53 protein-coding genes and 3 pseudogenes (1 of these 56 running past the window's edge) are annotated in these 55,424 nt (G+C 66.7%); 27 read left to right on the forward strand and 29 right to left on the reverse strand.

The window, feature by feature from the left end:
- The first annotated feature begins 349 nt into the window (after nt 1-349).
- Both LDO29_RS16655 and trhA read left to right on the forward strand, forming a co-directional pair.
- On the forward strand, nt 350-757 hold the full coding sequence (locus LDO29_RS16655) for a cupin domain-containing protein (RefSeq protein WP_224080904.1): 408 nt from the start codon (nt 350-352) through the stop codon (nt 755-757).
- Nucleotides 758-1,165: 408 nt separating this feature from the next.
- The gene (trhA, locus tag LDO29_RS16660) at nt 1,166-1,783 is read left to right on the forward strand and encodes a PAQR family membrane homeostasis protein TrhA (protein WP_224080905.1); all 618 of its coding nucleotides are present in this window, start codon (nt 1,166-1,168) and stop codon (nt 1,781-1,783) included.
- Between the two features lie 9 nt (nt 1,784-1,792).
- Here the strand turns inward: trhA and LDO29_RS16665 are convergent, their stop codons facing one another.
- From LDO29_RS16665 to LDO29_RS16690, 6 genes are all read right to left on the reverse strand, one after another.
- Nucleotides 1,793-3,382: a sulfite reductase subunit alpha gene (locus tag LDO29_RS16665; RefSeq protein WP_224080906.1), complete on the reverse strand. Its 1,590-nt coding sequence runs from the start codon at nt 3,380-3,382 to the stop codon at nt 1,793-1,795.
- Nucleotides 3,379-4,386 (reverse strand): FAD:protein FMN transferase, encoded by a 1,008-nt coding sequence (locus LDO29_RS16670; protein ID WP_224080907.1) that lies wholly within the window; start codon nt 4,384-4,386, stop codon nt 3,379-3,381. The genes LDO29_RS16665 and LDO29_RS16670 overlap by 4 nt, the downstream gene beginning before the upstream one ends.
- Nucleotides 4,387-4,408: 22 nt before the next feature.
- Nucleotides 4,409-5,233 carry a DUF4198 domain-containing protein gene (locus LDO29_RS16675; RefSeq protein ID WP_224080908.1) on the reverse strand — a complete coding sequence of 275 codons (825 nt, stop codon included), beginning with the start codon at nt 5,231-5,233 and terminating at the stop codon, nt 4,409-4,411.
- An 81-nt stretch (nt 5,234-5,314) separates the two neighbouring features.
- Complete coding sequence (locus LDO29_RS16680; RefSeq protein ID WP_224080909.1) at nt 5,315-5,833, reverse strand: DUF2271 domain-containing protein; 519 nt, start codon at nt 5,831-5,833, stop codon at nt 5,315-5,317.
- Nucleotides 5,834-5,891: 58 nt separating this feature from the next.
- The gene (locus LDO29_RS16685) at nt 5,892-6,548 is read right to left on the reverse strand and encodes a PepSY-associated TM helix domain-containing protein (protein WP_224080910.1); all 657 of its coding nucleotides are present in this window, start codon (nt 6,546-6,548) and stop codon (nt 5,892-5,894) included.
- A gap of 184 nt (nt 6,549-6,732) precedes the next feature.
- Nucleotides 6,733-7,404 (reverse strand): alpha/beta hydrolase, encoded by a 672-nt coding sequence (locus LDO29_RS16690; RefSeq protein WP_224080911.1) that lies wholly within the window; start codon nt 7,402-7,404, stop codon nt 6,733-6,735.
- A 241-nt stretch (nt 7,405-7,645) separates the two neighbouring features.
- Between LDO29_RS16690 and LDO29_RS16695 the strand changes: the two genes are divergently transcribed.
- Entirely contained in the window at nt 7,646-8,536 is an 891-nt protein-coding gene (locus LDO29_RS16695) for a LysR family transcriptional regulator (protein ID WP_224080912.1), read from the forward strand.
- Nucleotides 8,537-8,555: 19 nt separating this feature from the next.
- Here LDO29_RS16695 and dmpG read toward each other — a convergent pair whose 3' ends face one another.
- From dmpG to LDO29_RS16745, 10 genes are all read right to left on the reverse strand, one after another.
- Complete coding sequence (dmpG, locus tag LDO29_RS16700) at nt 8,556-9,593, reverse strand: 4-hydroxy-2-oxovalerate aldolase (protein ID WP_224080913.1); 1,038 nt, start codon at nt 9,591-9,593, stop codon at nt 8,556-8,558.
- 11 nt (nt 9,594-9,604) lie between these two features.
- Nucleotides 9,605-10,552: an acetaldehyde dehydrogenase (acetylating) gene (locus tag LDO29_RS16705; protein ID WP_224080914.1), complete on the reverse strand. Its 948-nt coding sequence runs from the start codon at nt 10,550-10,552 to the stop codon at nt 9,605-9,607.
- A gap of 13 nt (nt 10,553-10,565) precedes the next feature.
- Nucleotides 10,566-11,360: a 2-keto-4-pentenoate hydratase gene (mhpD, locus tag LDO29_RS16710; protein WP_224080915.1), complete on the reverse strand. Its 795-nt coding sequence runs from the start codon at nt 11,358-11,360 to the stop codon at nt 10,566-10,568.
- Between the two features lie 7 nt (nt 11,361-11,367).
- Complete coding sequence (locus LDO29_RS16715) at nt 11,368-11,661, reverse strand: YciI family protein (RefSeq protein WP_224080916.1); 294 nt, start codon at nt 11,659-11,661, stop codon at nt 11,368-11,370.
- 7 nt (nt 11,662-11,668) lie between these two features.
- Complete coding sequence (locus tag LDO29_RS16720) at nt 11,669-13,537, reverse strand: TRAP transporter large permease subunit (RefSeq protein ID WP_396022682.1); 1,869 nt, start codon at nt 13,535-13,537, stop codon at nt 11,669-11,671.
- 48 nt (nt 13,538-13,585) lie between these two features.
- Nucleotides 13,586-14,107, reverse strand: coding sequence for a PPC domain-containing DNA-binding protein (locus tag LDO29_RS16725; protein ID WP_224080918.1), 522 nt, complete (start codon nt 14,105-14,107; stop codon nt 13,586-13,588).
- 90 nt (nt 14,108-14,197) lie between these two features.
- Entirely contained in the window at nt 14,198-15,235 is a 1,038-nt protein-coding gene (locus tag LDO29_RS16730; protein ID WP_224080919.1) for a TRAP transporter substrate-binding protein, read from the reverse strand.
- Nucleotides 15,236-15,328: 93 nt separating this feature from the next.
- Nucleotides 15,329-15,661, reverse strand: coding sequence for a hypothetical protein (locus LDO29_RS16735; protein ID WP_224080920.1), 333 nt, complete (start codon nt 15,659-15,661; stop codon nt 15,329-15,331).
- 26 nt (nt 15,662-15,687) lie between these two features.
- Entirely contained in the window at nt 15,688-16,005 is a 318-nt protein-coding gene (locus LDO29_RS16740; RefSeq protein WP_224080921.1) for a hypothetical protein, read from the reverse strand.
- Nucleotides 16,006-16,243: 238 nt separating this feature from the next.
- On the reverse strand, nt 16,244-16,429 hold the full coding sequence (locus tag LDO29_RS16745) for a hypothetical protein (RefSeq protein WP_224080922.1): 186 nt from the start codon (nt 16,427-16,429) through the stop codon (nt 16,244-16,246).
- Between the two features lie 284 nt (nt 16,430-16,713).
- On the opposite strand from LDO29_RS16745, the gene LDO29_RS16750 reads away from it, so the two are divergent.
- Nucleotides 16,714-17,937: an MFS transporter gene (locus LDO29_RS16750; protein ID WP_224080923.1), complete on the forward strand. Its 1,224-nt coding sequence runs from the start codon at nt 16,714-16,716 to the stop codon at nt 17,935-17,937.
- A gap of 6 nt (nt 17,938-17,943) precedes the next feature.
- On the opposite strand, the gene chrA is transcribed toward LDO29_RS16750, so the two are convergent.
- Nucleotides 17,944-19,197: a chromate efflux transporter gene (gene chrA, locus LDO29_RS16755; protein ID WP_224080924.1), complete on the reverse strand. Its 1,254-nt coding sequence runs from the start codon at nt 19,195-19,197 to the stop codon at nt 17,944-17,946.
- 230 nt (nt 19,198-19,427) lie between these two features.
- Here chrA and LDO29_RS16760 point away from each other — a divergent pair, with 230 nt between their 5' ends.
- Together LDO29_RS16760 and LDO29_RS16765 are read left to right on the forward strand one after the other, a co-directional pair.
- Nucleotides 19,428-20,984, forward strand: a complete 1,557-nt coding sequence (locus LDO29_RS16760; protein ID WP_224080925.1) for a methyl-accepting chemotaxis protein — start codon at nt 19,428-19,430, stop codon at nt 20,982-20,984.
- 109 nt (nt 20,985-21,093) lie between these two features.
- Nucleotides 21,094-21,345: a GlsB/YeaQ/YmgE family stress response membrane protein gene (locus tag LDO29_RS16765; protein WP_224080926.1), complete on the forward strand. Its 252-nt coding sequence runs from the start codon at nt 21,094-21,096 to the stop codon at nt 21,343-21,345.
- Here LDO29_RS16765 and LDO29_RS16770 read toward each other — a convergent pair.
- On the reverse strand, nt 21,318-24,473 hold the full coding sequence (locus LDO29_RS16770; protein ID WP_224080927.1) for a transglycosylase domain-containing protein: 3,156 nt from the start codon (nt 24,471-24,473) through the stop codon (nt 21,318-21,320). The genes LDO29_RS16765 and LDO29_RS16770 overlap by 28 nt on opposite strands.
- Before the next feature lie 207 nt (nt 24,474-24,680).
- Nucleotides 24,681-25,730 carry an aldo/keto reductase gene (locus LDO29_RS16775; RefSeq protein ID WP_224080928.1) on the reverse strand — a complete coding sequence of 350 codons (1,050 nt, stop codon included), beginning with the start codon at nt 25,728-25,730 and terminating at the stop codon, nt 24,681-24,683.
- A gap of 583 nt (nt 25,731-26,313) precedes the next feature.
- On the opposite strand from LDO29_RS16775, the gene LDO29_RS16780 reads away from it, so the two are divergent.
- The 4 genes from LDO29_RS16780 (at nt 26,314) to LDO29_RS16795 (ending at nt 32,646) form a co-directional block, all read left to right on the forward strand.
- A complete protein-coding gene (locus LDO29_RS16780; protein WP_396022683.1) occupies nt 26,314-27,657 on the forward strand; it encodes an HlyD family secretion protein in 1,344 nt (447 codons plus the stop codon).
- An 82-nt stretch (nt 27,658-27,739) separates the two neighbouring features.
- Nucleotides 27,740-29,086 carry a hypothetical protein gene (locus LDO29_RS16785; RefSeq protein ID WP_224081133.1) on the forward strand — a complete coding sequence of 449 codons (1,347 nt, stop codon included), beginning with the start codon at nt 27,740-27,742 and terminating at the stop codon, nt 29,084-29,086.
- 2 nt (nt 29,087-29,088) lie between these two features.
- Nucleotides 29,089-31,068, forward strand: coding sequence for a glycosyltransferase family 2 protein (locus LDO29_RS16790; protein WP_224080929.1), 1,980 nt, complete (start codon nt 29,089-29,091; stop codon nt 31,066-31,068).
- Between the two features lie 6 nt (nt 31,069-31,074).
- Nucleotides 31,075-32,646 (forward strand): efflux transporter outer membrane subunit, encoded by a 1,572-nt coding sequence (locus LDO29_RS16795; RefSeq protein WP_290369584.1) that lies wholly within the window; start codon nt 31,075-31,077, stop codon nt 32,644-32,646.
- A 95-nt stretch (nt 32,647-32,741) separates the two neighbouring features.
- Here LDO29_RS16795 and LDO29_RS16800 read toward each other — a convergent pair whose 3' ends face one another.
- Nucleotides 32,742-32,987: a hypothetical protein gene (locus tag LDO29_RS16800; protein ID WP_224080930.1), complete on the reverse strand. Its 246-nt coding sequence runs from the start codon at nt 32,985-32,987 to the stop codon at nt 32,742-32,744.
- 371 nt (nt 32,988-33,358) lie between these two features.
- Here LDO29_RS16800 and LDO29_RS16805 point away from each other — a divergent pair, with 371 nt between their 5' ends.
- Nucleotides 33,359-33,772 (forward strand): YybH family protein, encoded by a 414-nt coding sequence (locus tag LDO29_RS16805; protein WP_224080931.1) that lies wholly within the window; start codon nt 33,359-33,361, stop codon nt 33,770-33,772.
- Between the two features lie 75 nt (nt 33,773-33,847).
- Here LDO29_RS16805 and LDO29_RS16810 read toward each other — a convergent pair whose 3' ends face one another.
- Nucleotides 33,848-34,558 (reverse strand): intradiol ring-cleavage dioxygenase, encoded by a 711-nt coding sequence (locus tag LDO29_RS16810; RefSeq protein ID WP_224080932.1) that lies wholly within the window; start codon nt 34,556-34,558, stop codon nt 33,848-33,850.
- 181 nt (nt 34,559-34,739) lie between these two features.
- On the opposite strand from LDO29_RS16810, the gene LDO29_RS16815 reads away from it, so the two are divergent.
- The 3 genes from LDO29_RS16815 to LDO29_RS16825 all read left to right on the forward strand — a co-directional run bounded on the left by LDO29_RS16815 (nt 34,740) and on the right by LDO29_RS16825 (nt 35,799).
- Nucleotides 34,740-35,063: a BrnT family toxin gene (locus LDO29_RS16815; protein ID WP_224080933.1), complete on the forward strand. Its 324-nt coding sequence runs from the start codon at nt 34,740-34,742 to the stop codon at nt 35,061-35,063.
- Complete coding sequence (locus tag LDO29_RS16820) at nt 34,993-35,259, forward strand: BrnA antitoxin family protein (protein WP_224080934.1); 267 nt, start codon at nt 34,993-34,995, stop codon at nt 35,257-35,259. Before LDO29_RS16815 ends, LDO29_RS16820 begins: the two co-directional genes overlap by 71 nt.
- A 225-nt stretch (nt 35,260-35,484) precedes the next feature.
- Complete coding sequence (locus LDO29_RS16825; RefSeq protein ID WP_224080935.1) at nt 35,485-35,799, forward strand: high-potential iron-sulfur protein; 315 nt, start codon at nt 35,485-35,487, stop codon at nt 35,797-35,799.
- Nucleotides 35,800-35,903: 104 nt separating this feature from the next.
- Here the strand turns inward: LDO29_RS16825 and argG are convergent, their stop codons facing one another.
- Nucleotides 35,904-37,229 carry an argininosuccinate synthase gene (argG, locus tag LDO29_RS16830; RefSeq protein WP_224080936.1) on the reverse strand — a complete coding sequence of 442 codons (1,326 nt, stop codon included), beginning with the start codon at nt 37,227-37,229 and terminating at the stop codon, nt 35,904-35,906.
- A gap of 281 nt (nt 37,230-37,510) precedes the next feature.
- Here argG and LDO29_RS16835 point away from each other — a divergent pair, with 281 nt between their 5' ends.
- From LDO29_RS16835 to LDO29_RS16845, 3 genes are read left to right on the forward strand one after another with little or no spacing between them, the layout of a single operon-like run.
- Nucleotides 37,511-38,668: a CaiB/BaiF CoA transferase family protein gene (locus tag LDO29_RS16835; protein ID WP_224080937.1), complete on the forward strand. Its 1,158-nt coding sequence runs from the start codon at nt 37,511-37,513 to the stop codon at nt 38,666-38,668.
- 49 nt (nt 38,669-38,717) lie between these two features.
- Nucleotides 38,718-39,686: a Bug family tripartite tricarboxylate transporter substrate binding protein gene (locus LDO29_RS16840; RefSeq protein ID WP_224080938.1), complete on the forward strand. Its 969-nt coding sequence runs from the start codon at nt 38,718-38,720 to the stop codon at nt 39,684-39,686.
- A 25-nt stretch (nt 39,687-39,711) separates the two neighbouring features.
- Nucleotides 39,712-40,488, forward strand: a complete 777-nt coding sequence (locus LDO29_RS16845; protein WP_224080939.1) for an enoyl-CoA hydratase — start codon at nt 39,712-39,714, stop codon at nt 40,486-40,488.
- A 15-nt stretch (nt 40,489-40,503) separates the two neighbouring features.
- On the opposite strand, the gene LDO29_RS16850 is transcribed toward LDO29_RS16845, so the two are convergent.
- Nucleotides 40,504-41,439, reverse strand: a complete 936-nt coding sequence (locus tag LDO29_RS16850; RefSeq protein WP_224080940.1) for a LysR family transcriptional regulator — start codon at nt 41,437-41,439, stop codon at nt 40,504-40,506.
- 265 nt (nt 41,440-41,704) lie between these two features.
- Between LDO29_RS16850 and LDO29_RS16855 the strand changes: the two genes are divergently transcribed.
- The 3 genes from LDO29_RS16855 (at nt 41,705) to LDO29_RS16865 (ending at nt 43,109) form a co-directional block, all read left to right on the forward strand.
- Nucleotides 41,705-42,142: a VOC family protein gene (locus LDO29_RS16855; RefSeq protein WP_224080941.1), complete on the forward strand. Its 438-nt coding sequence runs from the start codon at nt 41,705-41,707 to the stop codon at nt 42,140-42,142.
- 91 nt (nt 42,143-42,233) lie between these two features.
- The gene (locus tag LDO29_RS16860; protein ID WP_211948178.1) at nt 42,234-42,437 is read left to right on the forward strand and encodes a SlyX family protein; all 204 of its coding nucleotides are present in this window, start codon (nt 42,234-42,236) and stop codon (nt 42,435-42,437) included.
- 117 nt (nt 42,438-42,554) lie between these two features.
- On the forward strand, nt 42,555-43,109 hold the full coding sequence (locus tag LDO29_RS16865) for a DUF1439 domain-containing protein (protein ID WP_224080942.1): 555 nt from the start codon (nt 42,555-42,557) through the stop codon (nt 43,107-43,109).
- Between the two features lie 3 nt (nt 43,110-43,112).
- Here LDO29_RS16865 and LDO29_RS16870 read toward each other — a convergent pair whose 3' ends face one another.
- Nucleotides 43,113-44,048 (reverse strand): LysR family transcriptional regulator, encoded by a 936-nt coding sequence (locus LDO29_RS16870; RefSeq protein ID WP_224080943.1) that lies wholly within the window; start codon nt 44,046-44,048, stop codon nt 43,113-43,115.
- 147 nt (nt 44,049-44,195) lie between these two features.
- Between LDO29_RS16870 and LDO29_RS16875 the strand changes: the two genes are divergently transcribed.
- Nucleotides 44,196-45,212, forward strand: coding sequence for a Bug family tripartite tricarboxylate transporter substrate binding protein (locus LDO29_RS16875; protein ID WP_224080944.1), 1,017 nt, complete (start codon nt 44,196-44,198; stop codon nt 45,210-45,212).
- Between the two features lie 47 nt (nt 45,213-45,259).
- Entirely contained in the window at nt 45,260-46,969 is a 1,710-nt protein-coding gene (locus tag LDO29_RS16880; protein WP_224080945.1) for an N-acyl-D-amino-acid deacylase family protein, read from the forward strand.
- Nucleotides 46,970-46,977: 8 nt separating this feature from the next.
- Here the strand turns inward: LDO29_RS16880 and LDO29_RS16885 are convergent, their stop codons facing one another.
- From LDO29_RS16885 to LDO29_RS16895, 3 genes are all read right to left on the reverse strand, one after another.
- A complete protein-coding gene (locus LDO29_RS16885) occupies nt 46,978-47,877 on the reverse strand; it encodes a DMT family transporter (RefSeq protein WP_224080946.1) in 900 nt (299 codons plus the stop codon).
- A gap of 344 nt (nt 47,878-48,221) precedes the next feature.
- Nucleotides 48,222-49,043 carry an NAD-dependent protein deacetylase gene (locus LDO29_RS16890; protein WP_224080947.1) on the reverse strand — a complete coding sequence of 274 codons (822 nt, stop codon included), beginning with the start codon at nt 49,041-49,043 and terminating at the stop codon, nt 48,222-48,224.
- Entirely contained in the window at nt 49,040-49,204 is a 165-nt protein-coding gene (locus tag LDO29_RS16895; RefSeq protein ID WP_396022679.1) for an oxidoreductase-like domain-containing protein, read from the reverse strand. Before LDO29_RS16895 ends, LDO29_RS16890 begins: the two co-directional genes overlap by 4 nt.
- 298 nt (nt 49,205-49,502) lie before the next feature.
- On the opposite strand from LDO29_RS16895, the gene LDO29_RS16900 reads away from it, so the two are divergent.
- On the forward strand, nt 49,503-50,717 hold the full coding sequence (locus LDO29_RS16900; protein WP_224080948.1) for a Fic family protein: 1,215 nt from the start codon (nt 49,503-49,505) through the stop codon (nt 50,715-50,717).
- A gap of 189 nt (nt 50,718-50,906) precedes the next feature.
- Here LDO29_RS16900 and LDO29_RS16905 read toward each other — a convergent pair whose 3' ends face one another.
- Both LDO29_RS16905 and LDO29_RS16910 read right to left on the reverse strand, forming a co-directional pair.
- Nucleotides 50,907-51,233, reverse strand: coding sequence for a hypothetical protein (locus LDO29_RS16905; RefSeq protein ID WP_224080949.1), 327 nt, complete (start codon nt 51,231-51,233; stop codon nt 50,907-50,909).
- Nucleotides 51,234-51,275: 42 nt separating this feature from the next.
- Nucleotides 51,276-51,512 carry a hypothetical protein gene (locus tag LDO29_RS16910; protein WP_224080950.1) on the reverse strand — a complete coding sequence of 79 codons (237 nt, stop codon included), beginning with the start codon at nt 51,510-51,512 and terminating at the stop codon, nt 51,276-51,278.
- Nucleotides 51,513-51,743: 231 nt separating this feature from the next.
- Between LDO29_RS16910 and LDO29_RS16915 the strand changes: the two genes are divergently transcribed.
- The 4 genes and pseudogenes from LDO29_RS16915 to LDO29_RS16925 form a co-directional block, all read left to right on the forward strand.
- Nucleotides 51,744-54,041, forward strand: a complete 2,298-nt coding sequence (locus LDO29_RS16915) for a patatin-like phospholipase family protein (protein ID WP_224080951.1) — start codon at nt 51,744-51,746, stop codon at nt 54,039-54,041.
- Nucleotides 54,042-54,254: 213 nt separating this feature from the next.
- A pseudogene (locus LDO29_RS16920) lies at nt 54,255-54,368 on the forward strand (tripartite tricarboxylate transporter substrate binding protein); the annotation flags it as partial.
- 67 nt (nt 54,369-54,435) lie between these two features.
- Nucleotides 54,436-54,522, forward strand: a pseudogene (locus LDO29_RS28425) (hypothetical protein); the annotation flags it as partial.
- Between the two features lie 72 nt (nt 54,523-54,594).
- Nucleotides 54,595-55,424, forward strand: a pseudogene (locus tag LDO29_RS16925) (aldehyde dehydrogenase family protein); its annotated part runs 176 nt beyond the window's last position; the annotation flags it as partial.

A 55,424-nucleotide genomic window follows, 5' to 3' on the forward strand; every position in this document is an offset into this window, starting at 1 on the left:
GCTCGGCGAGTGCCAGGCAGCTTCGCTTGGGGTTGATAGATTGGTGTCGCGGGGCATTTAGCGTCCGCTAAACGGCCTATCACACTCGATTCGCGTTTGTGCAGAGCATCCTTAGGGCAACCAAACGCGCTTTTTGGTTACTTTTTGTCGCTTCGGACAAAAAGTGACTCGCCGGCTACGCCGGCGAAACAGCAGCACTCGCCAAGAACGACGACACAGTCATTGCCAAGACAAAACCCCGCCGGCTACGCCAGCGAAACAGCGGCGCCCGCCAAGCACCACAGCCTCCCCGGCAACCTAGACTGATTAGCAAAACAACAGGCCCAATACCCCACGCCGGAGGCACCCCATGCCGAATCCCGCACACCACACCACACACCATTCCACGCTGGCATTCGGCCGCCTGTATGCCGATGAATCCGGCGAATCCCATTTTGGTGCCCTGTCGATGGAAATGTCCGAACGCAATTTCGCGCCGCCTGCCCCATCGTTCTGGGTATCCCCGATGAATCCCGCGGTCCGCCATGGCTTCCTGGTGGTGCCGACCGGCTGGGTGGGTGACCTGCATCCGTCTCCGTTTCGGATGTGGATCTACATGCTGGACGGCGAAATGGAGTTCGAAGCTTCCGACGGCGAGCGCCGTTCGCTGGTTGCCGGCGGCGCGTTGCTGCTGGAAGACACGACAGGCAAAGGCCATCGCAGCCGCGTGGTGGGCGGCCTGGTCGCGACACTGGCTGCGGTGGAACTGCCCCAGTGACGTTGAAAGACGCTGGATTCCCGCTCACTTGCCCTTTGGATATTCGCGGGAATGACGGTGGGGATGGAGACCTTGACTGAACAGCATCAGGCCTGCTACCCCGCTCTTCTCGCGTTCCGCGAGGTAGCGTCGCCAGCAAGGCACCGAGCTTGGCACCGTCCTGCGCGAAGGCCTGGATAGCACCGCTACGCAGCGCGGCCAGTGCGAGCGGCAGGTTGGCGTCGAACACGCCCGCGCGCAGCAGCGGGAAACGGGTACGCATGGACGTCGCGTGGCGGCAACGAAGCCATGACTCGCGGCAGGGCCTTGCGGCGGAAACCCGCCGCGACCGTGCCAGAATGTGGATTCGTGCAATGGCAGCGCACGCTGCGGATTGCGCACCGACTGAGTTTTCCCGGAGGACGGCGCATGTATCGCGGCGAACGATTCAACGGTTACAGCCATCTGGCCGGAGCCATCCTGGCGGCTGCCGGCATGGCTGTGCTGGTGACATCCTCGGCCCTCTACCACGACGCGTGGAAGGTCGTCAGTTCAGTGGTCTACGGCACCACGCTGGTTCTGCTCTACACCATCTCCACGCTGTACCACAGCCTGCGCGGCCCGGCCAAGGACGTGTTCCAGCGGTTGGACTATTGCGCCATCTACCTGCTGATCGCGGGCAGCTATACGCCATTCGCGCTGGTCACGCTGCGTGGCCCGTGGGGCTGGACGCTGTTCGGGATCAACTGGGGACTCACCGTCATCGGCATTGCGCAGGAACTCTGGATCGGCCGGCGCACGCGTGTCTTTTCGCTGCTGATCTATGTGGTGATGGGATGGCTTGTGCTGATCGCGTTCCAGCCGCTGGCCGCAGCACTGCCCGTGCCGGGCCTGTGGTGGCTGGTTGCGGGCGGCGCACTCTATACAGCCGGCATCGGCTTCTTCCTGTTCGACGAAAAGGTCCAACACTTCCACGGCATCTGGCACCTGTTCGTGCTGGCGGGCAGCGCGTGCCAGTTTGTCAGCATCCTCTGGTATGTGGGTTGACGTGGCCGGTTAGTAGACGTCGCGACGATAGCGTCCCTGCTCGCCCAGCCGACGCAAACCCGCCTCGCCGAGCACCTCGGAAAGCGCGTCGTTGACGCCAGCGGCCATGCCCCGCAGGCTGCCGCAGACGTAGATCGCCGCACCGGCCTCGACCCATTCGCGTAATGCCGCTGCGTGCTCGCACAACGCATCCTGCACGTAGCGCAAGGCATTGCCGTCGCGGGAATAGACAAGGTCCAGCCGCTCCAGCACTCCATCGGCCTGCCAGGCCGCCAGTTCATCGGCAAAGAAGTTGTCATGCCGCGCCGAACGCTCGCCGAAGAACAGCCAGTTGCGATGCCGCCCGGCCAGCGCGCGCGCCTTCAGGTGGCTGCGGAGCCCGGCCAGGCCGGTCCCGTTGCCGATCAACACCAGCGGGCGATCCTCAGCCGGAGGATGGAAGCTGCGATTGGTGCGGATGCGCAGCGCGATACGCGCCACCACAGGCGCATGGCTGGTCAGCCACCCGGATGCCAACCCGAGTCGCCCATCGGCATGGCGGGTCTGCCGCACCAGCAGTTCGAGCTGCCCATCCTGCGGCAACGAGGCAATCGAATACTCGCGATGCGGCAGCGGCGAGAGCGCGTCGACGAGCTGCTGCGGCGGCAAGGCCCGCATCGTGGCCAGGTGTGCTTCGGGCAGCAGCAGGCGCGTGGCCAGCGCTTCGGCCAGCGTCATCGCCTGGCCGTCGCAGCGTACCGGCGTGGCGCCGTCCATGGACAGCGTGTCGAGCAGGCGGTCGATGTCGGCCGGGTCATGGCAGGGGCCGATCTCGGCGATGTCGCCGGGCTGCCAGTCCGGCAGGGCGGCCTCGGGCCGGAGCACGAGGTGGAAGGCCGGCGCGCCCTGGCTGCCGGGGTTCATGTGATGACGCGCCGCTAACTGCCAGCGGCCATAGCGCGGACGCACCCAGTCGGCGATCTCCGCGCCGCCGCTGAGCGCGGACAGGTGGTTCTGCCAGTGCCGCAGCGCGCCGGTATCGCCGTTGTCGACTTCGATCAGGTCGAACAGCGGCCGCGCATGGTGGCGCTGCAGCCAGTCCGACAAGGCATGGCCGAATGCACAGAAGCGCGCGTAGCTGCTGTCGCCGAGCGCCAGCACGCCATAGCGCAGCTGGCGCAGCGCATCCTGGCCGCCACCGGCAAGCAGGCGGCGGGCAAACCCTGAAGCACTGTCGGGCGCGTCGCCTTCGCCAGTGGTGCTGACCACGAACAGCGCCTGCCGGAAACTGGCGAGGCGGCCTGCGTCGAGATCGGCGAATGAGAGCAGGTGCACCGGCATGCCGGCACCCTGCAGCGCTGTGGCGGTCTGCATGGCCAGTTGCTCGGCAAAGCCGGTCTGGCTGGCGTAGGCCACCAGCGTGGCACCGTCCTGGTCCGCACCACCGCCGGCCAGTGCCGTGACGCGCGCGCGCCGGCTTCGGTGGTGTGCGAACACGGCGCCGCAGAACCCCGCATAGGCCAGCAGCACGCCCGCTGCCATGCCGGCGCGCGACGGGCTCAGCATGGCCAGGCAGGCGCCGGCCACGGCGGCCAGCCAGCATGTGACAGAGCGGCTCATGCCAGCATCTCGGCAAAGGCCGGGGAAAGATGTTCGTCGAAACCGCCCGGCATACGCACCAGGAAACGCGCGGCAAGGCCATGCCGGCGCGCGTGCTCCATGCCGGCCTGCGGGCCGAGCACGGTCAGGGCGGTGGAAAGCGCATCGGCCATCATGCATTCGGCGTGCAGCACCGTCACCGACGCCAGCGCATGGCTGGCGGGATAACCGGTGCGCGGGTCGATGGTGTGCGCATAGCGCCGGCCTTCGCTGTCGAAGAAGCGCCGGTAGTCACCGGAGGTCGCCACGGACAGGCCGTGCAGCGCAGCCAGCGTTTGTTCCTGCGTGGCAAGCCCGTCGTCAGGCGGCGTTTCCAGCGCCACCCACCACGGCATGCCGTCCGGCTTGACGCCGTGGCCCCGCAGTTCCCCGCCGATCTCGGTCAGGTGGTGCGCCACACCCTGGGCTTCCAGATATTGCGCGACAGCATCCACCGCGAAGCCCTTGGCAATGGCGCTGAAGTCGAGCGACACGCCGCCGGGCTGCAGAGCCCGGCCGCCTTCGGCATCGACCAGGACACGGTCCCAGCCGCACCGGAGCCTGACCTGCGCGACCTGATCGGGAGACGGTGGCGCACTGCGCCGCGGCGCCGGACCAAAGCCCCACAGGTCCACCAGCGGACCGGCGCTGGGGTCGTAGGCGCCGCCGCTGTCGCGCGCCACCTGCAGCGCGCACGCCAGCACGCGCAGGCAGTCTGCCGGCAGCGCCACCCACGTGCCGGCGGCGGCGCGGTTGAACCGGCTGACGTCCGAATCCGGCTCCCAGTTGCTCATCTGCGCGATCACGCCGTCCAGCACGGCGCGAATGCCCTGCTCCAGCGCGCCGGCATCGGCCTGCGGCGGCAGCATGGCCACCACCGACCACGTGGTGCCCATGGTCTCGCCACCCCAACGCTGCGCGCGCGCCTGCGCGCCGGGTGGCACCGGCGGCGCGGACAGGGCAAGCGGGATCAGGACGCGGTTCAAGCGGACAGGCCCTCCAGGCGGCTTACTGCGGCAGCACTTCAACCGTCACCGCGTAGGTGGCACGGCGCGTCTTGGCGGCCTTGACCGAGGTCTTGTCGTCGCGGACCTCGGCTTCCATCCAGTACATGCCCGGGGCCGGCCACTTGACGCTGAACTTGCCGTCGCCGTCGGTGGTGGCGCTGAATTCCTGCAGTTGGTCACGGTAGCGGATGCCGCCCGGCACCACGGCAACCTTCAGGTTGGACGCGGGCTTGCCGTCTAGCAGCAGGCGGAAGCTGGCCGTGTCGCCGGCAACCAGGTCGTTCGGGTGCGTGATCGGCGCCAATTCCAGGCCGCGGCCGCTGGTGGCCAGGCCCTGGCTGCTGGGCTTGCCGTTCGTGACGAAGGACTCGACGCGGCCTTCGGCCTGTGTCACTTGCAGGTCCTGGGCGTTAGCGGGCACTTCCTTCGCGAACGTATCGGCGGTGCCGCGCCAGCGTTTGGTCTGACCGTTCTCCTTGTAGCTCGCGAACAGGCCCTGGTTGACCACCGCCACGCGGTAGGTGCCGGGCTGGGTCAGGTGCAAGTCGAAGGTGCTGCGGTAACGGCCGGTGGAAGCGTTCTCTGCCTTCACGGCGCTGCCGTCCGGCCCGGTCACGACCAGGTTGTCCAGGCGCAGCGGCACGTGTTCGAAGTAGAACAGGTCGTTGGAGACAGCGGCATCCACCGTCACCCAGGTATCGTTGCCGGACAGCACCGTGGCTGACGGCAGCAACCACTGGCGGTGGGCATGGGCCGCCAGCGGGGCCATGGCCGCCAGGGCCAGCACGGCGAGGCGGGTGGAAAGGCGCGATCGGATCGTCTTCATCGTCGGTCTCCGGTTGGAATCAGTGCATCAGGGGCATCAGGGGCATCAGGGGCATCAGGGGCATCAGGGGCATCAGGGGCATCAGGGCTTCAGGTCGACAGTCACGCCGCCCAGTTCATGCTCGCCCTTGGCGCGCGCAGTCTGTGCCGATTGCGGCGGCCAGGTGAAGGGCACGCGCAGCAGTTCGCGGCCACCCACTTCGCGCGCGGCCTCGACCACGAGCTGGTAGCTGCCGGCGGGCAGCTTGCCCAGCGGAGCCTTGCCGTCCGTGAAAGTGAGCATGTGCTCGCCAGGCGCGCGCGTGGCGCCGGTAATGCCGTCGGCCGGCATCTGCAGGTCGCGGCCAGCCTTGCGCCACCACTGGCGCATGTCCTTGAGCCACTTGGTGCCTTCCTTGTTCTTGAGGTCGTACCAGACCGCCAGCGTCGACACCGGGCTCTGGTCGGCGCGTTCCACCCAGACCGCGACGTAGGGGCGGTGGTATTCCGCCACGTTCAGGCGCGGGATTTCCACCTTCACGTTCATGTCTGCCGCGAAGGCCGGACCGGCCAGCGGAACGGCGGCCATGCCGGAGAGGGTGACGGTGAGCAGTCGGCGCATATCGGAAAACCTCGTCAGGAAGATGCAGGAAAGATCGGAGCGGATCGGGTCAATCGGGTCAGTGGATGAACAGGATGGCCAGCAACAGCGGCACCACCAGCCCCAGCCCCACTAGCGGCCACGTGGCCACGCGGCCGGCGGCATGCAGCTTGAGCAGGAACAGGCCGGTCACGCTGAACACCAGGCAGGCCAGCGCGAACACATCCAGGAACAGGCTCCACGCATGGCCGGTGTTGCGGCCCTTGTGCAGGTCGTTCAGGTACGAGATGACGCCACGCGTGGTTGTCTCGTACTGGGTCTCGCCGGTGTCCAGCGCCAGGCTGACCCAGGCATCGCCGCCCGGACGGGGCAGCGACACGTAGACTTCGTCGGCGGACCATTCCGCCTCGCGCCCGCTGGCGTCGATGTCCAGTTCACGCGACAGCCAGTCAGCCAGCGCCGGCGGCACCGCACTCTTGGCATCACGCCCACTGCCCGAGGCAGCCGGCATGGCAGATTTCAGCGCCGAAAGCAGGCTGGCCGGCGCCATGGCCTGGCGCGTCACCACGCTCGGCGAGGCCTCGATCTGGCCGGCATGATTGAGCGTGAAGCCGGTCACGGCGAACAGCAGCATCCCGATCAGGCAGATCGCGGAACTGATCCAGTGCCATTGATGGAGATGCTTGAGCCAGAAGGCGCGACGCTGCTGGCCAGATGCCGGCTCGGTTTCGGTCATTGCTGTGGATGGGCGGCGGGGGCCGCAGAGGTACTGTGACAGTTAAGCCACAGTTGGGATCGCAGGAAAAAGGATAATCGTTCTCATTTAAAATCACAACGACGTGGCGTCTTGCGGCTGTTTACAGTGCGTTACACAACGTGACTGATGATCAACTTTCGCCACGATCGCCCGATGCGCCAGGTCAGGGGCCCGCTTCCGGCGCCGGAAGATGGTCGAGATAGCCGCCGACCACGCGCTCCAGCGCAGCGAGCTTTCCGGTGAAGAAGTGATTGGCGCCCGGCACCACCACGACGGGCAGGTCCTGCGGCCTGGCCCAGTCGAGCACGGCGCCGAGCGGCACGCGCTCGTCCTTTTCGCCATGCACGACCAGCGTCGTCGGCGGGACGGGAGGCGTCTCATAGCTCCGGTGCCCGGGGATGGTCCCCCACGGCATACCGGTGAGAATCAGATGCGGGCATGGCAGCCCCTGGCCGCGCAGCACTTCCACCGTGCGCGCCATGACATACGCGCCGAACGAGAACCCTGCTAGGACCAGCGGCAGGCCAGGGTACTCCCGTCTGAGGTAGTGGATGACGGCAACAGTGTCCGTCGTCTCCGCGTCCCCGGCATCGTGCTCGCCTTCCGTTTCGCCGACGCCGCGGAAATTCGGGCGCACTGCCACATAACCCCTTGCGGCCAGCGCTTTCGCGAGCACGTGCGGGACCTTGTGCGTGGCCGTGCCGCCCTGCAGCGGATGCGGGTGCGCGATGACGGCGATGCCACGAACCGCCGTGCGCGGCGCATCAACAATCAGCTCGATCCTGCCCGCCTCGCCTGATACAAAAGTCCTTCCGATCCCTGCCTGCAATGCCATTCCCTTCCCCACGAATTGCCACGTCTGTCTGTTGCTACTGCCGGGCCTGGCGGCCCAGGCGCGATGGTACAGGCTGGCGCCCGTCCCTGCTTTCGCGCATGCATCGAAAAACGCCTTGACGGAACGCTGTTGCGCAGCCCATTCGCTACAATCGTCGCGACCGCGTGGCCACGGTTCGTGGCATCGGCAGCGGCCTTCCAGTCGACGCCACGGGACACGACTCCACAGACGCAGACAGGCGATGGACATCAAGCACCTACAACTGTTATCCGACATCGTCGAAGCCGGCAGCCTCAGCAAGGTCTGCGCGTCGCGCGGCATCGCGCAGTCCGCGCTCAGCAAGCACATTTCCGCGCTGGAAAGCGAGTTCGGCGCGAAGCTGTTCTACCGCACCGGACGCGGCGTAGTGCTGACGGAGTTCGGGCAATCCATCATGCCGCGCGTAAAGACGTTGCTCGGCGAATTCGAGCAGCTCAAGAACGATATCCGGGACCAGGCCGAAGTCCCGAGCGGGCCCGTCAGGCTGGCCCTGCAGGCATCGATCACGCAGCAGATCGTCGGCCCGCTGTTCCAGCGCGTGCGCGCAGACTTCCCGAAGATCGAGCTGCGGCTGATGGAGGGCTTCGCGGGCAATATCGAAGAGGCGCTGGCCAGTGGCCGTACGGACGTGGGCGTGTTCTCGCGGTATGGCGAGCGCATCCACAAGACGGACGAAAAGCTTGCCACCGACGAGCTCTATCTGATCGCGCGTGCGGGCGACCCGAATGTCGCCAAGCCAAGCTGCAGGTTCGCCGATGCCGCAGCGCTGCCGCTGGTGCTGCCCGGCGCGCCGGACGGCTTCCACATGATGCTGCTGGATGAGGCGAAGAAGGCGGGCGTCCACCTGAACACCCAGATCGAGGTCGATTCGCTGACCGCCATGCGCGAAATCGTCGCGAACGGTGCCGCGTACACGATCCTCACGCGGCAGGCGGTGGAAGTCGAGATGCAGCTCGGGCGCATTGCCGTGAGCCGCATCACCGACCCCGTACTGACACGCACGCTGGTGCTGGCCACCAGCACGCAGCGGCCACTGACCTACGCCAGCCGGACCGTCATCGACCTGATCCGGAAGCTGACGCGGAAGGCCTGAGCCGCGGCGCGGCGACGTCTCACTGCACGTTTGCCGTCCCGGCCGCCTCGCGCTGGCGCAGCAGGTCGAGCGCCACGTCGACGATCATGTCTTCCTGGCCACCGACCATGCGCCGCTTGCCAAGTTCGACGAGGATATCGACAGCCTTGATGCCGTACTTCGCGGCGGCTGCCTCGGAATGCCTGAGGAAGCTCGAGTAGACACCGGCGTAGCCCAGCGCCAGCGTTTCACGGTCGACGCGGACCGGGCGGTCCTGCAGCGGCCGCACGAGGTCTTCTGCCGCATCCATCAGGCCGAACAGGTCGCAACCATGGTTCCAGCCAAGCCTATCGGCGGCGGCGATGAACACCTCGAGCGGCGCGTTCCCCGCGCCGGCGCCCATGCCGGCCAGGCTCGCATCGACGCGGTCGCAGCCCTCTTCCACCGCCACGATCGAATTCGCCACCCCCAGCGAGAGATTGTGGTGCGCGTGGATGCCGACTTCGGTCTCCGCGTTGAGCGTGTCCTTGAATGCGCGGATGCGGTGGCGCACATCCTCCATGCCGAGCGCGCCGCCAGAATCGACCACGTAGCAGCAGGTAGCGCCATAGCTTTCCATGAGCTTGGCCCGCGCGGCCAGCTTTGCGGGCGTCGTCATATGGCTCATCATCAGGAAACCCACGGTGTCCATGCCGAGCTCGCGCGCGGTCTCGATATGCTGGCGGGCGACATCGGCCTCCGTGCAGTGCGTGGCCACGCGCACCACGCGCGCGCCGGCGGCGTAGGCTTCCTTGAGGTCATGCACCGTGCCGATGCCAGGCAGCAGCAAGGTCGCGATCCTGGCGTGCTTGACGACGTCCGCGACCGCCTCGATCCATTCCAGGTCCGTGTGCGCGCCGAACCCATAATTGAAGCTCGACCCCTGCAAGCCGTCGCCATGCGCGACCTCAATGGAGTCGACACCGGCCTCGTCGAGCGCGCGTGCTATGGTCCGCACCTGCTCGACGCTGTACTGATGACGGATGGCATGGCTGCCATCGCGCAGCGTGACGTCGGAAACGTAGATCTTCTTGCTCACTTTCGGCTCCTTCAGATAGCAGCGGCCGTGCATTCGGCCATGCGCTGCGCGATGCGCTCGGCAGTCGACAAGGCGGCGCTGGTCATGATGTCCAGGTTGCCCGCATACGCCGGCAGGTAGTGCGCCGCGCCTTCGACTTCCAGCAGCACGGTGGTCTTCAGTCCGCTGATGCGGCCAATTCCCGGCACGTTCAGATCCTGCACAGGGTCGAACTGGACGGCCTGCTTGAGCCGGTAGCCCGGCACGTAGCGCTGCACGGCCGCCACCATTTCCTCGACTGAAGCGGCAATCTGCGCCTCGCTGGCCGGCTCGCTCAGGACGTAGACCGTGTCGCGCATCATCAGCGGCGGCTCGGCCGGGTTCAGGACGATAATGGCCTTGCCACGCTCAGCCCCGCCCACGGTCTGGATCGCGCGCGAAGTGGTCTCGGTGAACTCGTCGATATTCGCGCGCGTGCCCGGCCCTGCGGAGCGGCTCGAAATGCTGGCCACGATCTCCGCATAACGTGCCTTGGCTACCCGAGACACCGCGGCCACGATAGGAATGGTGGCCTGTCCGCCGCAGGTGACCATGTTGACGTTCTTCGCGTCGAGGGAGCTATCGCCATTGACCACTGGCACACAGTAGGGTCCGATAGCCGCAGGCGTAAGGTCCACCATGCGCACGTCCGGCTTGATCTCCCGCAGGAAGCGGTCGTTGGCGACATGCGCGGCGGCACTGGTGGCATCGAACACGAGTTCGATGTCGGCGAACGCGGGCAGGCGCGTCAGGCCTTCCACGCCTTCATGCGTCGTCGCCACGCCGAGGCGCGCCGCGCGCGCCAGGCCTTCGGACTGCGGGTCGATGCCGACCATGACGGCAAGCTCCACATGGCGGCCATGCCGCAGGATCTTGATCATCAGGTCGGTACCGATGTTGCCGCTGCCGATGATGGCGGCCTTGATCTTTCTCGTTGGCATTCCTTGCTCCTGTTCAGTTCGATGCAAATGCCGTGCGGACGGCGCCGAGGCCTGCGATGGTGGTATCGATGACGTCGCCCGGCGAGACAGTGACCATGGGCCCGAGCGCTCCGGTCATGATGACGTCGCCTGCCTGCAGCGGCCGGCCGACTTCAGCCATCTTGCGGGCCAGCCACAGCGCGGCGTTGAGCGGATGCCCGAGGCAGGCGGCGCCCACGCCGAGCGAGACAACGTCGCCCTTGCGCTCCATGAGCATGCCGCACGTGCGCAGGTCCACTTCCGACAGCTTCCGTGGCTGCGTTCCCAGCGCGTACAGGCCGGACGAGGCGTTGTCGGCAATCGTGTCGAGCAAGCGGATGTCCCAGTCCCGGATACGGCTGCCGACAATCTCGACGGCCGGCAGCACATAGCCAATGGCCGACATGAGCTGCGACAGCGTCACGTGTTCGTGCGTCAGGTCGCGCTCGAGCACCACGGCGACTTCGGCCTCGACCTTGGGCTGCAGCACGCGCCCAGGCGCCACCTCTTCGTCGGGGGCAAGCTCCATGTCGGCGAACAGCATGCCGAAATCGGGCGCATCGACGCCCAGTTGCTGCTGCACCGACTTCGAGGTCAGGCCGATCTTGCGACCCGTCAGGCGCCGCCCGGTCTCGAGGTAGTAAGCGGTGTTGATGTCCTGGACCGCATAGGCGCCGTCGACGCCCATGCCGGCCAATGCTTCGCGCACCGGCGGGATCGGCTGGCGCTCCTGCGCCGCGTGGCGAAGCGAGGTGGCCAGTCCTTGCAGGATGGAGGTATCCATGGTCATGTGCGCCTCACAGTGCAAGGGTCAGGTTGTCGGTGCTCGCGAACACGAGCTTCCAGGGCTTCATGAGGACGCCCTTGAACAGCGACGCTTTCGCGAAGGGGTCGTTGGCTGCGAGCTTGGTGGCCTCGCTTTCATTGGCGGCCTCGTACACGAACAGGGCGCCACTACCGTCGGCGAACGGACCGGCAATGACCAGCCGTCCCCGTTGCAACAGGTCCTGCAGATAGGCGCGGTGAGCGGCCCTGAACTGCGCGATGCGCTCGGGCTCGTTGGCGTACTCGACGAAGGCTGCGAATTTCATGGGACGATCAGTGATGGAGGAAACCGGTGGAAATCCAGGGCACGGCCGCGACGACGACGGTGCCGATGAACAGGAAAGTCATGTAGCGCCAGATATGGCGCACGCCCTCGCTCGGCTTCGTGCGGCTGATGGCGCAGGCCGCGTAGTAGCCGACGCCGAACGGCGGCGCGAACAGGCCGATGCCCATCGCCAGCACGACCACCATCGAGTAATGCACGTCGTGGATGCCGAGCTGGCGCGCGATCGGGAATAGCAGCGGCCCGAACAGGACGATGGCGGGAATGCCCTCGAGCACGCTGCCCAGCAACACGAAGGCGATGATGGAAACGGCCATGAACGCGGGAGCACCACCCGGCAGTTGCGCCATCGCCGCGGCCAGGTCGCCGGAGAAGCCGGACTGCGTGAGCGACCATGCCATGCCGGTAGCGGTGCCGATGATCAGCAGGATCGCCCCCGACAACGCCGCCGTATCAACGAGCGCGGGCCAGAGTTGCCTGAGGTCGAGCTTGCGGTACACGAGCAGGCCAACGATGAGCGCGTAGACGATGCCGATGGTGGAAACCTCGGTCGCCGTCGCCACACCTTCCACCACTGCAGCGCGGACCACGAACGGCAACGCCAGCGCAGGCAGCGCCACCACCAGACTCTTGCCGATCATTGCCCGCGTGGCGCGCGGACTGCACGCTGCGCCGGTTTTGCGGGCCTGCCACCAGACCACCAGGCCCAGCACCAGGGCCAGGACGATGCCCGGCATCAGGCCTGCCGTGAACAGGTCGGCAATCGAGATGCCCGTCACGGACCCAATGGTGATCAGCACCAGGCTTGGCGGCACCGTCTCGGTCTGTGCTCCGGTGGCCGAGAGCAGCGCCACCATGTCGCCTTCATTGGCGCCACGCTTCTTCATCTCCGGGAACAGCGCCGGCGCCACGGCCGCCATGTCTGCCGCCTTGGAACCCGAGATGCCCGACACGAGATACATCGCGCCGATCAGCACGTACGACAGGCCGCCGCGGATATGGCCGAGCAGGTTGGCCAGGAACTGCACCATGGCGCGCGCCATCGACGTCATCTCGATCAGCACGCCCAGGAACACGAACATCGGCACCGCGAGCAGGATCAGGTGCGACATGCCTTCGTCCATGCGGCCGATCACGACGATGGTCGGCGTGGACGTGGTCAGCGACAGGTAGCCGAACGTGGCAAGGCCGAACGAGAAGGCAATGGGCACGCCGGTGAAGACCAGCAAACCCACGATGCCGACAAAGAACACAAGCAGGTTGGCATTGCCTAGCCCTTGCAGGACCGGCTGCAGCATGACCAGGCCACCCACCACGGCACCACACGCGACCAGCGCGAGCAACGCCATGCGCAGGCTCGACGTGGACAGCAGCCGTACCACGCTCATCAGCAGGATCAGTGCAATGCCAAGCGGCAGCGCGGCAGCGCGCCAGGCGTTGGAGATGTCCAGCGCCGGCATGGTCACCACCGCCTCCTCGCTTGCAAACTCCCAGGCCGGATGCGCAACCAGCGCGAGCCATGTCAGCGCGGCCACGGTTGCCACGAGTTCGAACACGCCGCGCCATTTCGGCGCCGCCGCATCGACGAGGGCCGTCATGCGCATGTGGCTGCCGCGCCGGAACGCCACCGCGGCACCTAGCATGATCAGCCAGATGAACAGCAGCGAGGCCAGTTCATCGACCCACACCAGCGGCGTGTGCAGGACATAGCGGCTCAGCACGCCGCTGAACAGCACGCCGATCTCGGCCACCACGAGCAGCGCGGCCGGCACTTCGGACATCACGCCCAAAGCCTTGTCGGCGAGCCGCAGTACGCGCGCGGGTGTACCGCCCGCTAGCGCCCCGGCATGCGGTTCCATGCGCGGGGCATTGATATCGACCATATGCGTGGACATGTCCCGCCTCCGTCATTGCTGCGGCAAGCCAAGGACGTTGGCCTGGATTTCGGGATCGACGAAGCGTTCCAGCCGTTGCGGGTAGACCGTGACCGTGATCTCGCACGACCCGGTGCCCACGGTCAGTCCGAGCAGGTGGCCGCCCGCGCCCTGGAAGGTGCCGTCCGTCACCGTGCCGTGCGCATGGATCGACGGCTTGCCCTCTTTCCACGCGATGGACCCGGTCATGTTGGCCATCTCGACATTGCGGTACGTCTTCGGGTCGAACTGCTTGCGGCCGAAGTCGTAGAAGCCGAAGGTCGCCTCCGACATGAAGCCGATGCCGACGAAGCTGGCGCTTGGAATCTTCTCCTCCCGCGCCAGTTGCTCGAGGTTCTGCAGCACGTTGTCGCCATGCCGCAGCACCATCAGGTAGCCGGTCGGCGTCTTCATGTACTTGCCCCTGGCCTCCTGCGCCGCGGCACTTTGCGTGCCCACGCAGGAAAGGGTAAGGCCCAGCGTGATGAGCGATGCCACGCGCGCGATGAATGCCATGATGTCTCCAGTATCTTGAGTGTGAGCGCCGCCGTGGCGGTGGCGGAATGCCACCGGCCAGCGGAAACCGATTGAAGAAGGGGGCTGGGACTAGACCAGCTTGCCCGAGTACTTTTCCAGCAGCGCCCAGGTCTCGGCCGGGAACTTCTTCTGCCAGTCCCGGTAGAAGCCGGCCTTGCTCAGGTAGTCGCGGAAGGCCTTCACGTCAGGCTGGTTGAAGACCATGCCGCGGCCCTTCAGTTCATCGCGCAGACGGGTATTGAGCGCATCCACCGCCTGGCGTTGTTTGAGGGCGTATGTATCGAACGTGGTAGCGGCGAGCTGGCGCAGGTCCTCGGGCAGCGCGTTCCACGTGCGCAGGTTCGCGACGAGCCAGAAGCCGTCCCATACGTGCGACGTCAGCGAGCAGTACTTCTGGACCTCGTAGAGCCGCTGCGTGCCCAGGATCGTCAGCGGATTCTCCTGCCCGTCGACGATCTTCGTCTGCAGCGCGGTGTAGGTCTCGGCCATGTTGATGCCCGCAGGTGCCGCGCCGAAGGCCTTGAACATCGACGTGAGGGCCGGGCTCAGCGGCACGCGGATCTTGAAGCCGCTCAGGTCCTGCGGCGTGTTGATCTGCCGGTTGCTGCTGGTGACCTGGCGGAAGCCGTGGTCCCAGATCTTCGGCAGCGGCATCAGGTTGACCTTCGCGAACGCGCCGCGGATATGCGCGCCGAGTTCGCCGTCCATGGCCTTCCAGACGTGCTCGTAGCTTGGAAACGCAAAGCCGATCCCGCTCACCGACGCCGCCGGCACCAGCGTGCCCCAGATCAGGCCAGCCGTACTGACGAGATCGATGGCGCCAGAGCGCACCTGCGACACCATGTCGGTATCGCTGCCGAGCTGGCTGTTCGGAAATACGCGGATGTTCAGGCGGCCGTTGGAGACACGGGCGATCTCGGCCGCGGCGGCGGTAAGGTTGACGGTCGTCGGATGGGTCGCGTCCAGCGCGATCCCGAGCTTGTAGTTGTACGTCTGCCCCGCCGCACGCGCGGGGGTGTGGAGCATCAGTCCAGAGGCGGCAGAGGCCGCCGCCAGGGCAATACCCTGCTTGAGCGCCAGGCGGCGCCCGCTGTTGATACCGCTCATTGTTTGTCTCCTGCGGTCTGGTCTTGTAGTGTCCTGCGCTATCGCGCGGCGGCGGCCGCCGGGGCCGCCTGTGGCTTGGAATGCCTGCCTTGCCTATGCCGCCTTCAACTGCCGGCCGCTGAGGTATTTGGAAAAGCTGCGCGCACCGTCCCAGTCCTGGATCAGCGTGAGGCGGCGCTTCACGAACAGCCCGTCTGCCACGCGTTCGGCAAAGGCTTCGAACGTCTCGGTCGGGTCGTCGATCTCGAAGACGAAGTAGACCTTCGCTTCTTCGTTGGACAGCCACGGGCCCGCGAGCAGTTTCAGGTCGCTGGGCAGGTTGTGCGGACGCACGCCATTGCGCAGGTTTCCGAGGAAGTCCACGACCCCCTGCATGGTCTTGGGCGACATATCGCGCAGCCACACTTCATTGAAAAACTTCGGCATCTTCGTTCTCCTTGGTTCGATGTGGATCAGGCGCTCGCCACGCGGTCGGTATAGGCCTTCATCTGGTCCCAGCCCGACAGCAGCGTCAGCTTGCGCCGCGCGAACAGGCCGCTGACCACTCGCTCGGCGTAGGCATCGAACATCGTCGACGGGTCGTCGATCTCGAAGATGAACATCACCTTCGCCTCCTCGGCCGAGAGCCAGGGGCCGGCGATCATGCGCAGGTCGGGCGGGAGGTTGTCGGGCTTGGTGCCGACGCTCAGATTGCCGAAGAAGGTCACGGCCTCTTCGATCAGTTCCGGCTTGATGTCGCCAAGCCAGACTTCGTTAAGGAACAAGGGCATTGATGTCTCCAGGTCAACGTTCTCGCTGCGAGCAGAAGGGTGCAGCGCGATGACCGAAGCATATGAAAACGCGTCGCCGCGTCCTATGCACAAAGCGAGATATCAGCCTTTCCGGAGTGAGGGATGGGGAAAGCTGCGGGCCGCGCGCGCCCTGCTTGGGCGAGCGCGCAACCTGGCCGGAGAGAGGGGGACGTTGGGCGGGACGGCACCCGGCAGCATGCGCCAGGTGCCGCATGGGCTACGCAAAGTCTGCGTAGCGGTCCGGATCATCGGGCATCGTCCACTTGGTGAACTCTGCCGGGGGCTGAGGTGCGTCGGGCGCATGTTGCGCCGTGGCCTGCGCGACCTGTGCGGCCAGCGTGGCCCCGGGAACGTCGACGACTTCTTCGCCATCTTCCGACCAGCACCTGAGTTTGACCGACATGGTCCCTCCTGCAGGTGATTCCAGGCAGCTTCGCGGTGCGAAGCAGAGTCTGGAGCGCTAAATCTTCACCCTAGGACAGTTTCTTGACGATTTGCTGACACGGATGGCGTTGACGATACATCGTCCGCGCAAAACCCGAGCCTCAGCCCCAGGCTTTGTAGAAATCGCCACCTCATCGAAGAGAAGCCTATGGCAGTCCTATGATCGGTTCATGAACACGCGCCAAGACTCCTGGATCCCGTGCGCGTACGTTATATATGGGAACAGACCTTAGAGGCACGCCGATGCGGGCTGGGCTCGCCAATTTCGTCCTGCCGCCGGGTGCCGACCCGGTTGCCCTGACGCTGCTGGCAGGCCGCGCCCTGCGCGGCATCTGCGACGGCTTCGTCGCCGTCCTGCTGCCGGCGTACCTGCTGGCGCTCGGCTTCGACCCGCTCGCGGTCGGCCTGATCGGCAGCGCCACGCTGATCGGGTCCGCGCTGGCGACGATCCTGGTCGGCATGCTTGGACACCGCTATCCGTTGCGGCGCATGCTGACGCTGGCCGCGGCGCTGATGGTGGCGACCGGCATCGGCTTTGCCGGGCTGTCCTCGCTGTGGCCGCTGGTGATCGTCGCCTTTGTCGGCACGATCAATCCCGGCTCCGGCGATGTCAGCCTGTTCCTGCCGCTGGAGCATGCGCGCCTGGCGGATGCAGCAGGGCCGCAGGCGCGCACGGCCCTGTTTGCGCGCTACAGCCTGAGCGGTTCGCTGGCATCGGCCTTCGGCGCGCTGGCGGCGGCGCTGCCGGGCTGGGTTGCGGGGCACGGCATGCTTTCGCCACTGGGGGCCATGCGGGCGATGTTCGTGCTGTACGCGCTGGCGGGAGGGGCGCTGTGGTGGCTCTACGCCCGGTTGCCGGTGCGCGACCCGCATGCGGACGCTCCGCGCGTGCCGCTGGGCGCATCGCGCGGCATTGTCATGCGCCTGGCGTTGCTGTTCAGCGTGGACGCCTTCGCCGGCGGGCTGGTGGTCAATGCCCTGTTGTCGCTCTGGCTGATGCAGCGCTTCGGCCTGTCGCCGGGCGACGCAGGCCGGTTCTTCTTCTGGGCCGGGCTGTTGTCGGCGGGCTCGCAGCTCGTGGCCGTGCCCCTGGCACGCCGCTTCGGCCTGCTGAACACCATGGTGTTCACGCATATCCCGTCCAGCCTGTGCCTGATTGCCGCGGCCATGGCGCCTGCGCTGCTGCCGACGCTGGTACTGCTGCTGGCCCGCAGCGCGCTATCTCAGATGGATGTGCCGACCCGCACCGCCTATGTGATGGCCGTGGTGACACCGCCTGAGCGGCCGGCGGCGGCCAGCCTGACGGCGGTACCGAGAAGCCTGGCCGCCGCGCTTGGGCCCACTCTGGCGGGGGCGATGCTGGCAATGGGCTGGGCTGCTGCCCCGCTGGTGGCCTGTGGCCTGCTCAAGATCGGCTACGACCTTGCCCTGTTGCGGGCATTCCGGCGCGTCGAGCCCGACCGGTAGAGGGTGCTACAGTCCCACCGCCCAGCCTGCGACAGCGGCCACGGCCACGACCAGCCACGGCGGCAGCCGCCAGAACACCAGCGCCACCAGCGCGACCACGGCCAGCCCGAAATCCAGGGGCGCATGGACCGCGCTGGTCCACACCGGCTGGTACAGCGCGGCCAGCAGCAGGCCCACCACCCCGGCATTCACGCCAGCCAGCGCCGCCTGCGCGCGCAGGCTCCCGCGCAGGCTTTCCCAGAACGGCAGCACGCCGACCACCAGCAGCATGCCCGGCAGGAAGATCGCCACCAGGCACAGCAAGCCGCCAGCCCAGCCGGACGGCTCGATCTGCATGGCCGCCCCCAGGAAGGCGGCAAAAGTGAACAGCGGGCCGGGCAGGGCCTGCGCCACGCCGTAGCCGGCCAGGAAGGCATCGCGGCCTACCCAGCCGGTGGGCACCACCGCCGCGTCGAGCAGGGGCAGCACCACGTGGCCGCCGCCGAAGACCAGCGCACCGGCACGGAAGAACGCATCAAACATGGGCAAGCCGCCCGCGCCCGCGTGCCGGGCCAGCAACGGCAGGCCGGCCATCAGCACGGCGAAGAGCGCCAGCGCCGCCAGTCCGGCGCGGTGGCTCACGGGCATCGGCAAGGGATCGTGGGCGCGCTCCGCCTCCGGGCGGATCAGCACAAGGCCGGCGATCGCCGTGGCGGCAATGACGGCGACCTGGATCCACGGCCCCGGCACCGCCACAGCCAGGCACGCCGCAATCGCCATGATGGTCACGCGCAGCGTGTCCGGGCACAGGTTGCGCGCCATGCCCCAGAACGCCTGCGCGACCACCGCCACGGCCACCAGCTTGAGGCCGTGCAGCAGCCCCGGCGGAACACCGGTACCCCACGCCGACAATCCTTGCGCAAACAGGATCATGACGACCGCCGACGGCAGCGTGAAGCCTGTCCACGCCGCCAGTGCCCCGGCATAGCCAGCGCGCGACAGCCCGAGCGCCAGGCCTACCTGGCTGCTGGCAGGGCCTGGCAGGAACTGGCACAGGCCGACGAGATCGGCGTAGGCACGCTCGCTCATCCAGCGCCTGCGCGTGACGAACTCCTCGCGAAAGTACGCCAGGTGCGCCACAGGCCCGCCAAACGAAGTCAGCCCCAGCCGCAGGAACACCAGGAAGACCGACAGAGCACCATGATGGTGCGCGCCGCTGCCACCTTCGCTGTTGTCGACTGCATCGGGTTGCGTCATCGGGTTGCGTGGCGTCGCTGCCATGCTTTCTCCTTGCTGGAACGTTTGCGGATCCGCCTGCAGCGGACCGACGCCGATTGTAGGCGACGCCCGGTTGCATTGCAGTGACGACGCCAGCACTTCCGGCAATTCAAATAGACCCTACCGATTCCATGGGTGGTTTTACCCCAATCAAGTTAGATAGGGCCGCGCCGATATGCGGTGACGGACGCCGAAAAGTCCGACTACACCGAGCATATGGAGGAATGAAGGCAATGCTGCAAAACATGAGTCTGAGGAAGAAGCTCTTGCTGCCACTGGTGCTGAGCTGGGTATGCCTGCTCGGCATCACGCTGTGGAATGCATGGCAGATGCGCGCGTTGCGCCTGGAGGAGCGCCGCCTGGACCTGGCCCACGTGACCGACACCGCAGTGTCGGTGGTGGCCGAGTATGAGGCGCTGGCCAGGGCGGGCAAGCTGCCGCTGGACGAGGCGAAGCAGCAGGCGCTGGAACGCGTACGCGCGATGCGCTTCGGCGACGACGGCTATTTCACGCTGATGCGCTCCGATACCGAGGTGCTGATGCATCCGTTCAAGACCGAGATGAACGGCAAGAAGATGGAGGACATGAAGGATCCCAACGGCACCTACCTGTTCCGCGACATCGCCGCCATTGGCAAGGGACCCGGCAAGGGCTTCGTCCACTACCTCTGGCCCAAGCCCGGTGCCGAGGCGCCGCAGCCCAAGCTCAGCTATGTCGCCAACTTCCGCCCGTGGGACTGGAACTTCATCGCCGGCCTGTACCTGGACGACATCGAGGCCGCATTCCGTATCGCACTCTACAAGGCGCTTGGCCTGTTGCTCGGCGTCGGCGCGCTGATGACCGTGGTCATGCTGCGCGTGGCGGGCAGCCTGCAGAAGCAGCTTGGCGGCGAGCCCGCGCTCACTTCGCAGATTGCCGCGCGCATCGCCGACGGCAACCTGGCCACCGCGGTCGACGTGCGTCCCGGCGACGAGCACAGCGTGCTGTTCGCCATGCAGCAGATGCAGTCGCGCCTGACCGGCGCGATCGGCAGCATCCGTGGCTCGGCCGACTCGATCGCCGGCGCGGCCAAGCAGATCGCCGCCGGCAACTCCGACCTGTCGCGCCGCAGCGAGGAGCAGGCGGCGTCGCTGCAGCAAACCGCGGCCAGCATGGAGCAGCTCACCAGCACCGTGCGCCAGAGCGCCGACAATGCCCGGCAGGCGAGCCGGCTGGCCGAAGGCGCGTCGGAGATCGCCGTGCGCGGCGGTGGCATCGTCAGCCAGGTCGTGACGACCATGGGCGACATCAAGGAAGCGTCCGGCAAGGTGGTCGACATCATCGCCGTGATCGAAGGCATTGCGTTCCAGACCAATATCCTGGCACTGAACGCTGCGGTGGAAGCCGCGCGTGCCGGCGAGCAGGGCCGCGGCTTCGCCGTGGTGGCCGGCGAGGTGCGCACGCTGGCGCAGCGCAGCGCCACCGCGGCCAAGGAGATCAAGGCGCTGATCGGCAATTCGGCGCAGCGCGTGGAAGACGGCGCAGTGCTGGTGGAGGGCGCCGGCAAGGCCATGGACGAGATCGTCGAGGCGGTCAAGCGCGTCACCGACCTGATGGGCGAAATGCGGGCCGCTACGGAAGAGCAGACCGGCGGCATCGAGCAGGTCAACCAGGCGGTATCGCAGATGGACCAAATGGCGCAGCAGAATGCCGCGCTGGTGGAAGAAGCCGCCGCCGCCGCGGCATCGCTGGAAGACCAGGCTGCCGCCCTGCATCACGCGGTGGGGCAGTTCAGGCTCGCGGGCGCCTGAGCGGCGCGCAGCCTGCGCGGCCAGCCACCTGCCATGGCCGCGTGTATGATGAATCGCGGCAGGCTAGGCTGACGCCCGCCGCGATCCCTTCCACACGCAGGAGCAGATCATGATGGCATTCCTTGGCACCGTGTTCGTTGGCCTCATCGTGGGACTGATCGCCCGGGCCATCAAGCCCGGCGACGACAAGATGGGCTGGATCATGACGATCGTGCTGGGCATTCTGGGGTCCGTAGCGGCCGGATTCGTGGGCCGCGGGCTGGGCTGGTACCAGCCGGGCCAGCCCGCCGGCTGGATCGCCTCGGTGATCGGCGCAATCGTGCTGCTCGTGCTCTACGGCATGGTGCGCCGCAAGGGCTGATCGACCTTCACCACTTCCGCCGAGGCGGTGGTGTCTTCCGGCGGCGGCGTCTGGGCCATGGTGCGCGGCAGGCGGATCTCCTGCGGCCAGTCATGGCAGCGCAGGAGCGCCTGTTCACTGCCCGGCGTCGCCATCGACGCCACCTGCGGCGCCAGGTAGCGCAGCACCCGCACCGCCAGCGCGCTGGTGAAACTGTAGCGGGCGGCATAAGGCTCGCTCACGTTGATGGTCACAGTGCCAAAGAAGCGCTCGCCGAGCGTAAATACGAACGTGGCCGACCGGTTGACCGAACGCGACGAGATCAGCCGCCCGCCCGGGCCATAGGTCTGGAAGCGCTGGTCGCCGGTGCCGGTCTTGCCGGCGACCGGCAGCGGCGCACCGCCCTTGCCCGGCACCACGAACGCACCGGCTATCGACCTGGCCGTGCCGCGTTCCACCACATCCAGCATCGAGCGCCGCACCAGTGCCGTGATTTCCGGCGCCAGCAGGCGCTTGCCCGGCTCGGGCTGCAGCACAAAGCGGGTCGCATACGGCGTGTTGGCGGCGAAATCCAGGCTGCGCACAGTCGCGGTCTGCGTGGCCATGCCGCCGCTCAGGATGATGCCGGCCAGTTCCGCCAGCGCCGCGGGACGGTCGCCGGAAGCGCCGATCGCGCTGGCGTAGGAAGGCGTCAGGGAATCGAACGGATAGCCCAGACGCTGCCAGCGCTTCGCGATGCGCTGGAACGCCTCCTGCTCCAGCAGCGTGCGGATGCGGTTGTCCTGCCCGTACTTGCTGCGCGAGCGGAACAGCCAGCGGTACACGTACTGGCGCTGGTCCTTGCTGTCGCGCAGGATCTGCGACAGCGTGGCGTCGGGGTTCTTGTCCAGGTACTCCACCATCCACAGTTCCAGCGGATGGATGCGCGACAGGTAGCCGCGGTCATTGAGGTTGAACTTGTCGTGGCCGTACTTGCGGTACAGCGCCGGCAGGTCTTCGCCGGCCAGTTGCTTGTCGGACATGCGCGAGCGCATGATGCGGATGAAGCTTGCCTCGTCGAGATCCGGGCGCGCGCTGAGCAGCGTCACCGACAGGCGCACCGCCGTATAGTGCGGCGTGCTCACGCGCACGCGCCCCAGCAGCGTGGCCAGGCGCTGGTCCGAATCCTTGCCGCGGTAGCGCTGGTAGAAGCCCGTCATGTAGGCGCTGCCTTCCTGGTCGGCGAAGCGCTCCAGGTAGACGCGGCGCTCGGGCGCATTGCGGTCCTCGAAGATGTTGCCGATGTCCACGTTGCCGTGGAACAGCTCATAGCGCACGATGTCGCGCATCATGCGGATGAACACCAGGTTGACCGAGTGCTGGAAGCCCACGCGCACGGTCATGATGCGCTCGCCCTCCCAGCGCTCGAAGTTGGAGAAGCTCTGCAGCCCGCCGCCGGTGTAGAAGCCTTCGCCGGCGCTGCCCGAATACTTTCGCTCCATGGTGGCGTCGAGCATGGCCGCCAGTGTGCGTTCCTGCGGCGTGCGCGCCTTGGACAGGTAGTCCACCGCCCAGCGGCTCATGGCGTCCTGCTTCGCCAGCTTGACGCCTGCCAGTTCTTCCTTGCTCATGCCGGCATAGCGCGCATGCAGTTCGCTGAAGATCTCCAGATACGTCACCAGCGTGCGCAGCTTGGCCGTCGAGCCCAGGTTCAGCCGGGCGCCGCTGTTGATGTCGAACGGCTGGTCGACGTTGTCGGCCTGCACGCGCACCACGCTGGCATTGCCCACGCGCTCGAACAGCGTGAAGCTCGCCACCAGTTTTGACGGATCGTCCTGGTCGCGCAGCAGGTTGTGACCATACAGTCCCATGGCGCGCGCGTCGTTCTTGTTGCGCATGCGCATGAGGGTGTCGGTGACGATGCGCTGGGCCTCGCGGTTGATGGTGCTGTCCACGGTCACGTCCAGGCGGTCCATGTCGTAGCGGCTGTCCACGCCGGTCAGGTGCCCGATGTCGGCACGCACGCGGTTGATCGCCTTGCGCGTGACGAACGGCTGCTGTTCCGGCCTGGCAGGCGGCGCGGCCTTGTCCAGCGGCTGCCGCAGCGCGGCATCGCGCAGTTCGGCCGTGATGATGCCGTTGGCGGCCAGCAGGCGCAGGTAGCTGCCGGTGAGCGCATCGAGGTTGGTATCGTCGCGCCGCAGGTGGTAGGACGGGCGGCGCTGCGAAATGATCAGCGACAGCGCGCGCTTGAAGGCCTGGGCCTCGCGGTCGGTCGGCTCGCGCGAATCCATCTGCTTCATCAGGCGGTTGACCTCGCCGAAGTCCTCGCCGTACCAGACCCACAGCGCGTCGCCGATGCCGTTGACTTCGCCAAACCCGACCCTTGCCGACAGCGGCACCGTATTGAGGTAATCCACCACGATACGCTCGCGCGCGCGCTGCGTGTCAGGCCCGTCCATGTAGGCGCGCAGCGAGGCTGACGCCATCTGCCGGAATTTCTCGGGAATGGATTGCGTGCGGCCCTCCGGCGAGTGCCGGTATTTCTCTATCTGCGTGGCCAGGGTGCTGCCGCCCGGCGAATCGTGCGACCGGTCCGCCAGCCGGATCGCGCGGTCGATCACCGCGCGCGACAGCCGCTTCCAGTCCAGCGCCGGGTTCAGGTTCGGGTATTCAGGATTGAGCAGCCCCTGGTTCTCGACGAACAGCAGCGCGTTCACCAACACCGGCGGCACAGCGGCGAAGTCCTCGTACTGGCGCTGCGGGTAGCGCTCGAACACCAGCGTCATGCCGTTGCAGTCGCGCAGCACCAGGCCGGCCTGGTTCTTTTCGCGGTAGGGCGGGAAAATGCCCTGGTCCATCAGGCGGACCATTTCCGGCGACATGCGCGCCTGTTCCGCCGGCACGTAGCCGCGCTCGCCGAGCCGCTGCGCAAACAGCGGCAGCCGGCCATAACCCATCCGGGCGTCGTAGGGTCCGGAATGCGGGAAGCGGATGCTGTCGCTGGCGCCGGGCTGCACCTCGTAGGTCAGCTGGCTGACAAAGCGGCCAAGATAGCGCGCCTGCCATTGCGAATTGCGCACTTCACTGGCAACGAGGCTATAAACGACATACCCGCCCCCACAGAGGGCGACTGCCAAGCCAGCGAAGATCCAGCCACGTCGTGCCACGTTTTGGCCATCCCGTTCTACCGGCACCCTCGGCGCGGTCTTCACGCCGGTCCCAAGTGCAAGTGCGGCGGGCCGCTGCCGCGTACACCGCCTGTATGAATATTAGTAGGAAGGCGAGCCCAGCGCTGCAAGCGCGTGATCGCGAGCGCGGCTGTTGCCACAAAGCATCGCCGCCCCGCGCCACGCATCGTCCACTTGCGGGAATCGTCAGGCTGCTGGCGGCTCGGCCACGCGTACCGGACGGCCGCCGAATGGGTAATTCGGGTCGTTGTAGCCATGCGTCGACGCGTGGCCCGGCGTGACCAGGCCGTCAACCAGGGCCTCTTCCTCGGGCGAAATGGTCACGTTCAGCGCGCCGAAGTAATCCTCGAACTGGGCCAGCGTGCGCGGACCGGCGATCACCGACGTAATGATCGGGTTGGCCAGCACCCAGGCTGCGGCAAACTGCCCCGGCGTGAGGCCGCGCGCCTCGGCATGCACCTTGAGCTGCTGCGCGATGACGAGCGATTCCTCGCGGAATTCGGTCTGCATCATGCGGCGGTCGGCGCGGCCCGCGCGCGTGCCGCTGGCGGGCGCCTGGCCGGGCTGGTACTTGCCGGTCAGCACACCGCGTGCGATCGGACTGTACGGCACCACACCAAGGCCGTAGTGTTCGCACGCCGGCAGGATCTCGACTTCAGGCATGCGGTTGAGCAGGTTGTAGTACGGCTGGCAGGCCACCGGGCGCGGCACGCCGAGCTGGTCGCACAGCCGCGCGATCTCCGCAATGCGCCAGCCGCGGAAGTTCGACACGGCCCAGTAGCGGATCTTGCCGGCCCGCACGAGGTCGCCCATGGCGCGCACTGCTTCCTCCAGGTTCTCGCTGGCGTAGTCGCGGTGCAGATAGAGGATATCGAGATAGTCCGTGGCCAGGCGGCGCAGGCTCTCCTCTACTTCGCGCAGGATCCACACGCGCGAGTAGTGCGAATGGTTCGGGCCTGGCTGCATGGGGTTGCCAAGCTTGGTGGCAAGTACCCAGTCGTGCCGGTCGCCAATAAGCAGACGCCCGACCATCTGCTCGGACGCGCCTTTGCTGTAGACGTCCGCGGTATCGATGAAGTTCACACCGTGCTCGCGCGCGCTGGCGACAATGCGTGCCGCTTCGGCTTCGTCGGTCTGGTCGGCGAACATCATGGTCCCCAGGCACAGCGCGGAGACCTTGAGGTTGCTGGCACCAAGGCGGCGGTATGGCATGTCAGGCGTGGCAATTGCAGGCATGGCGGGTTTCCTGTGGGCTTGGATCGAGGTCCGGAATGGTTGGTGTTGGCGGCAGTGATGCCGGTCTCGCATTTTGCCGCGAATGCGCAAGACGTGCAGACAGTGGACAGCGGACCGTGCACAGCAACAGTGCCGCCGATGCCCAATGCCCATCGCATCGGCCAAGCCGATGGCCGCCGTGTATCGCTGCGGCGATCTCGCCCGTCGTAAAGTGGTGTGACATACAGTCCTTACACATTCTTACAGCAGCGACCCGGCATCTTGGCTAGCCTTGAATCGCTCCTGGCAGCAACGCCGCAATGCAACATGCCCGGGGATCAATGGCGTTCGCGCCTCGCTCTTCACGCTCGCACGACTCACTGCGGTGACGACGCGGGCAAATCCCGGACCGGCTTGCCCGGTCGGACACACAGGCCCGTCCCATGCCCATGCAGGCGCCGGGACGCGGTGCATAAAAAATAGTTTTGGGGGACAAGACTGCGCTTGCGCGCCAGCCTACGGGTCACGCGCGGGAGAGCGCTCGCCCATGCTGCCCGGTACCTGCCGAGGCGGTGCGGATCAGCTTTATGTGCGTGAGGAAGCCATGGACAAGAAGCCCGAGAAGCCGGACCCAAGAACAATGTTGCCCGCCAGGATGCCGAAGTCGCGCCCACCGCGGCAGGACGATGCCCTGGTACGCCGACGAAGCCGCGAGATCGGCCTGCGTCCGCTATGGCAGATCGCCCCGCGCCTGGCCAGCTACGGGATGGTCGCCTTCATCATCTGGATCATCCTGTCGGTGATGTTCCCGCCGGTGTTCAACCGGTCTTCCGAACGCGCCGTGGTCAACAGCCCCGTGAACCTTGTGACCACGCCGGTGGAAGGCGTCGTCACGCACCAGGCCGTCGCCGTGGGCGGCACGTTCTCGACCGGGCAGCCACTGATGACGCTGCAAAACTCCAACCTGGACCGCGCGCTGCTGATGGAACTGACCGGCAAGCAGCTCGACAACCAGACACGCCTGGAGGCGGCCCGGGCCAAGCTGGCTTCGGACCAGACCCGGCTGGCGTCGACCGCCCAGGAAATCCAGCGCTACCAGTCGGCGGCACAGCGTGAACACGCTGCGCGCGTCAAGGGCATTGAAGCAAAGCTGGCCGTCGCGCGCCAGCAGATCGACCAGCAGGAAGACGTGGTCAACCGCAACCAGGCCATGCAATGGGCCGGCGCGGTCAGCGAGGCCTATACCGATGCCTCGCGCAACCAGTTGACCGTGCTGTCCGGCCAGCGCGAAGCCATCCAGGCGGAACTGGACAGCGCGCGCGGCAGCAGCGAGGCAGCGCGCAGCAAGGTCTACATGAGCAGTGCGGACGGCGCCGTCGGCGCGCTGGTGCAGCGCCAGGATGAACTGCGCGCCGGCATTACGCAGCTGCAGTCCCAGATCACCCAGCTCCAGGAATACGGCGAGTCCGTCGACAAGATGGTCAGCACCGAACAGGACCGGCTGGAGCGGGTTTCCAACCTGGAGATCAAGGCCTATACGGGCGGCGTGGTCGAAGACGTGCTGGCGCCCCCCGGCACGCGCGTCGCGGCAGGCGCCACGCTGATGCGCACGACCAACTGCAGCCAGCCCCGGGTGGTCGCGGTATTCCCGCGCAGCCTGAGCAAGCACCTGCTGCCGGGTGCGCGCGTCACCGTGAATGTGGATGGCGTGGCCACGCCTGTCTCCGGCTCGGTGGCCGAAGTCCTGCCGCGCGCGCCGGACGGCGACCAGGCGCGCTACTTCGTGCCGTTCCCGCCGATCGAGAAGAACGAGGTCTACCTGATCGCCCGGCTCGACAAGCCGCTGCCCGACCTGCCCGCGACCGGCACGCAACAGACCGACCGCTGCGCGCTGGGGCACTGGGCCAAGGTCAGCCTGGACCGCTCCTGGCTGCGCAGCCTGATCTGAGGATCTCGACAAGGGTGGAACCAGCGCCCGCAGGATGGAGTTCACCGTGCAGCGTTATACGATCCCACGCCTTGCTGCCTGCATGCCGGCTTGCCATCGCGCAAACCATGGCCGGCTGCTGGCAGCGGCGGTGCTGGCCTGCTCCGCATTGAGCACGGCAGCCACGGCGGCGCCCGCCGCCACTTCCGCCCCGCCGGCGCGCGAGCAACTGCTGCGCGACGGCTGCAAGACGCTGGCCGCGCGCGTGGCCGCCGTGCCGGGCAAAGGCCCGGTGATGCTCGGCAGCTACGAGCCCGCCCCCGGCGGCGAGCCCCTGCCGCCGCCGCTGCAGCAATCCGCTTTCGTCTATGACAACGCGCTGGCCGGCGTGGCGCTGATCGCGTGCGGCCAGCCGGATGCCGCGCGCCGCATCGCCGATGGCGTGGTGGCGGGCGCCACGCGCGACCGGCATTACCACGACGGCCGCGTGCGCAACGCCTATCGCGCCGGCGCGGTGCCGGACGGACCGGTGCCGATGCCCGGATGGTGGGACGCGCCGAGCAAACGCTGGTTCGAGGACGCCTACCAGGCCGGCACCGCGACGGGCAACGTTGCGTGGGCCGCGCTCCTGCTGCTGGCCACCTACGAATCCACGCACGAGCGGCGCTACCTCGACAGCGCCGCGGCGCTGATGACATGGGTCGACAAGCAAACCTTCGGCAGCGAAAGCCCGGCCGGCTATATCGGCGGCTTCTTCGGCCACGAGCCGGCGCCGCGTCGCCAGGGCTGGAAATCGACCGAACACAATGTCGACGCCTATGCCGCGTTCCGCTGGCTGGCATTGCGCACCAACGACGCGCGCTGGGACGCGGCCGCGCAGCGCGCGCGCCGCTTCGTCGACGCGATGTGGCAGCCCGGCGAAGGCCGCTTCGCCATCGGCACGCGCGACGACGGGCGCTCGCTCAACGGCGAGCCGTCGGCGCTGGATGCTTCGCTGTGGCCGCTGATCGCGGTGCCTGAATCGGCAGCGTCATGGCGGCGCGCGCTGGACTGGGCGCGCACGCACCACGCGGTAGGCGGCGGCTATGGCTTCAAGGCGCGGCCCGACGGCGTGTGGACCGAAGGCACGGGCCAGGCCGCGCTGGTGCTGCGCGCCAGCGGCCGCGACGACGAGACGCGTTCACTGTGGCCGCTGCTGCTGGCGCAGCGCGCGCCGTCCGGCATGCTGTTCGCCACGCCGGAGCCGCGCATCAGCACTGGCCTGTCGATCGGGCCGGATTCGACCACCGAAGATTTCTACTACTACCACCTGCCGCACCTGGGCGCGACCGCCTGGGCCGTGCTGGCGGCCGCTGGCTGGAACCCGTTCCAGCCCGGCGGCGCCTGCCCCGCCTGCAAGACAGGCACCGCACAAGCGCAGGGGCCACCCGACGACACCCGCAGGGAGTGACGATGTTCGCCTACTTTCTTGAGAACCGCATGCTGGTCGAGATCAACGCCGGCGCTTTCCTGATCGCCGTGCTGTGCCTGCGCGGCGACCGCCACCGCGCCGCCGACCGGTGGATGTTCGGCGCTGCCGCGGCGGTCCTGCTGATCGTCTACTACGTGTGGCGCTTCTCGCAGACGCTGCCCGAATGGCGGCTGGATTTCGCGAGCCTGTGGGCGCATGTGTTTTTCGGCTTCGAGACCCTGACCGTCGCCTATACGCTGATCTCCATTGTCACGCTGACCCGCACTTCGGATCACGGTGCCGCCGCCGATGCCAGCGAGGCCGCGCTGCGGCGCAACCGCGGGGCACCCGCGGTGGACATCTTCATTGCCACCTACAACGAAGGCCTGGAGGTGCTGGAGAAGACGATCGTCTCGGCGCTGGCGATCGACTACCCGAACTTCCGCGTGTGGGTGCTCGACGATACGCGGCGCGACTGGCTGAAGGCATACTGCGCGCGCGTCGGCGCCAACTATGTGACGCGGCCCGACAACACCCACGCCAAGGCCGGCAACCTCAACAACGGCCTGCAGCACAGCGCGGCGCTGCCGGACGGGGGCGCACCGTACATCATGGTGCTCGACGCGGACTTCGCGCCCAACCGCAATATCCTGCTGCGCACCGTCGGCCTGTTCGACGATCCCCGGGTGGGCGTGGTGCAGACGCCGCAGTTCTACTACAACGCCGACCCCATCCAGTACAACCTGCGCTCGACCGAATGCTGGGTCGACGAGCAGCGCGCCTTCTTCGACATCATGCAACCCGCCAAGGATGCCTGGGGGACGGCGTTCTGCATCGGCACCTCGTTCGTGGTGCGGCGCGAGGCGCTGGAGACGATCGGCGGATTCCCGACCGGCACCGTCACCGAGGACATCCACCTGACTTACCGGCTCATGCCGCACGGCTATGTCACGCGCTGGCTGAACGAGCGGCTGAGCGTCGGCCTGTCCGCCGAGGGCCTGCCCGAGTACATCAGCCAGCGCAGCCGCTGGGGCCTGGGCACGATCCAGGTCGCGCTGACCGCCGACGGGCCGCTGCGCGGGCGCGGCTACACGGGCTTGCAGCGCCTGCACTACGTGCACGGACTGCTGCACTGGATCAGCCGGCCGTTCACGCTGATGCTGCTGGCCGGGCCGCTGCTGTACTGGTACCTGGACGTGCCCACGCTGTATGGCGATCCGCTGCAGTTCCTCGCCTACGGCGTGCCGGCCCTGCTGCTGTACTGGGCCTACAGCATCTGGGTGACCGGCTCGCGCGCGATGCCGATCTTCACGGAAGTGACGCAGATCGTCGCGGCGCTCGCGGTCACCGCGACACTGGCCAGCGCGGTGATCAAGCCCTTCGGCCGGCCCTTCAAGGTCACCAACAAGGGACTCGACCGCTCGAAGCTGGTCGTGCACGGCAAGTTCGCCGTGCTGTATGGCGCGCTGTTCGTGCTGACCGGCATGGGGCTGGCACGCGCCGTAGTCGCCGATGCCGACGCGCAGGGCGTGGTGTTCAACGTCGCGTGGACCATTGTGTCGATGGTGCTGTACCTGGCGTCGCTGCTCGTCTGCGTCGAACTGCCGCGTCCACGCAAGGAAGAGCGCTTTCCGTACCAGGCGCGCGCGCTGCTGCGGCTGCATGGCGCGGACGGCACTGCGCGCGAGTTCGCCGGCGTCACCCGGGACCTCTCCTGCAATGGGGCCGCGCTGCTGTGCACGCACGCGGCAACCGTACCGGACGGTGCCGAGGGCGCGTTCTGGCTGGCGCCATTAGGCTGGGTGCCGTGCCGGGTCGCCCGCACGCGCAAGGGACTCATCGGCGTGGCGCTGCGCCCTGACATGGCAGCGCGGCACCGGCTGATCCGGCTGCTGTTCAGCGAGCCCGCCCACAACATCGCATACCAGGGCAGGCCGCGCGTCGCCATCGCGCAACTGCTGCGCCGCGCCTTTGCCGGTTGACCACGGATGAGCAATATGAAATCACGACTGATGCGGACCTTCCCTCCTTTCCGGCACATCGCGGCGGTTGCCGTTCCCCTTGCGCTCACGGCTTGCACGCTGGAGCCCACCTATCAGCGACCCGACCAGCCGGTGCCCAATGCCTGGCCCACCGGCCCGGCCTACGTCCAGGGCACAGGCACACAGGCGCCAGCCCAGGGGCAAACCCAGACCCAAACGCAAACGCCCGCGGCCAGCCTCGGCTGGGAAGACTTCTTCACCGATGCGCGCCTGCGCCGGCTGATCGAACTGGCGCTGGCCAACAACCGCGACCTGCGCATGGCGACGCTGGCCATCGACCAGGCGCGCGCGCAGTACCGCATCCAGCGCGCGGCGCAGTTCCCGGCCATCAACGCCAATGCGGGCATGGTCGCCTCGCGCGTGCCCGGCTCGTTGCGCGCGCCCGGGCAGTCATCGGTGCTCCATGCCTACACGGCCGGCGTTGGCTTCAATGCGTTCGAACTCGATGTATTCGGCCGCGTGCGCAGCCTCAAGCATGAGGCACTGGAGCAGTACCTGGCGGTGCAGGAAGTGCGCCGCAGCGCGCAGATCAGCCTGGTGGCGGAAGTGGCGAGTGCCTACCTGACGCTCCAGGCGGACAAGGAGCTGCTGAAGATCTCGCAGGACACCTTCAACGTGCAGCAGGCCGCCGTGCAGATGGTCGAGCGCAGCAAGCGCGCCGGCGGCATGGCACAGATCGACATGCATCGCGCGCAGACGCAGTTGGAAACCGCACGCGTGGGCGTGGAGCAATACACACGCCAGGTGGCGCAGGACGAGAACGCCCTGACGGTGCTGGTCGGCACCCAATTGCCGGGCGACCTGCCGCCGCCGCAGCCGTTCGAGAACGCCTCCTTCGTCGCCGAGCTGCCGGCCGGCCTGCCGTCGGCGCTGCTCGAGCAAAGGCCCGACATCATGGCTGCCGAACACCAGCTGAAAGCGGCCAACGCCAATATCGGCGCGGCCCGCGCGGCCTTCTTCCCGAGCATCTCGCTGACGGCGGCGATCGGCGTGGCCAGCACCGCGCTGGCGGGGCTGTTCTCAAGCGGCATGGCCTGGGCGTTCGCACCGCAGATCACCATGCCGATCTTCGACGCGGGCGCCAACCGGGCCAGGCTCGATGCCTCCGAGGTGCAGAAGGACATCAACGTCGCCTTCTACGAGAAGACCATCCAGCAGGCTTTCCGCGAAGTCGCCGACGGCCTCGCCGCGCGCGGCACCTACGACCGCGAAGCCACGGCGCAGGAAACGCTCGCGCGCGAGATCGGCGAGACGCGGCGCTTGTCGGAAATGCGGTTCCGCAATGGCGTGGACGACTACTTCCCGGTCTTCGACGCGCAGCGCCAGCTCTATTCGGCACAGCAGACGCTGGTCACCATCCGCCTCGCGCGGCTGACGAGCCGTGTCGATCTCTACAAGGCACTGGGCGGAGGCTGGTCACAGCGCACGGCGACAGCGGATGCACCGGCCGCGCAATCGGCGACGCCGGCCGGCCGGGCCGCCAGCGCGACGGTCAGGGCCGGCACGGCTTCCCGTTGAACGGCCCGGGCAGGCATGACAAAGCAAAGCGGGCACCGGCGATGTTCGCCGGTGCCCGCCGTGACAGATCGTCTGCGCCGCTATCTCAAGCCATCTCAATAGCGCGGCGCGGTGGACGACGTGCCGCCAGAGGTGGCGCCACTGGATGAGCCTGCGCCCGACGACGCACCCGGCGTCGTACCGTAGCTTCGGGGGTGGCTTGTGTTGTCCGTCACAGAGCCCGAGCCCGTCACCGTGCCGGACCCAGATCCCGAACCGGTCGCGGTGCCGGTCGCGCTGCAGCCTGCCAGCATGCCAAGGGTTGTTGCCGCCATCATGCAAACCAGTATCTTCCTGCTCATGCTTTCCTCCATCGAAGCCGTGGCGACCGGCCGGCAGGCCGGACACTGCCTCGGCCTGCCATCCATTCCGATCCTGTATCGGAGAAGGCAACTGCCATACCAATGCCGGCTCTTGTGGCAAACCCGGCTTATGTGGCTCTGCATTGCCTCTTGCGGCTTGGGTTATGCTCCCGTTCGCTACGTAAGAACTGCCCTCGATGTAGAAAATGCAGCGGCTTGTACCGCAACCTGCCAGGGTGCCCGGCAGGGAACCTTTCGAATCTGCAGGCGCGGTACGTCCCTTGCATCGGGAACGGCACCGTGCCGTGATTGCCGATGCTGCTGTTGTCACCATGGTCACCATCGGGCACGAAAGAACAAGCGAGGCAGCCATGAATCCCGCAGACGACGAACGCGCCATCCGTGAACTGGTACAGGCCTGGTTCTCCGCCAGCCAGCGCGGCGAGATCGACACCGTGCTGGACCTGATGACTGACGATGTCATCTTCATGGTTCCCGGCCAGGAGCCCTTCGGCAAAGCCGCGTTCGCACAGGCCTCGGCTGGCATGAAGTCAGTGCGAATGCAGGGCAGCTATGACATCCGGGAAGTGCAGGTGATGGGCAACTGGGCCTACCTGCGCAACTTCATCGAACTGACCGTCACGCCGCCTGGCGGCGAGGCGGTGCATCGCTCCGGCTACACACTCACGTTGCTGCGCAGGGAGGCCGACGGCAGGTGGCGGCTTTGCCGCGATGCCAACCTGCTCGCGGCCGGTGCGCCGGCTGCGCGGGACAACAAGGAATAAGCAGCCGTGTCCCGCGTGCGCAGCAGGTCGGGCTCCGGATGGGAGAGCCTGGCAGGAACCGGCCGATAACAGCGATTACAGGGAAGACCGTACAGCCCTGCCCTGGCCGGCACCGCCGCGAGCGATACCCACCATGAACTCCCCCTCCAGCCATTCCGCCGCGCTGCGTACACGCACAAGCGGCGGCTGGCTGCCGGCGATCGGATCCTGCGCGTTCCCGCGCGTCGGCACGCCGCGCGCCCGGTACGCCGGATGGCTGCCCAGCACCTCGCGATTGAGCGCATCGCTGAAGTAGAGCTGGCTGGTCAGCAGCTCGGCATTCGCCAGCAACACCTTGAAGTGGATATGCACGGCGCGCGGCCGGTACCAGCCCGGGTAAATGGTGACAAAGGCTGCCGAGCCGTCGGCACCGCTCTGTTGCACGCCGCGCAGGAAGCGCGTGGCGTCGCGCGGCCCGTCTTCACCGCTGTAGCTGCCCTCGGCGTCGCAATGCCAGATGCTGACCAGTGCACCCGACACGGGTGCGCAGCCATGGTCGGCATCGACCAGGGTCAGGCGCAGGCGCAGCGGCTGGCCGGGACGGCCGTCGCGGATGTCGCTGCGCAGTTGAGCGTCGCCGAGATAGAAAGGGCCCTCGGTGGCGGCCGGGGTCAGCAGGCAGGCAGCGGGACCGGTCTGCGCGGCGCCGGCGGGCGCCAGGCCCGCCATGGCGGCAAGGCCGCCCAGTTCGCCGAGGAAATGGCGGCGGGTGGTCGGTCCGGAGCGGTCGGGAGGCAAAGCGGCCATGTGAAGCTCCCGTCGAGGCATGGTGATACCAGTTTATGCGCGCGAACATTCAGAAAGAAGCCACTGTTGGGATCAGGTACAAGGCCTTACGCTCCGGCGGGGTCGGGCTCAAGGGTCACAAATCCCGCTGCAGCCCGGAATTCGTTGCACCACAAATTTTATGTAGCTACAATAAATAAAAATGCACGCGACCTACGATCCTGCCAAGGACGCGGCCAACAAGGTCAAGCACGGCGTATCGCTGGCACTGGCGGCTGTCATCGACTGGACCACGGTCTGGTGTGCCCCGGATAATCGCCGGGACTATGGGGAGCTGCGCGAAATCGGCTATGCGGTGATCGGTAGCCGCCTCTATTGCGTAGTGTTCACGCAGCGCGGCGACACTGTCCGGGTAATCAGCCTGCGCAAGGCAAACAACCGTGAAATCGAACGTTATGAGCAAGCTACTTCGAAACACCCCTCAGGAAGAGGCAGCGATTGCGCGTGGGATCGCAGCAGACACTGACACGTTCGTGCCCAGCGACGAGCAGTTCGACCAGATGAAGCCACGGCGAGGCCGCCCGAAGCTGGCGGTGTGCAAGGAGCTCGTCAGCGTCCGGTACGACACCGAGATCCTGGACGCTTTCCGTGCCACCGGCGATGGCTGGCAGACGCGCATGAATGACGCCCTGCGCGACTGGCTGCGCACGCATCGGCCATAGCCATCCCTGGGGTCAAAGGCCTTTTGCCAAGTGCCGCCCAGTTCGGCACAGATATTCGTCAGCGTCGCGCGCTCGTCCACGCTCATGGCGCAAACCGAGCGGGTTCTTCGCAGATTTTCGGGAGGAGCCAGGAAAAGGCTCATCGCCAATTTCCGAGATCACGGCACACTATTTGCACGGCAGGGATGGGCCGCAATCCGTTCCTCATCAAAAGGAGGTGCAACGATGACAACTCGACGAACGTTTCTCAAAGGTATGTCCGGCGTTGCAACGGCAGCGCTGGCGGGCGTGCAGATTCCGGTGAGAGCCCAGGCTGCAAAGCTCGACGAGGCCGACCCCCAGGCCGTCTCGCTCGGCTATAAGCACGACACCACCAAGGTCGATAAGGCCAAGTTTCCAAAGCATGAGGCAAGCCAGAAGTGCAGCAACTGCCAGTTGTTTCAAGGAAAGGCCAATGATGCATGGGGACCATGCCCGATATTCGGTGGCAAGCAGGTGGCCGCAAACGGCTGGTGTAGTGCCTATGTGAAGAAGACGTGAGATAAGCCCGGCCGACCGGCGACGGATCAAAAAAAACCGGCACCACAGAGTGCCGGTTTTCCTGTATGGCGCCGCGCTGCGCGGCGCTGTCACAGCGCTTGCGCTCAGTCTTCCAGCTTCGGCAACGAAGCACTGACCGACGACGACAGCAGCCCCGTCTTCGCATACGTCTGCAGTTTCTCGCGGGTGTCCACGATGTCCAGCGTGCGCATGGTCAGCTGGCCGATGCGGTCCAGCGGCGTGAACATCGACTCGCCCTTTTCCATCGTCAGCCGTTCCGGCTTGTAGGTCAGGTTCGGCGACGTGGTGTTCAGGATCGAGTAGTCGTTGCCGCGGCGCAGTTCGATGGTGACTTCGCCGGTGATGGCACCCGCCACCCAGCGCTGGGCGGTTTCGCGCAGCATGATGGCTTGCGGGTCGAACCAGCGGCCCTGGTACAGCAGGCGGCCCAGGCGGCGGCCGTTGTCGCGGTACTGCTCGATGGTGTCTTCGTTGTGGATGCCGGTGATCAGGCGCTCATAGGCGATGAACAGCAGCGCCAGGCCCGGGGCTTCGTAGATGCCGCGGCTCTTGGCTTCGATGATGCGGTTCTCGATCTGGTCGCTCATGCCCAGGCCATGGCGGCCGCCGATGCGGTTGGCTTCCATGAACAGGTCGACGGCGTTGGCGAAGGTCTTGCCGTTCAGCGCGACGGGCTGGCCCTGCTCGAAGCGCACGGTGACTTCCTCGCGCTTGACTTCGACGTCATCGCGCCAGAACTGCACGCCCATGATCGGCTGCACGATGCGGATGCCCGAGTCCAGGTGCTCCAGGTCCTTGGCCTCGTGCGTGGCACCCAGCATGTTGGAGTCGGTCGAGTACGCCTTCTCGGCCGACATCTTGTAGTCGAAGCCGTTCTGGCGCATGAATTCCGACATCTCGGCACGGCCACCCAGTTCGTCGATGAACTGCTGGTCCAGCCACGGCTTGTAGATCTGCAGGCCGGGGTTGGTCAGCAGGCCGTAGCGGTAGAAGCGCTCGATGTCATTACCCTTGAACGTGCTGCCATCACCCCAGATATTGACGCCATCTTCCTTCATTGCAGCGACCAACATGGTGCCGGTGACGGCGCGGCCGATCGGGGTGGTGTTGAAATAGGTAATGCCGGCGGTCGAAATGTGGAAAGCACCGCACTGCAACGCGGCAATGCCTTCGGCGACCAGCTGGGTGCGGCAGTCCACCAGGCGGGCTTCCTCGGCGCCGTAGGCCTTGGCGCGGCGCGGGATGTCGTCGTAGTCCGGCTCGTCGGGCTGGCCGAGGTTTGCCGTGTAGGCGTAGGGGATGGCGCCCTTCTGGCGCATCCAGAGAAGCGCCGCGCTGGTGTCCAGGCCGCCAGAGAACGCAATGCCGACGCGCTGGCCGGTGGGAATGTGCTGAAGGATGGTAGTCATCGCCAGTAAATCTATGTGAATTTGTCGGCTCTTGGAGCGGCTTTCGGCCAGCGGCCGGAAGCACTGGGATTCAGCCGGCCGAATCACGGGCCGAATCAAGGAGCCGGAAAGGTCCAAAGGCGAATTGTGACACGGCGGCGGGCTTGCGCCAAACCCGGCGTCCTGACAAGCCATGCCGGACCGTTCAAAACCGGCGAACACGCCTTTAAAAACTCTCGACTGGTTCGGCACGGGGGCGCTCCCTATACTCCGCCGCATTGTTTTGCGAATGCGGAGTTGTCATGCTTCATCGCGCCCTGGAAGGCGTCCGCGTACTGGACCTGTCGCGCATCCTGGCCGGCCCCTGGTGCACCCAGAACCTGGCCGACCTCGGCGCCGAGGTGACCAAGGTCGAACATCCCGAGCGCGGCGACGACACCCGCGGCTGGGGTCCGCCCTATATGTCGGCAGCCGACGGCAGCAACGCGCGCCTGTCCGGCTATTTCATCAGCTGCAATCGCGGCAAGCGTTCGGTGGCCATCGACTACGGCACGCCCGAAGGCGCGGCGCAGGTGCGCGAGCTGGCGCGCGAGGCCGACGTGCTGGTGGAGAACTACAAGGTCGGCACGCTGCGGCGCTATGGGCTGGACTACAACAGCCTCAAGGCCATCAACCCGCGCCTCGTCTATCTGTCGATCACCGGCTTCGGCCAGGATGGCCCGATGGCCGACAAGCCCGGCTATGACTACGTGTTCCAGGGCATGGGCGGCCTCATGAGCTACACCGGCCAGCCGGACGGCAGCCCCGGCGCCGGCCCGCTGCGCACGGGCGTGGCGGTGGTGGACCTGAGCACGGGCATGTACGCAACCTCGGCCGTACTGGCGGCGCTGTACCAGCGCCAGGCGACCGGCGTCGGCCAGCATCTGGACATCGCGCTGCTCGACGTGGCGGTGGCCCTCAATGCCAACCAGGGCGCCAACTACCTGGTGTCCGGCGAGAACCCGCAGCGCAGCGGCAATGCGCATCCCAACTGCGCGCCGTACGAGGTGTTCCGCTGCGCCGATGGCTACCTGATCCTCGCCATCGGCAACGACGGCCAGTTCGCGCGCTTCTGCACCGTAGCCGGCATGCCCGAGCTTGCACAGGATGCACGCTATGCCACCAATTCCGCGCGGATCGAACACCTGCCGCAACTGCGCGCCCTGCTGACAGAGGTATTCCCGACGCGCATGCGCGCCGCGTGGACCGAAGCGTTCGACGCCGCCGGCGTGCCGTGGGGCCCGATCCACACCATGGAAGAAGTCTTCGCGCATCCGCAGGTGCGCCACCGCGGGCTGCAGCAGGTCGCAGAGCACCCCGTGATGGGCGCTGTGCCGATGGTGCGTAACCCGATGCTGGCCGGCCAGGCCGGACCGCTGCAGCCGCCGCCCCTGCTGGGCGAACACACCGCGGCGCCCTGAAACGCTGGCCCCGATCACAGAACCGATACCCCTGACACGGAGACACCCGATGAAACCCACCCTCACCGCCGTTGCCCTGCTGGCCGGCCTTGGCCTTGCCGGTACCGCGCACGCCGCCTGGCCCGACCGCCCAATCAAGCTGATCGTGCCCTACGCGGCCGGCGGCACCACCGACATCATCGCCCGCATCGTCGGCACGCGGCTGGGGCCGGTGATCGGCCAGCCCGTCGTCGTGGAAAACCGGCCCGGCGCCGGTGGCGCGGTGGGCAGTGCCTACGCGGCCAAGCAGGCGGCCGATGGCTACACGCTGGTGATGGAGGTGGAAAGCTCGCATGCGGTGAACCCGAACGTCTACCTGAAGACAGCCTACGACCCGGTGAAGGACTTCGACCCGATCAGCAACCTGGCCGACGTGCCCAACGTGCTGGTCGTGAATCCAGCCTTCCCTGCCACCGACCTGCCGGCCTTCATCAAGCTGCTGAAGGCCAACCCGGGCAAGTACTCGTTCGGCTCATCCGGCAACGGCGGCCTGAGCCACATGAACGGCGAGCTGTTCATGAACGAGACCGGCACGCGCATGCTGCACGTGCCGTACAAGGGTCTTGGCCCGGCGCTCAATGATGCGGTGGCCGGCCAGATCCAGGTCGTGTTCGACAATATCCCGTCCTCGTCGGGGCTGATCCAGGGCGGCAAGCTCAAGCCGCTGGCGGTGGCGGCGAAGCATCGGCTCAAGGTGCTGCCCAATGTGCCGACCTACGCCGAAGCCGGGCTGGGCGCCATGAACAACCCGTCGTGGTTCGGCCTGGGCGCGCCGGCCGGCACACCTGCACCGATCCTCGACAAGCTCAACGACGCCGTGCGCAAGGTTCTGGCCGAGCCCGAGGTCATCACCGCCATCGAGAAGCAGGGCGCGATTCCGGCCTGGACCTCGCGCAAGTCGTTCGCCGACCTGGTCCGCACGCAGAATGCGCACTGGAAGAAGGTGGTCGAGGATATCCATTTCACGAAGCTGCAGTAAGCACCATATCGAGGAACGCATTGCCATGAGCGAACACGCATCCAACCAGCACGCCGGCGTCGAGATCGACGAGCGCGGCGTCACCACGCTGACCATCCGTGAAGCGGGATCGCTGAACATCCTCGGCACGCCGGTGATCGCGGACCTGACCCGCGCCATTGGTGCACTCGCCGCCAATGACGCCGTGCGCGTGCTGGTGGTACGCGGCGCCGGCGAAAAGGGCTTTATCGGCGGTGCCGACATCAAGGAGATGGCGGCACTCACGCGCGAAAGCGCCGAGGTCTTCATCAGCGGCCTGCGCGGCCTGTGCGATGCGCTGCGCCACTTCCCGGTGCCGGTGATCGCGCGCATGCCGGGCTGGTGTCTGGGCGGCGGGCTGGAGCTGGCGCTCGCCTGCGATATCCGCATCGCGGCTGACAACGCGCAGCTCGGCATGCCCGAGGTCAAGGTCGGTATTCCGTCCGTGATCCACGCGGCGCTGATGCCACGGCTGGTCGGCAACTCGCGCGCTGCGTGGATGCTGCTGACTGGCGAGCTCTGCGGCGCGGAAGAAGCGCTGTCGTGGGGGATGGTGAACCGCGTGGTTCCGCTGGCGGAACTCGACGCGGAAGTCGAACGTATCGCCGCGCTGTTCGCCGGTTTCGGCCCGCAGGTCGTGCGCCAGCAGAAGCGCCTGCTGCGCGAATGGGAAGAGGCGCCGCTCGATGTATCGATCAGCAACAGCGTGGCGGAATTCGGCCGCGCGTTCGATACGGGCGAGCCGCAGCATCACATGGCGACGTTCCTCAACCGCAAGCGGTAATTCGCCGCGCAGTCGTCATGGCGCGGTCGCCGCGACCGTGCCGCCCTCGCGCGTGGCCGCCACGCGCGGGTCGCTGAGCAGGAACTGCACGAACGCCGCGGCAAACCCGGGCAGCTTGCCGTCGGCGCGCACGATCAGGTTGAGTTCGCGCAGCGCCCACGGCTCGGCCAGCCGCACGCCCACTACGCGCGCCTCGCGCAACGCCGCCGCTGCAACACTGCGCGGCACCAGTGCCACGCCTACCCCCGCCTCCGCCAGCGACAGCACCGCCTCGAAGCTGTGCGCGTGCAGGCGCACGTTGGGACTCTTGCCCGCGCGCTGCGCCATGTCGCGCAGGAACAGGAAATTGCTGCTGGTGCGGCTCATGCAGACGAAATCGAACGCCAGCGCCGCGCCGAAGCGCACCTCGGCCTCGCGCGCGAGCGGATGGTCTGCCGCCACGGCCAGGATCAGCTCGTCGACGGCATAGCGCACCGCGCGCACGCCGGTCGTGTCGAAGTCGCCCGCAAGAATGCCCACGTCCGCTTCATGTGCGGCCACCGCCGTCAGGATGGCCTGGCTTGCGCGCTCTTCGAGGTCGATGTTCACGTCCGGGTTCGCCGCCAGGAAACGGCTCACGCTCGGGATGATGAAACCATTGAGGGAGCTGCTGTTCGCCAGCAACCGGATGTGGCCCCTGAGCCCGGTGGAGAACCGCCCGACTTCGCCGTGCATGCGCTCCACGCCGAGCAGCAGCTCGCGCACGTGCACCAGCAGCGTCTCGCCGGCCGGCGTCAGCTCCATACCGCGCGCATTGCGCACGAACAGCGGCGTGCCCATCGCATGCTCGAGGTTCTTCAGCCGGTAGCTCGCCGCCGATGCCGTGATGTGCGTGGCGGACGCGCCGCCGGACAGGCTCTGCGCATCGGCAATCGCCTGGAACAGGCGCAGATCGGTCAGTTCGTAACGCAATGCAACCCCATTTGTCTGTCAGTGCCAGCCGTGCCAGATTGATACGACCGGGCGGCGGGGCAATTCTATGCCACTACGCGTGCCGGAGACGGCGCGGCCAGCGTTTGGCCAAACCCATGTGGACGCCATCCAGTTTCTTTGCTAAGGTATTGTGGACGGCGTACACAAACGCAGTGCCGCCGCTCGCGACCGGTGCCGCAGGCCCGGATCCAGACTGACTGATTCCCAAGGCCGTCCGCAAGGGCGGCCAAACCAGGAGATGTCCATGCTAGTCCAGCCTTACCTGTTCTTCGAAGGCCGTTGCGAGGAAGCACTCGAGTTCTACAAGAAGACGATCGGCGCCACGCCAGGCATGCTGATGCGGTTCAAGGACAACCCGGAAAAAGACAAGGCAGCCGCCAGCGAAGGCTGCGCCCCCACGCCCGACATGGACGACAAGGTCATGCACGCCGAGTTCACGGTCGGCGACAGCCGGATCATGGTGTCCGACGGCCGCTGCAGCGGCAAGCCGAATTTCGAAGGCGTGGCGCTGTCGATCACTTACGAGGATGCTTCCGCACTGGAAAAGGCATTCAACGGCCTGACCGATGGCGGCCAGGTGGTGATGCCGCTAACCCAGACCTTCTTCGCCGAGAAGTTCGGCATGGTGACCGACCGCTTTGGCGTGATGTGGATGCTGATCAAGCCGGCACCGCACCAGTGAGGCTAGCCGGCTGATCGTTCCGGCGGGGCCGGGCTGGCTTACAATGCGCGGCTCAGCGCCCTTGCCGGAGATGAAGCCGGAGACACACGCCATGGACGACCGCCTCATAGAACTGGAAATCAAGCTTGCCTTCCAGGAAGACCTGCTCGAAACGCTGAACCTGACCGTCGCACGCCAGCAGCAACAGCTCGACCTGCTGCAGGAGCAGTTCCGCGCGCTCTACCAGCAGGTGCACAGCGCCCCGTCGACCGCCGCGGAGTCCAACCCGCAGCACGAAATCCCCCCGCACTACTGAAGCCGATGCCGCACATGGCGATGGCGTTACCCGCGCGCAGGAACGCTGCCGGGCCGATCGGTGTCTGACAGGCACCTACGCAAACAACGTTGCGCCCATGCGCGCACCCACCGCCACATGCGCCTTCATCGACGCCTATTGTTCGCCGCCGCGACCCTTGCCGCGGCCACCGCCGCCCAAGCCGGCTACAACATCTGGACCGGCGAATACACCTTCACCAGGCAGGAACTGCAGCAGGCCGTGGACAAGCGCTTCCCGGCCACGCTGCGCTATGCGCAGGTGGTCAGCGTGCAGCTCACCCACCCGCGCCTGGTGCTCGACGACGCCAACAACCGCATCACCACGCAGGTGGATGCCCAGCTCACCAATGCGCTGGCGGTATCTCCGCCCGTCAACGGCACGCTGTCGCTCAACAGCGGGCTGCGCTACGACAAGGCGCAACGTGCCGTACTGCTGGACAACCCCACGGTCCAGGACGTGGAAGTGCAAGGCATGGCGCTGTACAAGGAGCAGCTCAACGCCATCGGCGCGGTGGTGGCCCAGCAGTTGCTCAAGGACTACCCGATCTACACGTTCAAGCCCGACGAACTGCGCTTTGGCGGCAAGGAAGTAGAGCCCGGCGCGATCACGGTGGCGCCGGAGGGAATTCGGGTTGAAGTGAAGGATCGATAGGCATCAGGCAGGCGGCGGCCCCGCTGGCGAGACCGACCACCTGGCATGCTCCTCCAGCAGGCCGACCAGCAGTTGCGCGGCACCCGACAGGTTGCGTCCGCCCGGATACACCAGCGTCAGCGGCAAGGGCGCCGGTGCCAGGTAGTCCAGCATCAGTGGTACCAGCGCTCCGCCAGCCAGTTCCCTGCGCACGGCCTCATGGGTGGCGAACAGCACGGCGTCGGACGCGCCAGCCACTTCGCAAAGTACCTGCACGTTGTCGCATTCCAGCCGTACCGGCAGTTCATCGGCATTGGCCAGACCGAACAGCGTCGCGAGTTCAGCGCGTGCACGCGGCGGCAGGCGCGTCGTGGCCAGACCGAAGCCGGCGATCTGGCCGCGTAACGCCTCGTGGTCCAGTCCGGCCAGCGGATGGCCCGGGCGGACAAAGAAGCCCATGCGCTGCGCCGGCAATTCCCGCACCTGGAAGTCCGCCGGCGGCGGCAGGCTATGGGTCACGGCCACCACAAAGTCCAGTTCGTCGCGCTGCAGCTTCTCGAGCAGGCGGCGCCAGCTTTCGGTCTCCACGCGCACCATCAGTCCGGGGTAGTCACGCGCCACGCGCGTCATCACTGAGCCCAGAAAAGCCGCGGCAGGGAAGGAACCGACGCCAAAGTTCACCGTACCGGTTTCAAAGCCGCGCAACCGGCCCGCTTCGCGCTGCAGCGCGCGCACGTCGCCGAGCATGCGGCGCGACCGTTCCAGCACCATGCCACCGGCCTCGGTCAGCACCAGCCCGCTCGCGGCGCGGTCCACCAGCTGCAGGCCGAGCGTTTCCTCCAGCGTCTGGATGCTGCGCGTCAGCGCCGGCTGAGTCAGGTTGAGCCGGCGCGCCGCGCGCGAAAAGCTGCGCTCCTCGGCCAGCACCGCGAAATGCTCCAGACGCCGCAAGCTGAGCATATAGATTTATTTCATAGGTCAGGCCACAAATATGCATTGGATTTCAGGGCCCGGCAATCCCTATACTCGGCTCGCAGACCTGCCAGAGAGCATTCGGCGTCCCGCCACGCCACGGCTGCGACCTTCCGCTACGGAACAGGAGACAAGATGGACCGCCCCGCCCCGCAAGCGCGCGTCACCGCGCGCCTGAGCCTTGTGTTCACCGTCGCCCTGGCAGCCCTTGCCAGCCCCCCAGCCAGCGCGTCGCCTTCTTCCAACGACTGGCCGCAGCCCGGCAAGCCGGTACGCGTGGTGGTGCCGTTCAGCGCCGGGTCGGGCAGCGACGCCCTCCTGCGCCTGATCGCCAAGCGCGTGTCGGAGCAGACCGGTGCCAACCTGATCATCGACAACAAGCCGGGCGCCGGCACCCTCATCGGCGCGGCGGACGTAGCCCATGCGCCGGCTGATGGCCATACGCTGCTCTACACCATCGTCGTCACCCACACGCAGAACCCGCACCTCTACAACAAGCTGCCCTACGACGCGTTCAAGGACTTCACGCCCGTGGTGCAGCTGGTGCGCTCGGCCACCGTGCTGGTGGCCAACCGCAATGCGCCGTTCAACAACGTGCGCGAGATGGTCGGCTACGCGAAGCAGCATCCGGGCGCACTCAACTTTGCGTCGTACAGCCTGGGCTCCACCTCGCACCTGAACGGCGAGATCCTGCAGCAACGCGCCGGCATCGAAATGGTCCACGTACCGTACAAAGGCACGGCCGACGCCACGCGCGCGCTGCTGGCCGGCGACGTGCAGGTCTATTTCGACGGCACCGCCACCGCCGTGGAGAACGCGCGCGCCGGCAAGGTCAAGCTGCTCGGCGTGGCTGCCGACAAGCGCCTGACGGTACTGCCCGACCTGCCGACCATGGCCGAGCAGGGCGTGCCGGGGCTCGACATCGTCGGCTGGCAGGGCGTGTTCGGGCCCGGCAGGCTGCCGCCGGCCATCGCCCAGAAGATCGCCAGCGCGTTCCGCACTGCGGTGGAATCGCCCGATATCGCCGAGCTGATCCGCTCACAGGGCAACGAGATCAGCGGCGCGGGCCCGGACGCTTTCAAGCAGATCGTGTCCAACGACTATGAACGCTGGGGCGCGGTGATCAAGCGCATCGGGCTCAAGCTCGACTGATATCCCGGCTCGCACACCCAATCAGACACCGGCAAAGGAACCAGGCAATGCACGACTTAGTCATCCGTGGCGGCACCATCGTCGACGGCACCGGCCAACCGGCCTATCAGGGCGACCTTGCAATCGACGGGGGGTGCATCACCGAGGCCGGCGGCAAGGCCGGCGCCGCGCGGCGCGAATTCGATGCCAATGGCGCGCTGGTCGTGCCGGGCTGGATCGACATCCATACCCACTACGACGGCCAGGCCACCTGGGACCCGTACCTGTCGCCTTCGACCTGGCATGGCGTGACCACCGCGGTGATGGGCAACTGCGGCGTCGGCTTCGCGCCGGTGCGCCCGGCCGATCGTTCGTGGCTGATCAAGGTGATGGAAGGCGTGGAGGACATCCCGGGCTCGGTGCTGTCCGAAGGCATTCAATGGGACTGGGAGACCTTCCCCGAATATCTGGACGCGCTGGACCGCCGCCCCAAGGCCCTCGACATCGGCACGCAGATTCCGCACGCGGCGCTGCGCGCCTACGTGATGGGCGAGCGCGGCATCCATCACGACGAAGCCACGCCGCAGGACCTGGACCAGATGTGCCAGCTCGTGCGCGAAGGCATGGCGGCCGGTGCGCTCGGCTTTTCCACGTCGCGCACCTTCCTGCACAAGTACGACGAGCGCAAGTATCCGCCCGGCACCTTCGCCAGCGGCGACGAAATCACCAGCCTGGGACGCGTGCTCGGCGAGGTCGGACACGGCGTGTTCCAGATGACGGCCAACCATGTGTCGATGGGCAACGAGCTGCCGTGGCTGGAACGGCTGGCGCGCCACAACAAGCTGCCGGTGCTGTTCAACCTGCAGCAGACCGATCCCGCCCCGGACTTGTGGCGTGACCTGCTGAGTGCACTCGACCAGGCGCATGCCGGCGGCGTGCCGCTCTATGGCGGCATCAGTGGCCGCCCGCTCGGGCTGCTGTTCTCGTGGCAAAGTTCGCTGCATCCGTTCATCGCCTGCCCGGCGTTCCAGGAGCTGGCCGGCCTGAGCTTCGACGCGCGCGTGGCAAGGCTGCGCGACCCGGCCGTGCGCCACCGCATCCTGACCGAGCCGCGTGCGCGCATGGACCGCGGGCTGGAAGCGATGTTCGGCCATTTCGAGCGCATCTTCCCGCTCGGCGGCACACCCGACTACGAGCCGCCTCCCGAGACCAGCGTGGCGGCCATCGCGGCGCGCTGCGGCCAGACCGCGCTCGCAGTGATCTATGACCTGATGCTCGCGCAGGATGGCCGCGCCATCCTCTACTACCCGAGTTTCAACTATTCGTACGGCTCGCTCACGCACCTGCACGAAATGCTGCAGCACCCCGCCACCGTCAACAGCCTGTCCGACGGCGGCGCGCACTGCGGCTATATCTGCGACGTCAGCATGCCGACGTTCATGCTGACCCACTGGGCACGCGAGCGCACGCGCGGTCCACGCCTGCCGCTGGAAGCGCTCGTCAAACGGCAGACCGCGGATACGGCGCGGCTGTATGGGCTCAATGACCGTGGCACGCTGCAGCCGGGCATGAAGGCGGACGTCAACGTGATCGACTACGACGCGCTCAAGCTGCACGCGCCGCGCATGGCCTTCGACCTGCCGGCCGGCGGACGGCGCCTGGTACAGGAGGCCGACGGCTACCTGGCGACGCTCGTGGCCGGCGTGCCGATCTTCGAAAACAAGGAGGCTACCGGCGCCCTGCCCGGCAAGCTGCTGCGGGGCAAGGCGCCGGCCTGACCGCGAGGTCAGTGTTCCGGCCTGCGCCGGAACACGACCGCCAGCCCTGCCAGGATGGCCCCCATGCCGATAATCGCCATCGGTGCCAGCCGGTTCCCCAGCAGCAGATAGTCGAACACGGCCGTGCCCGCCGGCACCAGATAGAACAGGCTGGTCACGTTGACGAGATTGCCGGCCTGGATCAGCCGGTAGAACAGCAGCGTGGCCGCGACGGAAATCACCAGCGCCAGCCACAACAGCGGCACGAAGAACGCCAGCGTGGCGTCGAACGCGAAAGGCTGGAACATCAGGCACAGCAGGCATGCCACGGTGCTCACGCCATACTGCAGCGGCAGCACCTGCGCGGGCGTGCCGGTGAGGCGCTTCTGCAGGATCGCGCCGACCGTCACGCTCATCAGCGACGCCAGCGCGAACAGCACGCCGGCCGGCGACAGCCGCGCCATCAGCAGGCTGTCCGCCACCACCATCGCCAGGCCCGCAAGCGCCAGCGCCAGCCCGGCCATGCGCGCCGCGCCAAAACGCCGCTCGGTCAGCAGCAGCGTGAGCATCGGCTGCGCGCCGAGGATCGTGGCCAGCACGCCCGGCGTCAGGCCGCGCTCCAGTGCCAGGAAATAGCCGATGGAATAGCCGGCAATCATCAGCAAGCCTGCGAACGCGGCCAGCCACCGTTCGCCGCGCGGCGGCAGCAGCCGCCCGCGGGCCATGGCGACGGCGACGAGCACGGCGAGCGCCAGCACAAAGCGCAGCGTCAGCAGCGCAAACGGCGTGGCATGGTCGAGCGCCCAGCGGGCAAAGATGGCGCCGCTGCTCCACAGCAGCACGAAAAGGGGCGTGGCGCCCAGCGAAGCCAGCGTGCGCTGGCCGGAAGCGGCATCGGTCTGTGCCGCCAGGTTGTTGTCAATGCGCATGGTGTTGCACCTGTCGAATGCATGGCAGGCTCCGGCACGCGCGCGTGCCATCGGCGCACTGGCGCGCCAAGGGTGGCTGATACCGGAGACGTCAGGAGGTGCTGCGGGAAGAACCCGTCAGCCAAGCAATGCCGGCGGCGGATGCGCGCCGGCGGTCGCCGGGGGTGGCGATGCGACAGGTGGAGGGGACGCGACCGAGATCAACGCAGCCAGGCCGCGAGCGCGCGCGCCGGCCGCAAGGGCTGGCAGGGCGTGGCGATGGCGGGCTGCGTTCATGATGTCGGAAGCGTGGGAAACGGAAAGGCCAATGCAACGATGCTAACGGCCGGAAGCAAGACGGTCAATCACTCGGCGGATGCGAGATGCGCCGTCAGTTCGGACAACGCCTGCGCGCACGGCGCTTCGACCTTGAGCGCGAGCATCGGATCGGCACGCGTTACGCCGAGATTGACCACTGCCACGGGCTTGCCCATCTGGCCGGCCCAGACGCAGAAGCGATACCCCGAATACACGGTCAGCGACGAGCCGACCACGAGCACTGCGTCCGATTGCACCAATGCCTCGCGCGCATCATCCACGCGCTCGCGCGGCACGGATTCGCCGAAGAACACCACGTCGGGCTTGAGCAGGCCGTCGCAGCGCTCGCACGACGGCACGCGGAAATGCGCGAACAGCGGCGATTCGAAATGGGCATCGCCGTCGGCGGCTGGCTCGGCCATCACATCGCGCAGCGCGCCGTTCTGCTCGGCCAGCCAGCGCTGCACGCCGGCGCGGTCATGGCGCGTGCCGCACGACAGGCAGATCGCGCTGCCGATGCTGCCGTGCAGTTCGATCACGTCTTCGCTGCCGGCGCGCTGGTGCAGTCCGTCCACGTTCTGCGTGACCAGCCGCGTCACGTGTCCCTGCCGCGCAAGCGCCACCAGCGCGTGATGGCCGGCATTCGGCTGCGCGCCGGCCGCCACGGGCCAGCCGATCATGCTGCGCGCCCAGTAGCGCTGGCGTGCGGCATGTGAACCCAGGAAGGCCTGCAGCGTGATCGGCTGCGAACGCTGCCACTGGCCGCTCGCATCGCGGTAGCCCGGAATGCCGGAATCGGTACTGATACCGGCGCCGGTCAGCACGAACAGGCGCGGGTACCGCCGCACGAAATCGCCGAGCGCGCTCAAGAGGGCGAATCCTCCGGGGCGGGCTGGCGGGCCGCCTGGCGCGCTTCCCAGGCCTTCAGCTCGTCGCGGTAGCGCTCCAGTTCCTGGTAGTAGTAATCGAAGATGCAGGGATCGCAGCCGGAGCCGCAGCATTCGTCGTCGCCGGGGCGTTCTGGCGGCACGGGACGGGGATCGTCTTGATGAGGATGGTCGGGCACGGAACAGGTCAAAGTCGCAAAGCCGGCAACGCCGGTGTTGCCGACAGTATATGCCCGGCCTGCAATTCAGGCCGACGTGCCGTTGTCGCCACAACCCGGGCGTGACTTACAGGCGCCGACTGGCTCGGATCCGGCAAACTTACCGGCGATGAAACCGGCAAATTTTTACAGCTTCATAAGCGCATTTCTTTATATAAGTATTTGTCTATACTAGACAAATTGAATCTTATAAACCGGTCAATCAACCAGCAAAAGAACTGGAATGTCGTTTACTCCCAGGATGAAGATTGAGGTGTATGACAGCCCTCACCACTTCGAACCACTGCTTCCCCAGACGAAGCTCGAAGCGCTCACCGAGAAGACGCGGGCAGTGTTCGAGAAGGCACATGCACTGAAAGGCGCCTTGTGCCCACCCGCGAGGGAAGCACTGCGCGAACTCGTTCGGGAAATGAACTCGTACCACTCGAACCGGATCGAGGGGCAAAGCACACATCCGCAGAACGTCAGCAAGGCGCTCAAGAAAGACTTCTCCGCCAACCCCGAGATCGCGCAGCGTCAGCGCATCGCCCTCGCCCACATCGAGGCAGAGCGGGAACTCGAGGCGGACGATGACTTGACCGAAGCACGCATCCTTGGGAGTGAGTTTCTGCTACGCGCTCACGCAAGCCTCTACGGACGGCTGTCGATCGAGGATCGGACAACTCCCGAAGGACGCATTGTCGAGCCGGGCCGGATCCGGGCCGAAGAGGTTTCCGTTGGTCGCCACCATGCGCCGGCGTTTTCGGCGCTGCCAAAGTTCCTGTCGCGCATGGACCAGGTGTACGGACGCCTGCAGGGGGTGGATGCCCTGCTCTATACGATCGCGGCGGCCCACCACCGCACAGCCTGGACACACGCATTCGTGGACGGCAATGGCCGGGCAGCGCGACTTCAGACCCACACAGCTTTGAGCAGGCTCAGCGGAGGTCTTTGGTCGGTCAATCGAGGCCTCGCCCGCGACCGGGACGCCTACTACGCAATGCTCTCGAATGCAGACATGCCCAGACAGGGCGATCTGGATGGCCGGGGCAATCTCAGTGAAAGGATGCTCTGGGAGTGGTGCAACTACTTCATCGACCTCTGCAATGACCAGGTCAGCTTCATGACGAAGATGTTCGACGTGCCAGGTCTGCGTGATCGTGTAAAGGGCCTGGTGCTCGTCAGAAGCCAGTCTTCCGACTACCGGAACTACCGGAGCGAAGCCGTCCTTCCGCTGCTCCATGTGCTTCTCGCCGGCAGCGTATCGCGCGGCGACTTTTCCCAGATGACGGGGATGGGCGAGCGTGGAGCACGCAACATCATTTCGCAATTGCTCAAGGATGGCCTGCTCGTCAGCGACTCGCATCGGGCCGAACTGCGGATCGGGTTCCCGCTGGACGCGTTGAACATCCTCTTTCCGAATCTGTATCCGGAGGCCGCGGCCGCGAATCTTGAGTAGCCCCGCTGCACCTTGCGGGACAAGGCACTAGTCCACTGCGTCAGAGAAAACGCACCCGAGTGGCTGTGCATCAAGGTCGCAGGCTAGGCGCAAAGCACAGCAATAGCACGGCTATTGCGAGCATTTGCAACGACGCATGCGGCCTTGAGGCGCAGTCGATCGGGGGTGCTTTTCGACTGACGCAGTGGACTAGTGATTCAGCACCCCATTCCCCACAGGGATCACGAGCCTGTCGCCGCCCAGGCAGGCGATATCGTCGCCTGCCAGCCAGCGCGACACGACATCCGTCAATTTGCCGCCGATGCGTGCAAGCTCGGCCGCATCCGCCACGTAGACCGCGTCGATCACATCCTGATCGAACTGCAGCGCTGCGCCGTGGCGCGGGCGGCCGCCCGATCCTGGCGGCTCGGCCTGCCAGTTCACCTGCACCTGGCTGCCGCTACCGGCGCTGTACTGCGCCGACATGGGAAAGAGACGGCAGGTATGCTCGCGGGCCCACTCGACTAGTGCTGTCATGGCGGTTCCCCTCCTTCGGGCGCCGGCATGCCGGCTGGCCGCTCAACGGCTCAACACGTGGTAGAGCCAGTCGTGCGCGCGTCTGGGCACGCCCAGGCCATGGGCGTCCAATGGCCGCCCGCGCACCCGCAATTCGCCCCCGTGAAGGGCGTCCACCGCCGCCTGGGCATCCGGAAAGCGTCCGACAACGCCGCTGCCCAGCATCAGCATCCAGTCTTTTTCCCGAGGAATCAGGGTCAGTTGCCCCGCGGCGGTCTGGCAGAAGAAATAACCGTACATTCGGTCCCCAGAGCCGTGCCTGTTATGTCCATGGTAGTCGCTGGCACGCCGCCTGGCATGCTGTGGTGCAGTGCCGTGCGGCGATCTGAACGCTTCCGCGCGCCATGATGAATTGTTTCGACGGTGGGGCCGGGTCCGCGGGCTTTGCGCCAAGATATCCGCAAGCATGGCCGGTCCATGGCCCGGCCGGGCGAACCGAGCCGTACATCCCGGCGTCCGCGGACCTGTCCCATGAACGTTGCGACTCGACCCCGATGGTTGGCTGCGCTGCCCGCCGCCGCACTACTGCTGGCGCTGCGCAGCGCTTGCGCGGCCGATGCGACGGACCAGCCGACGCCGGCGCCCGGCCCGCCGCCCGCCGCCACGCCGGCGACACCTCCCGCAGTGCCCGCCCCCGGTCTCGGCCGCCCGCGCATCTGCCTGGTGCTGTCGGGCGGCGGCGCTCGCGGCGCCGCGCATATCGGCGTGCTCAAGGTGCTGGAAGAAATGCGCGTGCCGGTGGACTGCATCGCCGGTACCAGCATGGGCTCGCTCGTCGGCGGCGCCTATGCCAGCGGCATGTCGCCGGCCGACATGGAAACGCTGGTGGCCAGCCTGTCCACGGCGAAAATCTTCAAGGAACGCCCGCCGCGCCAGGACCTGACGGTGCGCCGCAAGCTCGACGACTACACCAACCTGTTTACGCCCGAGATCGGCCTGAAGGACGGCAAGGTCCTGCTGCCCAAGGGGGCGGTGTCCGGCGTGCAGCTCGAAACGGTGCTGCGGCAACTGGCCAAGGTTCCGGGCTACCGTGATTTCGACCGGTTGCCGATTCCCTACCGCGCGGTCGCCACCGACTTGGTCGCAGGCACGCCGGTGGTCTTCAGCAAGGGCGAACTCGCGCAGGTGATGCGTGCCAGCATGTCGGTGCCCGGCGCGGTGGCCCCGGCCGAATACGAAGGGCACCTGCTCGTGGATGGCGGGCTCACCGACAACCTCCCCGTGGACGTCGCGCGGCAGATGGGTGCGGACATCGTGATCGCCGTCAACCTGGGCACGCCGCTGATGAAGCGCGACGAACTGACGTCGATCATCGGCGTCACCGGCCAGATGCTGAACATCCTGACCGAGCAGAACGTGCGCACCTCGCTGGCATCGCTCAAGCCCACCGACGTGCTGATCCTGCCGGAGCTCGGCGATTTCTCGGCGAGCGACTTCGACCACCTGACCAACACCATCCCCGTCGGCGAGGCCGCGGCACGCAAGGTCGCCGACCGCCTGGCGCCGCTGGCGCTGCCGCCGGCGCAGTACGCGGCGCTGCGCCAGCGCCAGCAAACCCTGGCGCCGCCGGACCTGCGGCCCGTCGACGAAATCCGCTTTGCACCGATGGAGCGGGTCAATCCCGCCTACGCCGCATCGGTAATGGAGACCAAGCCCGGGCAACCGATCGACCAGGCACAGCTCGACCTCGACATGCGGCACCTGTTCGGCACCGGCGACTTTGAACATGTGAACTACGGCTTCCTCGAAGAGCCCGGCAGGCGGATCATGGCGGTCGATGCCGTCGAGAAGACCTACGGCCCCAACTACCTGCGCTTCGGGCTGGGGCTGAGCACGGACTTCCGCGGCGACGCGTTCTTCAACCTGGTCGCCAGCCACCGGCGCACGTGGATCAACTCGCTCGGCGCTGAATGGCGCAATGACGTACAGGTCGGCCAGACTACCGCGCTGCACAGCGAGTTCTACCAGCCGCTGAATATACGCCAGTACTTCTTCGTGGCGCCGCGCATCGACATCGAGCGCAGGCCCGTCAACATCTTCCAGGGCGATACGCGGATTGCGCAGTACGACGTGCGCAGCTACAGCGCGTCGCTGGACTTCGGCAGCCAGTTCACCAAGTACGGCGAAGCCCGCATCGGCGTGCAGGCCGGCGCCGCCGATGCCTCGCTCAGCACGGGCCCGGCGCAACTGGCGCCGGGGCCCGGCCATATCCGGATCGGCGCCATTACGGGCCGCGTCTTCCTGGACCAGCTCGACAGCACGTCCTTCCCGCGCAGCGGTTACGCGGGCTGGCTCAAGGTCTACGCGTCCCAGCCCGGGCTGGGCGCCGACCAGGCCTACGTCAAGGGCACCATCGACGGCATCTACGCGTTTTCGTTCGGCAACAACACATTCAACCTGGGCTTCAAGGCGGGCAGCAAGATCGGCGACAACCCGCTGCCGCGCTACGACCTGTTCCAGTGGGGTGGCTTCCTGCAGCAATCCGGCTACAGTACGGGCCAGCTGCTCGGCGAGAACCTGCAGTTCGCGCGCATCGTCTACTACAACAAGCTGGTGCGGCAAAGCCTGCTGGAAGGCGTCTATGCCGGCATGTCGCTGGAAGCCGGCCACGTCGGGGGGCCGCTGGTGCCGGGCAGCCCCGCCGGGTTGCTCAAGTCGGCCTCGGTCTTCCTGGCGCTCGACAGCCCGGTCGGTCCGCTTTACCTCGCGTACGGCCGCGCGACTGCGGGCGTCTACAGCTTCTATCTGTTCCTTGGGAAGCCTTACTGAACGAGCGGCAACGCGCACTTTCAATTGTTGCCTGGCGACACCCTACTATAGTTGTATGTAATGTATTAATACATGCGATATAATGTTCGCGTCGTTGAGACCCCGTCTTGACTGACGCCCCCCTTCCCCATCGCCGCCGCAAGCGGCGATTTTTTTATTTGGCTTTTTCGCCGAATTGCGGGGTCTGTGGGGAGGATTGGGTTGGCGTGCTTGGCGGGCGCCGGCAGCCCGCACCACCTGGCCATGGAACTGCTGAAGGTGGGGGCGGGCCTGACCATGACCCACGCTCCGTACCGCGGCGCTGCTGCAGCATCCGGACGTGTGGCGCGAGATCTGCGAGGACCCGGCGCTGATCCCCAATGCGGTGGAGGAATGCCTGCGCCACAACGGCTCGGTGGCGGCCTGGCGCCGGCTGGTCACGCGCGATACCGAAGTCGGCGGCATCCCGATCGCGGCCGGTTCGAAGCTGCTGATCGTGACCGCGTCGGCCAACCATGACGAGGCGCACTTTGCCGATGCCGACCTGTTCGACATCCGCCGCGACAACGCCGCCGGTGCCGAAGTTGCGAAGCAGGCCTGCATCGCCGCACGGGAAGCACAGAAAACCTGGTGGAGCCTGACACATGCCGCGCGCGGCCGCATTCTGTATGCGGTTGCCGCCAACGTGCGCGCGCACAATGAGCCGCTCGCGATGCTGGAATCGATGTCACAGGGAAAGCCCATCCGCGACAGCCGTCGCGAGGTCGAGATGGTGGCGGAAATGTTCGAGTTCTATGCTGGTTGGTCGGACAAGTTCTATGGCCATGTCATCCCCGTTCCCACCACGCACCTGAACTACACGCGCCGCGAGCCCTTCGGCACGATCCTTCACATTGCGCCCTGGAACACTCCCATCCTGTCGTTTGGCTGGCAGGTAGCTCCTACTGTTGCCGTTGGCAATGCCGTGTTGCTCAAGCCTTCCGAGCTGACCTCATTCACCTCCCTCGCGGTGGCGGCGCTGGCCGAACAGGCTGGTGTACCGGTCGGCCTGATCAATGTGCTTGCCGGCTATGGCCACACCACAGCCCAGGCGGCCATCGCCGACGATGTCGTAAAAAAGGTGGTCTTCGTGGGCTCGCCCGCAACCGGGATACGGATCGCGGAAGCCGCCGCCAGGCGCGTCATTCCCTGCATCCTGGAGCTTGGCGGCAAGTCGGCCAATATCGTCTTCGACGATGCCAACCTTGATCTTGCCGCGATCGGCGCCCAGGCGGCTGTCTTCTCCGGCGCCGGCCAGAGCTGCACCGCCGGCTCGCGTCTGCTGATCCAGCGCAAGGTCTATGAGCAAGTCGTCGACAAAGTTGCCGAAGGCGCGCGCAAGCTGCGGCTTGGCCATCCGCTCGG

This window comes from Cupriavidus laharis, assembly GCF_914271435.1.
Taxonomy (GTDB): Bacteria; Pseudomonadota; Gammaproteobacteria; order Burkholderiales; family Burkholderiaceae; genus Cupriavidus; species Cupriavidus laharis.

What these genes read in the sequence shown, in the direction of transcription:
- LDO29_RS16655 (WP_224080904.1), top strand. Translation starts at nt 350, where the DNA reads ATGCCGAATCCCGCACACCACACCACACACCATTCCACGCTGGCATTC.
- trhA (WP_224080905.1), top strand. Translation starts at nt 1,166, where the DNA reads ATGTATCGCGGCGAACGATTCAACGGTTACAGCCATCTGGCCGGAGCC.
- LDO29_RS16665 (WP_224080906.1), bottom strand. Translation starts at nt 3,382, where the DNA reads ATGAGCCGCTCTGTCACATGCTGGCTGGCCGCCGTGGCCGGCGCCTGC.
- LDO29_RS16675 (WP_224080908.1), bottom strand. Translation starts at nt 5,233, where the DNA reads ATGAAGACGATCCGATCGCGCCTTTCCACCCGCCTCGCCGTGCTGGCC.
- LDO29_RS16680 (WP_224080909.1), bottom strand. Translation starts at nt 5,833, where the DNA reads ATGCGCCGACTGCTCACCGTCACCCTCTCCGGCATGGCCGCCGTTCCG.
- LDO29_RS16685 (WP_224080910.1), bottom strand. Translation starts at nt 6,548, where the DNA reads ATGACCGAAACCGAGCCGGCATCTGGCCAGCAGCGTCGCGCCTTCTGG.
- LDO29_RS16690 (WP_224080911.1), bottom strand. Translation starts at nt 7,404, where the DNA reads ATGGCATTGCAGGCAGGGATCGGAAGGACTTTTGTATCAGGCGAGGCG.
- LDO29_RS16695 (WP_224080912.1), top strand. Translation starts at nt 7,646, where the DNA reads ATGGACATCAAGCACCTACAACTGTTATCCGACATCGTCGAAGCCGGC.
- LDO29_RS16705 (WP_224080914.1), bottom strand. Translation starts at nt 10,552, where the DNA reads ATGCCAACGAGAAAGATCAAGGCCGCCATCATCGGCAGCGGCAACATC.
- mhpD (WP_224080915.1), bottom strand. Translation starts at nt 11,360, where the DNA reads ATGACCATGGATACCTCCATCCTGCAAGGACTGGCCACCTCGCTTCGC.
- LDO29_RS16715 (WP_224080916.1), bottom strand. Translation starts at nt 11,661, where the DNA reads ATGAAATTCGCAGCCTTCGTCGAGTACGCCAACGAGCCCGAGCGCATC.
- LDO29_RS16720 (WP_396022682.1), bottom strand. Translation starts at nt 13,537, where the DNA reads ATGGAACCGCATGCCGGGGCGCTAGCGGGCGGTACACCCGCGCGCGTA.
- LDO29_RS16725 (WP_224080918.1), bottom strand. Translation starts at nt 14,107, where the DNA reads ATGGCATTCATCGCGCGCGTGGCATCGCTCATCACGCTGGGCCTTACC.
- LDO29_RS16730 (WP_224080919.1), bottom strand. Translation starts at nt 15,235, where the DNA reads ATGAGCGGTATCAACAGCGGGCGCCGCCTGGCGCTCAAGCAGGGTATT.
- LDO29_RS16735 (WP_224080920.1), bottom strand. Translation starts at nt 15,661, where the DNA reads ATGCCGAAGTTTTTCAATGAAGTGTGGCTGCGCGATATGTCGCCCAAG.
- LDO29_RS16740 (WP_224080921.1), bottom strand. Translation starts at nt 16,005, where the DNA reads ATGCCCTTGTTCCTTAACGAAGTCTGGCTTGGCGACATCAAGCCGGAA.
- LDO29_RS16745 (WP_224080922.1), bottom strand. Translation starts at nt 16,429, where the DNA reads ATGTCGGTCAAACTCAGGTGCTGGTCGGAAGATGGCGAAGAAGTCGTC.
- LDO29_RS16750 (WP_224080923.1), top strand. Translation starts at nt 16,714, where the DNA reads ATGCGGGCTGGGCTCGCCAATTTCGTCCTGCCGCCGGGTGCCGACCCG.
- chrA (WP_224080924.1), bottom strand. Translation starts at nt 19,197, where the DNA reads ATGGCAGCGACGCCACGCAACCCGATGACGCAACCCGATGCAGTCGAC.
- LDO29_RS16760 (WP_224080925.1), top strand. Translation starts at nt 19,428, where the DNA reads ATGCTGCAAAACATGAGTCTGAGGAAGAAGCTCTTGCTGCCACTGGTG.
- LDO29_RS16765 (WP_224080926.1), top strand. Translation starts at nt 21,094, where the DNA reads ATGATGGCATTCCTTGGCACCGTGTTCGTTGGCCTCATCGTGGGACTG.
- LDO29_RS16775 (WP_224080928.1), bottom strand. Translation starts at nt 25,730, where the DNA reads ATGCCTGCAATTGCCACGCCTGACATGCCATACCGCCGCCTTGGTGCC.
- LDO29_RS16780 (WP_396022683.1), top strand. Translation starts at nt 26,314, where the DNA reads ATGGACAAGAAGCCCGAGAAGCCGGACCCAAGAACAATGTTGCCCGCC.
- LDO29_RS16785 (WP_224081133.1), top strand. Translation starts at nt 27,740, where the DNA reads ATGCCGGCTTGCCATCGCGCAAACCATGGCCGGCTGCTGGCAGCGGCG.
- LDO29_RS16790 (WP_224080929.1), top strand. Translation starts at nt 29,089, where the DNA reads ATGTTCGCCTACTTTCTTGAGAACCGCATGCTGGTCGAGATCAACGCC.
- LDO29_RS16795 (WP_290369584.1), top strand. Translation starts at nt 31,075, where the DNA reads ATGAGCAATATGAAATCACGACTGATGCGGACCTTCCCTCCTTTCCGG.
- LDO29_RS16800 (WP_224080930.1), bottom strand. Translation starts at nt 32,987, where the DNA reads ATGAGCAGGAAGATACTGGTTTGCATGATGGCGGCAACAACCCTTGGC.
- LDO29_RS16805 (WP_224080931.1), top strand. Translation starts at nt 33,359, where the DNA reads ATGAATCCCGCAGACGACGAACGCGCCATCCGTGAACTGGTACAGGCC.
- LDO29_RS16810 (WP_224080932.1), bottom strand. Translation starts at nt 34,558, where the DNA reads ATGGCCGCTTTGCCTCCCGACCGCTCCGGACCGACCACCCGCCGCCAT.
- LDO29_RS16815 (WP_224080933.1), top strand. Translation starts at nt 34,740, where the DNA reads ATGCACGCGACCTACGATCCTGCCAAGGACGCGGCCAACAAGGTCAAG.
- LDO29_RS16820 (WP_224080934.1), top strand. Translation starts at nt 34,993, where the DNA reads ATGAGCAAGCTACTTCGAAACACCCCTCAGGAAGAGGCAGCGATTGCG.
- LDO29_RS16825 (WP_224080935.1), top strand. Translation starts at nt 35,485, where the DNA reads ATGACAACTCGACGAACGTTTCTCAAAGGTATGTCCGGCGTTGCAACG.
- argG (WP_224080936.1), bottom strand. Translation starts at nt 37,229, where the DNA reads ATGACTACCATCCTTCAGCACATTCCCACCGGCCAGCGCGTCGGCATT.
- LDO29_RS16835 (WP_224080937.1), top strand. Translation starts at nt 37,511, where the DNA reads ATGCTTCATCGCGCCCTGGAAGGCGTCCGCGTACTGGACCTGTCGCGC.
- LDO29_RS16840 (WP_224080938.1), top strand. Translation starts at nt 38,718, where the DNA reads ATGAAACCCACCCTCACCGCCGTTGCCCTGCTGGCCGGCCTTGGCCTT.
- LDO29_RS16845 (WP_224080939.1), top strand. Translation starts at nt 39,712, where the DNA reads ATGAGCGAACACGCATCCAACCAGCACGCCGGCGTCGAGATCGACGAG.
- LDO29_RS16855 (WP_224080941.1), top strand. Translation starts at nt 41,705, where the DNA reads ATGCTAGTCCAGCCTTACCTGTTCTTCGAAGGCCGTTGCGAGGAAGCA.
- LDO29_RS16860 (WP_211948178.1), top strand. Translation starts at nt 42,234, where the DNA reads ATGGACGACCGCCTCATAGAACTGGAAATCAAGCTTGCCTTCCAGGAA.
- LDO29_RS16865 (WP_224080942.1), top strand. Translation starts at nt 42,555, where the DNA reads ATGCGCCTTCATCGACGCCTATTGTTCGCCGCCGCGACCCTTGCCGCG.
- LDO29_RS16870 (WP_224080943.1), bottom strand. Translation starts at nt 44,048, where the DNA reads ATGCTCAGCTTGCGGCGTCTGGAGCATTTCGCGGTGCTGGCCGAGGAG.
- LDO29_RS16875 (WP_224080944.1), top strand. Translation starts at nt 44,196, where the DNA reads ATGGACCGCCCCGCCCCGCAAGCGCGCGTCACCGCGCGCCTGAGCCTT.
- LDO29_RS16880 (WP_224080945.1), top strand. Translation starts at nt 45,260, where the DNA reads ATGCACGACTTAGTCATCCGTGGCGGCACCATCGTCGACGGCACCGGC.
- LDO29_RS16885 (WP_224080946.1), bottom strand. Translation starts at nt 47,877, where the DNA reads ATGCGCATTGACAACAACCTGGCGGCACAGACCGATGCCGCTTCCGGC.
- LDO29_RS16900 (WP_224080948.1), top strand. Translation starts at nt 49,503, where the DNA reads ATGTCGTTTACTCCCAGGATGAAGATTGAGGTGTATGACAGCCCTCAC.
- LDO29_RS16905 (WP_224080949.1), bottom strand. Translation starts at nt 51,233, where the DNA reads ATGACAGCACTAGTCGAGTGGGCCCGCGAGCATACCTGCCGTCTCTTT.
- LDO29_RS16910 (WP_224080950.1), bottom strand. Translation starts at nt 51,512, where the DNA reads ATGTACGGTTATTTCTTCTGCCAGACCGCCGCGGGGCAACTGACCCTG.
- LDO29_RS16915 (WP_224080951.1), top strand. Translation starts at nt 51,744, where the DNA reads ATGAACGTTGCGACTCGACCCCGATGGTTGGCTGCGCTGCCCGCCGCC.